The 57671-nt window shown below is 41.2% G+C and carries 48 protein-coding genes; 22 read left to right on the forward strand and 26 right to left on the reverse strand.

Annotation, left to right across the window (positions count from 1 at the left end):
- The 4 genes from CSC79_RS20185 to creD all read left to right on the forward strand — a co-directional run.
- Window positions 1-192 (forward strand): hypothetical protein (locus tag CSC79_RS20185; RefSeq protein WP_237113977.1); only part of this gene is annotated, 192 nt, incomplete at its 5' end.
- 249 nt (window positions 193-441) lie between these two features.
- Window positions 442-1122: a response regulator gene (locus tag CSC79_RS06745; protein ID WP_099295079.1), complete on the forward strand. Its 681-nt coding sequence runs from the start codon at window positions 442-444 to the stop codon at window positions 1120-1122.
- Window positions 1109-2590 (forward strand): two-component system sensor histidine kinase CreC, encoded by a 1482-nt coding sequence (gene creC, locus CSC79_RS06750; RefSeq protein ID WP_099295080.1) that lies wholly within the window; start codon window positions 1109-1111, stop codon window positions 2588-2590. Before CSC79_RS06745 ends, creC begins: the two co-directional genes overlap by 14 nt.
- Window positions 2591-2667: 77 nt before the next feature.
- Window positions 2668-3972, forward strand: coding sequence for a cell envelope integrity protein CreD (gene creD / locus CSC79_RS06755; protein WP_099295081.1), 1305 nt, complete (start codon window positions 2668-2670; stop codon window positions 3970-3972).
- A gap of 47 nt (window positions 3973-4019) precedes the next feature.
- Here creD and CSC79_RS06760 read toward each other — a convergent pair whose 3' ends face one another.
- Together CSC79_RS06760 and CSC79_RS06765 are read right to left on the reverse strand one after the other, a co-directional pair.
- Complete coding sequence (locus CSC79_RS06760) at window positions 4020-5297, reverse strand: LysM peptidoglycan-binding domain-containing protein (RefSeq protein WP_099295082.1); 1278 nt, start codon at window positions 5295-5297, stop codon at window positions 4020-4022.
- Window positions 5298-5363: 66 nt separating this feature from the next.
- On the reverse strand, window positions 5364-6227 hold the full coding sequence (locus tag CSC79_RS06765) for a LytTR family DNA-binding domain-containing protein (protein WP_099295273.1): 864 nt from the start codon (window positions 6225-6227) through the stop codon (window positions 5364-5366).
- A gap of 184 nt (window positions 6228-6411) precedes the next feature.
- Between CSC79_RS06765 and CSC79_RS06770 the strand changes: the two genes are divergently transcribed.
- Entirely contained in the window at window positions 6412-7692 is a 1281-nt protein-coding gene (locus CSC79_RS06770) for an acyltransferase (protein WP_099295083.1), read from the forward strand.
- 129 nt (window positions 7693-7821) lie between these two features.
- On the opposite strand, the gene CSC79_RS06775 is transcribed toward CSC79_RS06770, so the two are convergent.
- Window positions 7822-9138 carry an ATP-binding protein gene (locus tag CSC79_RS06775; RefSeq protein ID WP_099295084.1) on the reverse strand — a complete coding sequence of 439 codons (1317 nt, stop codon included), beginning with the start codon at window positions 9136-9138 and terminating at the stop codon, window positions 7822-7824.
- Between the two features lie 2 nt (window positions 9139-9140).
- On the reverse strand, window positions 9141-10559 hold the full coding sequence (locus tag CSC79_RS06780; protein ID WP_099295085.1) for a sigma-54 dependent transcriptional regulator: 1419 nt from the start codon (window positions 10557-10559) through the stop codon (window positions 9141-9143).
- Between the two features lie 226 nt (window positions 10560-10785).
- On the opposite strand from CSC79_RS06780, the gene CSC79_RS06785 reads away from it, so the two are divergent.
- From CSC79_RS06785 to CSC79_RS06805, 5 genes are all read left to right on the forward strand, one after another.
- A complete protein-coding gene (locus tag CSC79_RS06785; protein WP_099295086.1) occupies window positions 10786-12039 on the forward strand; it encodes an efflux RND transporter periplasmic adaptor subunit in 1254 nt (417 codons plus the stop codon).
- A gap of 11 nt (window positions 12040-12050) precedes the next feature.
- The gene (locus CSC79_RS06790; RefSeq protein ID WP_054454271.1) at window positions 12051-12755 is read left to right on the forward strand and encodes an ABC transporter ATP-binding protein; all 705 of its coding nucleotides are present in this window, start codon (window positions 12051-12053) and stop codon (window positions 12753-12755) included.
- 1 nt (window position 12756) lies between these two features.
- Window positions 12757-15153 (forward strand): ABC transporter permease, encoded by a 2397-nt coding sequence (locus tag CSC79_RS06795; RefSeq protein ID WP_099295087.1) that lies wholly within the window; start codon window positions 12757-12759, stop codon window positions 15151-15153.
- Between the two features lie 84 nt (window positions 15154-15237).
- Window positions 15238-17652, forward strand: coding sequence for an ABC transporter permease (locus tag CSC79_RS06800; protein WP_099295088.1), 2415 nt, complete (start codon window positions 15238-15240; stop codon window positions 17650-17652).
- Between the two features lie 205 nt (window positions 17653-17857).
- A complete protein-coding gene (locus tag CSC79_RS06805; RefSeq protein ID WP_099295089.1) occupies window positions 17858-18304 on the forward strand; it encodes a transposase in 447 nt (148 codons plus the stop codon).
- A gap of 51 nt (window positions 18305-18355) precedes the next feature.
- Here the strand turns inward: CSC79_RS06805 and CSC79_RS06810 are convergent, their stop codons facing one another.
- Entirely contained in the window at window positions 18356-18886 is a 531-nt protein-coding gene (locus CSC79_RS06810; RefSeq protein ID WP_099295090.1) for a sugar O-acetyltransferase, read from the reverse strand.
- Window positions 18886-19788, reverse strand: coding sequence for a pepsin/retropepsin-like aspartic protease family protein (locus CSC79_RS06815; protein WP_099295091.1), 903 nt, complete (start codon window positions 19786-19788; stop codon window positions 18886-18888). Before CSC79_RS06815 ends, CSC79_RS06810 begins: the two co-directional genes overlap by 1 nt.
- A gap of 158 nt (window positions 19789-19946) precedes the next feature.
- Between CSC79_RS06815 and CSC79_RS06820 the strand changes: the two genes are divergently transcribed.
- From CSC79_RS06820 to CSC79_RS06835, 4 genes are all read left to right on the forward strand, one after another.
- Window positions 19947-20705 (forward strand): DeoR family transcriptional regulator, encoded by a 759-nt coding sequence (locus tag CSC79_RS06820; RefSeq protein WP_099295092.1) that lies wholly within the window; start codon window positions 19947-19949, stop codon window positions 20703-20705.
- Window positions 20706-20818: 113 nt separating this feature from the next.
- Window positions 20819-22639 (forward strand): glutamine--fructose-6-phosphate transaminase (isomerizing), encoded by a 1821-nt coding sequence (gene glmS / locus CSC79_RS06825; protein WP_099295093.1) that lies wholly within the window; start codon window positions 20819-20821, stop codon window positions 22637-22639.
- A gap of 113 nt (window positions 22640-22752) precedes the next feature.
- A complete protein-coding gene (locus CSC79_RS06830; protein WP_099295094.1) occupies window positions 22753-23940 on the forward strand; it encodes an alpha/beta hydrolase-fold protein in 1188 nt (395 codons plus the stop codon).
- A 292-nt stretch (window positions 23941-24232) separates the two neighbouring features.
- Window positions 24233-25531 carry a DEAD/DEAH box helicase gene (locus CSC79_RS06835; RefSeq protein WP_099295095.1) on the forward strand — a complete coding sequence of 433 codons (1299 nt, stop codon included), beginning with the start codon at window positions 24233-24235 and terminating at the stop codon, window positions 25529-25531.
- Window positions 25532-25637: 106 nt separating this feature from the next.
- Here CSC79_RS06835 and CSC79_RS06840 read toward each other — a convergent pair whose 3' ends face one another.
- Both CSC79_RS06840 and CSC79_RS06845 read right to left on the reverse strand, forming a co-directional pair.
- Complete coding sequence (locus CSC79_RS06840; RefSeq protein ID WP_099295096.1) at window positions 25638-27032, reverse strand: 5-methyltetrahydrofolate--homocysteine methyltransferase; 1395 nt, start codon at window positions 27030-27032, stop codon at window positions 25638-25640.
- 31 nt (window positions 27033-27063) lie between these two features.
- On the reverse strand, window positions 27064-29493 hold the full coding sequence (locus CSC79_RS06845; RefSeq protein ID WP_099295097.1) for a TonB-dependent receptor: 2430 nt from the start codon (window positions 29491-29493) through the stop codon (window positions 27064-27066).
- A gap of 162 nt (window positions 29494-29655) precedes the next feature.
- Between CSC79_RS06845 and CSC79_RS06850 the strand changes: the two genes are divergently transcribed.
- Together CSC79_RS06850 and CSC79_RS06855 are read left to right on the forward strand one after the other, a co-directional pair.
- The gene (locus CSC79_RS06850) at window positions 29656-30132 is read left to right on the forward strand and encodes a Fur family transcriptional regulator (RefSeq protein WP_180270399.1); all 477 of its coding nucleotides are present in this window, start codon (window positions 29656-29658) and stop codon (window positions 30130-30132) included.
- Between the two features lie 11 nt (window positions 30133-30143).
- Entirely contained in the window at window positions 30144-30557 is a 414-nt protein-coding gene (locus CSC79_RS06855; RefSeq protein ID WP_099295099.1) for a MerC domain-containing protein, read from the forward strand.
- A gap of 87 nt (window positions 30558-30644) precedes the next feature.
- Here the strand turns inward: CSC79_RS06855 and CSC79_RS06860 are convergent, their stop codons facing one another.
- From CSC79_RS06860 to CSC79_RS06890, 7 genes are all read right to left on the reverse strand, one after another.
- Window positions 30645-30890 (reverse strand): DUF3297 family protein, encoded by a 246-nt coding sequence (locus CSC79_RS06860; protein WP_099295100.1) that lies wholly within the window; start codon window positions 30888-30890, stop codon window positions 30645-30647.
- A 99-nt stretch (window positions 30891-30989) separates the two neighbouring features.
- The gene (locus CSC79_RS06865; protein WP_099295101.1) at window positions 30990-32300 is read right to left on the reverse strand and encodes a mechanosensitive ion channel domain-containing protein; all 1311 of its coding nucleotides are present in this window, start codon (window positions 32298-32300) and stop codon (window positions 30990-30992) included.
- A 195-nt stretch (window positions 32301-32495) separates the two neighbouring features.
- Window positions 32496-32912, reverse strand: coding sequence for a hypothetical protein (locus tag CSC79_RS06870; protein WP_099295102.1), 417 nt, complete (start codon window positions 32910-32912; stop codon window positions 32496-32498).
- Between the two features lie 88 nt (window positions 32913-33000).
- On the reverse strand, window positions 33001-33444 hold the full coding sequence (nudB, locus tag CSC79_RS06875; RefSeq protein WP_099295103.1) for a dihydroneopterin triphosphate diphosphatase: 444 nt from the start codon (window positions 33442-33444) through the stop codon (window positions 33001-33003).
- A gap of 59 nt (window positions 33445-33503) precedes the next feature.
- The gene (locus tag CSC79_RS06880; protein WP_099295104.1) at window positions 33504-34397 is read right to left on the reverse strand and encodes a LysR family transcriptional regulator; all 894 of its coding nucleotides are present in this window, start codon (window positions 34395-34397) and stop codon (window positions 33504-33506) included.
- Entirely contained in the window at window positions 34390-36243 is a 1854-nt protein-coding gene (locus tag CSC79_RS06885) for a monovalent cation:proton antiporter-2 (CPA2) family protein (RefSeq protein WP_099295105.1), read from the reverse strand. The genes CSC79_RS06880 and CSC79_RS06885 overlap by 8 nt, the downstream gene beginning before the upstream one ends.
- A 119-nt stretch (window positions 36244-36362) precedes the next feature.
- Window positions 36363-38762 carry a PKD domain-containing protein gene (locus CSC79_RS06890; protein ID WP_099295106.1) on the reverse strand — a complete coding sequence of 800 codons (2400 nt, stop codon included), beginning with the start codon at window positions 38760-38762 and terminating at the stop codon, window positions 36363-36365.
- A 234-nt stretch (window positions 38763-38996) separates the two neighbouring features.
- On the opposite strand from CSC79_RS06890, the gene CSC79_RS06895 reads away from it, so the two are divergent.
- The 3 genes from CSC79_RS06895 to CSC79_RS06905 are packed head-to-tail and all read left to right on the forward strand — an operon-like array spanning window position 38997 to window position 43165.
- Entirely contained in the window at window positions 38997-39653 is a 657-nt protein-coding gene (locus tag CSC79_RS06895; RefSeq protein WP_099295107.1) for an ATP-binding cassette domain-containing protein, read from the forward strand.
- Window positions 39646-42075 (forward strand): FtsX-like permease family protein, encoded by a 2430-nt coding sequence (locus CSC79_RS06900; protein ID WP_099295108.1) that lies wholly within the window; start codon window positions 39646-39648, stop codon window positions 42073-42075. The genes CSC79_RS06895 and CSC79_RS06900 overlap by 8 nt, the downstream gene beginning before the upstream one ends.
- Window positions 42076-42082: 7 nt before the next feature.
- The gene (locus CSC79_RS06905; protein ID WP_099295109.1) at window positions 42083-43165 is read left to right on the forward strand and encodes a lipocalin-like domain-containing protein; all 1083 of its coding nucleotides are present in this window, start codon (window positions 42083-42085) and stop codon (window positions 43163-43165) included.
- Window positions 43166-43241: 76 nt separating this feature from the next.
- On the opposite strand, the gene CSC79_RS06910 is transcribed toward CSC79_RS06905, so the two are convergent.
- The 11 genes from CSC79_RS06910 to CSC79_RS06960 all read right to left on the reverse strand — a co-directional run bounded on the left by CSC79_RS06910 (window position 43242) and on the right by CSC79_RS06960 (window position 53837).
- Entirely contained in the window at window positions 43242-44132 is an 891-nt protein-coding gene (locus CSC79_RS06910) for a hypothetical protein (RefSeq protein ID WP_099295110.1), read from the reverse strand.
- A 190-nt stretch (window positions 44133-44322) separates the two neighbouring features.
- On the reverse strand, window positions 44323-45165 hold the full coding sequence (locus tag CSC79_RS06915) for a DUF4198 domain-containing protein (RefSeq protein ID WP_099295111.1): 843 nt from the start codon (window positions 45163-45165) through the stop codon (window positions 44323-44325).
- 54 nt (window positions 45166-45219) lie between these two features.
- The gene (locus CSC79_RS06920) at window positions 45220-45723 is read right to left on the reverse strand and encodes a DUF2271 domain-containing protein (protein WP_099295112.1); all 504 of its coding nucleotides are present in this window, start codon (window positions 45721-45723) and stop codon (window positions 45220-45222) included.
- A complete protein-coding gene (locus tag CSC79_RS06925; RefSeq protein ID WP_099295113.1) occupies window positions 45723-46355 on the reverse strand; it encodes a PepSY-associated TM helix domain-containing protein in 633 nt (210 codons plus the stop codon). The genes CSC79_RS06920 and CSC79_RS06925 overlap by 1 nt, the downstream gene beginning before the upstream one ends.
- A 75-nt stretch (window positions 46356-46430) precedes the next feature.
- Window positions 46431-46826: a YbaN family protein gene (locus CSC79_RS06930; protein WP_099295114.1), complete on the reverse strand. Its 396-nt coding sequence runs from the start codon at window positions 46824-46826 to the stop codon at window positions 46431-46433.
- Window positions 46823-47413 carry a biliverdin-producing heme oxygenase gene (locus CSC79_RS06935; RefSeq protein ID WP_099295115.1) on the reverse strand — a complete coding sequence of 197 codons (591 nt, stop codon included), beginning with the start codon at window positions 47411-47413 and terminating at the stop codon, window positions 46823-46825. Before CSC79_RS06935 ends, CSC79_RS06930 begins: the two co-directional genes overlap by 4 nt.
- Before the next feature lie 59 nt (window positions 47414-47472).
- Entirely contained in the window at window positions 47473-50109 is a 2637-nt protein-coding gene (locus CSC79_RS06940) for a TonB-dependent receptor (protein WP_099295116.1), read from the reverse strand.
- Between the two features lie 82 nt (window positions 50110-50191).
- Entirely contained in the window at window positions 50192-51139 is a 948-nt protein-coding gene (locus CSC79_RS06945) for a FecR domain-containing protein (RefSeq protein WP_099295117.1), read from the reverse strand.
- A gap of 17 nt (window positions 51140-51156) precedes the next feature.
- Window positions 51157-51624 (reverse strand): sigma-70 family RNA polymerase sigma factor, encoded by a 468-nt coding sequence (locus CSC79_RS06950; RefSeq protein WP_099295118.1) that lies wholly within the window; start codon window positions 51622-51624, stop codon window positions 51157-51159.
- Window positions 51625-51771: 147 nt separating this feature from the next.
- Complete coding sequence (locus tag CSC79_RS06955; RefSeq protein ID WP_099295119.1) at window positions 51772-53082, reverse strand: porin; 1311 nt, start codon at window positions 53080-53082, stop codon at window positions 51772-51774.
- 257 nt (window positions 53083-53339) lie between these two features.
- Window positions 53340-53837: a MarR family transcriptional regulator gene (locus CSC79_RS06960; protein WP_099295120.1), complete on the reverse strand. Its 498-nt coding sequence runs from the start codon at window positions 53835-53837 to the stop codon at window positions 53340-53342.
- 456 nt (window positions 53838-54293) lie between these two features.
- Between CSC79_RS06960 and CSC79_RS06965 the strand changes: the two genes are divergently transcribed.
- The 3 genes from CSC79_RS06965 to CSC79_RS06975 all read left to right on the forward strand — a co-directional run bounded on the left by CSC79_RS06965 (window position 54294) and on the right by CSC79_RS06975 (window position 57290).
- Window positions 54294-55145 (forward strand): D-hexose-6-phosphate mutarotase, encoded by an 852-nt coding sequence (locus tag CSC79_RS06965; protein WP_099295274.1) that lies wholly within the window; start codon window positions 54294-54296, stop codon window positions 55143-55145.
- 62 nt (window positions 55146-55207) lie between these two features.
- Window positions 55208-55765 carry a PH domain-containing protein gene (locus CSC79_RS06970; RefSeq protein ID WP_099295121.1) on the forward strand — a complete coding sequence of 186 codons (558 nt, stop codon included), beginning with the start codon at window positions 55208-55210 and terminating at the stop codon, window positions 55763-55765.
- A complete protein-coding gene (locus tag CSC79_RS06975) occupies window positions 55758-57290 on the forward strand; it encodes a PH domain-containing protein (RefSeq protein ID WP_099295122.1) in 1533 nt (510 codons plus the stop codon). Before CSC79_RS06970 ends, CSC79_RS06975 begins: the two co-directional genes overlap by 8 nt.
- Window positions 57291-57671 lie beyond the last annotated feature (381 nt).

The following is a 57671-nucleotide window of genomic DNA, read 5'->3' on the forward strand; positions in this document are numbered from 1 at the left end:
CTGCGTAGCGCACCATGGCTCCAAATAAGAGAAACCCGTTACAGCAATGTGACGGGTTTTTTGTTGTCTGAAAGAAAGTGCAGTAGCGACCCTCACAGCGTCAACCTATACACCGTAGCGTGGGTTGAGTATTTGACACCCACGGATAAGAAAACGCGACGAGCACTTCAGAGCCCGGTTAGTCATTATTAAAGAATATCAATCATACGTTGCATATGAAGTAGGTCATCCTACTGCGTAGCGCACCATGGCTTTTTGTATCTGCAGAGAAGTGAAATAGCTAGAGGATCTTAGGCTGTTAAACTTTTCACCTCGATTTTAAATAAAGCGTCTAACCACTTCATTGTGCTCAAAGAGCATCTTTATAAAGGATATTGACTGACTTGTTACTTACTGTAACTATAAGCGTGTTTATTAGGTTGTAGTAAAGGAATAAGTTGCATGGCAACGGCGCAGATAGTGATCATTGAAGACGAAAAAGCGATTGCAGACACCTTGATTCATACGCTCGAGATGGATGGCTTTAGCGTCGTTTGGTTCGATACCGCAGGGGCTGGTCTTAGTTATATTAAAGCTACACAGATAGATTTACTGATTTTAGACGTTGGTTTACCTGATGCAAATGGTTTTGAGCTATGTAAGCAAGTTCGCGAATTTTCTTCTTTACCCATCATCTTCTTAACGGCGCGTAACGATGAAATCGATCGCGTTGTTGGATTAGAGATTGGCGCAGATGACTATGTCACTAAACCCTTTAGCCCTCGAGAAATGCTTGCTCGCGTTAAACTTCGTTTAAAGCCTTATACTGTCAGAGAAAAAAAAATAAATACTTCTACTGAGCAATCAGGTCTGTACAGTAATAATTTTGATTACTACTTCAATAACACCCCGTTAAATTTAACGGCTTTAGAGTTTAAATTGCTTGATAAGCTAGTGTTATCCCCTAAGCAGGTATTCTCTCGAGAGCAACTGCTATCATCAGCACAACTATGCCAAGACAGTGTATATAGCCGCAATGTTGATAGTCATATCAAAGCCATTAGAAATAAATTACGCGCTGTATGTCATGAGCCCATGATTCATACTAAGCGAGGCTTTGGTTATTTTTATGAACCTATTTAAACGCTCCACGCATTCATTAGCTCGCTTAAAGCGTTGGCCTAAAATCCCGCTTGGGCTGAGATTGTTTTTGCTTTATTTTATCCTCGTGATACTAACGACTTACTTAGTTAGTTCAACGGTTATGCGCGAGATTAAGCCTACGGTTCGTCAGGTTACCGAGGAAACCTTGGTTGATATGGCTAATTTGCTAGCAGTCATGGCGCGAGATGATCTAGCTCGTGGTACGCTGTCACAAAGCCACTTTACTAATGTGGTTAACTCGTATGGCAGCAGGCAACCAAATGCAAAAATCTGGGGGGTAAATAAACAAGGGACAAATCACCGTATATATATTACGGATGCTGCGGGAATCGTTGTTGTTGATTCTTGGCAGCAAGATATAGGAAAAGATTTTTCACAATGGAATGATGTTTATCTCACATTACGGGGAGAGTACGGTGCTCGCTCAACCGCAACTGCTCAAGATGACCCACTTTCAACCGTCATGCATGTTGCTGCGCCCATAATCGATAATGGTAATATTATTGGGTCAGTCACTGTGGCTAAGCCCAATCGCTCTGTACAACCTTTTATAAACATGTCTAAGTACCGTGTATTAAGTTGGTTAGTCGTGATGAGTATTTTGGCCTTAATGGTTGGAGCATTGATTGCCTGGCGAATCAATGGTGCCTTATATAAGCTGGCAAACTATGCGGATAAAATGGGGCGAGGTGAAAAAGCATCTAAACCAAGGTTTAGGGTTTTCTATGAATATAGCTTGTTAAGTGATGCGCTAGAAAAAATGCGCAATCAGTTAGATGGCAAACGTTACGTTGAGCATTATGTTCAAACACTAACTCATGAATTAAAAAGTCCTCTATCTGCAATCAAAGGTGCAAGCGAGATTTTACAGTCTCCCCTAAGCACAGATAAAAAACAGTTATTTGCAAATAATATTGAGTCTGAAACAGTGAGAATGCAGCAGCTAATTGATAAGCTGCTTACGCTTACCAAATTAGAGCAGCTTCCTGAACTTGAACAGCGAAAGAAGGTGTTTGTAAAACCTTTATTTGAAGCAATTAAAGATTCTTTTATTGCCAGAACCACAACGCAAAATGTACAAGTAGTAATTAGCTGCGACCCTAGCTGTGCGTGTTTAGGAGATGTATTTCTAATTCAACAAGCGCTATACAATATTTTTGATAACGCATTGGACTTTATCAACGAGGGGGGGGAGATTCACATTCAGGTAATACAAGAGTCATCTTATGTTCAAATCTATATTGATAACACGGGGCCTTGTATCCCAGACTATGCCCTTGAACGCATCACAGAACGGTTTTATTCACTACCTAGAGCCAATGGTAAAAAAAGCACTGGATTAGGCCTAAACTTCGTTGAGCAGGTCGTTAAATTACATAAAGGGCAGCTCAACATAAAAAATACTAAAAATGGCGTCCGTGTTCATATAAATATGCCTACTCCATAAAAGCTCCATCTAAGCACCTCAGTAAATCCATATAGCTTCGTTACTCTATGCTTATGTAATAGATGGAGTACATAACAGTGAAACAAAAAATAGAAACCAAACTGATCATAATAATAGGGCTTATCGTGTTGTTATTGATCCCTATCTTTATGATCCAAAACCTAATTGATGAGCGATCAGAATTACAGCAGCAAGTTCAGGCTGATATAGCTAAGAGTAGCAGTGATGAACAGCAGGTTATTGGCCCATTTATTCATGCTCAGTACCTAGAAACAGTTACGGTTGATGGTAAAACGAGCGAGCAATTGATGAATATGACGCTTTTACCTGAATCGCTCAATGTCAGTAGTAATCTAGCAACATTTGAAAAGTATCGTGGTATTTATAAAGCGTTGTTATATCGTTCACAGAACCAATTTGAAGGGCGGTTTAAAACGAGTGCATTAGCTGTCTTAGCGGACAAAAAGATAAAACGCCTCAACCTTATTTTAGCCATTTCTGATATCCGAGGGATAGGACAAGGATCACACATTAATGTTAACGAGCGAAGTTATGAACTACTCCCCGGTACCCAGCTAGATCAGTTACCACAAGGGATTCGTGTAGAGCTTGATTATGAAACCATTCGCAAAAGTGAGGTACTGCCGTATCAAATAGGCTTAAACCTGCAAGGTATGCGTCAACTTTCATTTGCACCGGTTGGTAAAAACAGCTCATTGACAATGCAAGCCGATTGGCCACACCCAAGTTTTGTAGGGGATTACCTGCCTATCGAGTCATCAATTACGGCACAGGACTTTTCTGCGAGTTGGCAAACCAATTACTTTGCGACCAATTTAAAAGAGCTATTTAACCAATGTTTATTTCGTAATGAGTGCACCTTGTTCAAGCAACGTAACATGGGAGTTAATTTAGTCGATAGTGTTAATCACTACCTTAAAAATTATCGAGCAAGTAATTATGCCATCTTGGTTATTGTGCTTATTTTTGCGAGCTTCTTTCTGCTCGAGGTACTGCGTGATGAGCCAATACACCCTGTACAGTATGGTTTTGTCGGGCTTGCTTTAGCGGTATTTTATTTACTACTGATTTCACTTAGTGAGCACTTGGGCTTTAATATTGCGTATTTATTATCGGCGCTTGCATCAGCAATTCTATTGAGTGTTTATGTTGCGGGTATGCTTAAAAATAGCAAACATGGAGGGCTATTCTTATGTGGAGTGTTATTTCTCTATAGTCTTTTATACGGATTACTCAGTGCAGAGGATTACGCATTATTAATGGGCAGTGTACTGGTGTTCGTGGTACTCAGTTTAATAATGATGTTGACGCGCAGAGTAAACTGGTACGGCAGGCACGCGCAAGACGATGAAACAAACTAAAACCACCTAATTGAAAGGGGCTGACAGCTTTGCCAGCCCCCTTTCAATTAGCTATTAGATAAAAACACCGTTAACTTCTCACCTATTTGCAAACGATCTCGCGACAGGTTATTCCATTGTTTTAGCTTGGTAATGCTGACGTTGTAGCGTTTGGCTATTTTCCATAAACTTTCGCCTGACTTTACTAAGTGTTCTACCTGTTGATCTGCCAACATCGGCAGTATTAATTTCTTACCAGCGCGGATGCGATCAGTCTTCAAATTATTAAACGCTTTTAGCTGTTTAACGCTGATTGCATAACGTTTTGCAATCACGCTTAAACTATCCCCCGGTTGAATTGTGTAATGCTGCCATTGGCTGTAATCGTTTTCTTTTTGATTAGCCAACATACTCTTAAATTCGGCTTGTTTACTTGCTGGCACAACAATGTGAGGTGCATCAATGACCGCAGGAAAGCGGATAACGCCATAGTTTAGCCCCTCTAATGACCGCCATTCTTCTTGGTTATCTAAAATAACTGCACTAGAGACGGGTAAGGCTACTATAGTCTGTTGATTGCTGATGGGTGGAAAGACCATTTTATTACTTTTTAAAAGTTGTGCTGCTGCAAGGAGCTTTGGCACATATTGGCTGGTTTGTTTAGGCAGTTTTAAACTAAAAAAGTCGGTGGGCTTACCTTGCTTTTTATTATTATTGATGGCTCTTAACACCCTGCCTTCACCTACATTATAAGCCGCAATTGCGTGGTACCAGTCACCATCAAACCGCTTGTGTAAATATTCCATAAAATCCAACGCAGCTCGGGTACTGTCTATTACGTCTTGACGTCCGTCATACCAAGGGGATATTTGCACTTTAAAATATTTAGCAATAGCAGGCGTTAGTTGCCACAACCCAGAGGCATGTTTATGTGAGTACGCACTGGCATCAAAGTCACTTTCAATCAACGGCATTAATGCCAACTCAATGGGTAACCCGCGTTTTTCGACTTCGTTTACAATATAGTAAAGGTAAGGTTCGGCTCGGCGGCTAATTTCATCCATATAATTTGGATGAGTTAAGTACCATGCAATGCGTTTTTGCACCGCCGGGTGGCTGGAATCAGCAAATGACAGCTGCGCCTTAATGCGACCCCATACATCGTCCAGTGCTTGTGCACTGATTGGTGGAATGTGCTCAACAACCTCTTCGGTCTTATTTTTTACAACGGGAGTTGGCTGCGTTGTAGTTTTTTTAGGCTCAGGGGGTGGTGCGTTGAGCGTGGTTTCACAGCCAGATAAAATAATAACCAGCGGTAGAATGCGGATAAATCGATTTACAAACACGTACTAAACTACTCCGAAAATATAAATGCAGCTAAACTAAAGCCGTTAAGCTTAACATAGGGTGAGCTAAAAATGTGCGGTGGCTGAATTTAAGTATTGTTTAAACTGTTCTTTATAGCGTCGTGACAGGTTTAGCACTTTGCCTGTAGTGAGTTTTACTTCACTATCGCCACTTGCTAATGGCGTGATTGATTCAACCGCGTCTAATCTAATCGCATGAGACCGGTGAATACGGCAAAATCCTTGTGGCTCTAACTGAGTTATAAGTTGTGTCATGGTTGCACGAAAAGGGTAAATTCGAGCGCCAATATGTAGATTTACATAATTGCCATTTGATTCAAGCCAATCTACCTCTGCTACGCGAACAATAAATTCTTTTCCCAGCTTTTTTACCAGTAGCCTGTCTAAGCTTACATGTTCAGCAGTATCTTCGCCTTGACTGATCGGGGCTGCTTCACCTGTTAATTGGCTCACGACATATTGATAGGTTTTAATAACAATAATCAAAAATAAGAATCCCCACAAATCTTTGCGGTATTCATAAAGTAACTCAAACCACACTAACCCAAAGTCATATTGCATACCCTGCACGGTGTAAATTAGTTTGCGGATAGCGACCATAATACCAATATGTAATAACGAAAAAGCAATGCTCGCTACTAAGTACAGTAATATTGAATGAGAGATTTTTTGCCAATTAAAGGGCTTAGCTTTTAGTAACCAAACTAAAGCCGGAAACAATAATAAAGTGCCAATAGCACTCGAGTATTCCCATACAAAGGGCTCCCAGATCATAAAAGGAAGTGCGCCATCACGTTGGGCTTCCATAATGTTTGAGCTGGCATTAATGGTGTTGTTTATAAAAATATAACTACATAAAAATAAAGCCGCGTACCAAGTTTGATAGCGCTGAAAGTGCGATAAAGTGATCATTATTATTGTAACTCTTTAAAAGACCGCAATTAGACTAGCAAGAGAGTGATAAAACACCAAGTTTATATCATCCCTGATATCCACCGTTTATCCCTATTGACTGTTTTATAAGCCTTTTATGATTGCTTAACACGGTGTGTTGTCCATAGTTGTTATTAATTACTCATAAGTTAAATCTTCTATGAATCTTAAAATAGTCATTAAAAATACAACACGTACGCTATTAAAACCTTGGTTAAATGTGTTTAACCAAGGTGAAGAGTTACCATCTCGCCGTTATGATTTAGATTGGCTGAGAGTACTTGCCTTTGGCTTATTAATTTTTTACCACGCTGGCATGTTATACAGTGAAAATTGGGGCTTTCATTTTAAAAGTCAGTACTTATCCAGCGGTATTGAAAACATCATGCTTTTATTGTCGCCATGGCGGATGGGATTAATTTGGTTTATTTCAGGTGTGGCGCTGCGCTTTATTGTTGCGCGCTTTAGTCTAGGTATGTTTTTAACTACGAGAAGTGTAAAAATATTACTGCCTTTATTGTTTGGCATTTGGTTTATTGTGCCTATTCAGCTTTATGCGCAAATGAGCCAAGAAGCCAGTTTAGCTATGGGCTTTTGGCAGTTTTACAGCCAGTTCTTTGATTTAACCAACCCTTTATTCGAGCGCTATCAAGCAGGGATTTGGCCTCATGTCGATGTGAATCACCTTTGGTACTTACGTTCGTTATGGCAATTTACTTTATTGCTGGTGCTAGCAATGCCGCTGCTTCATCACGCTACTGTGCATACAATAATCACGCGTTTATGTGGGCGCTCGTTATTGACTATTTTTATTGTATTGCTATTGCCGCTGTGTATTTTAAAACTGAGCTGGCCGAGTGATACTTTTCGATACCCCATGGGCGCGCTGTTCTTACTTTATGGTTACTTGCTTGCGTGGCAGCCTTCATTTTATAGTCAGCTACTTCGTCATTGGCGAGTGCTATTCGTGGTATTTACGTTTGGTTATATGGTTGTTGTACTGTGTTACAACACGATTTGGCAAAACCCTGCTGCTAGCCAATGGCAAATTACCAGCATGGATATGCTGTATACTGCGCAACGATTAATGGGCGTGTTGTTAATGCTGGCACTAGCACAACGTTTTTTGAATCACGATCACCCTAAACTGGCTTTATTAAACGGTGCAGTATTCCCTTTTTATTTATTGCATCAAAGTGTAATTATTGGCCTTGCGTTTCATTTGTCGAAGCTGCAATTAGGTGGTTTTGTGGAGCCATTACTTATACTCAGCCTCACTTTCATTATTTGTTGGCTGGTGTTTATTGCTGCGCGCCGTATCGACTTATTAAGCCCACTGTTAGGGATTAAAGTCACAGGTAAATATAAAGCATGGCAAGTTAAAGTGGGCTTTGGTTGCGGGCTAATATTGGTAAGCCCGCTGATCTTTAGGTTGATTTAATTATGTGTATTGCAAATTAACTATCGCTGAAACGACGACCTACGAGACATGCCGTGCAATTTTGTAGGTCGTGCTTTAGCGCGAAAGTGCCAATGCTAATGAGTTGTCACCTTAAATAGTGTTCTACACTCAACCAAACACACACCTAAAGCATGCGCCTTGTGGTTTTGGTACATAAATTAAATCGCCACCGTGGTTGAGCATTATTTGCCGAGAGAGGCTAAGGCCAATGCCGGAGCCTTGTTGCTTGGTGGTAAAAAATGGCACGAAGATCATATCTATCACATGCTCACTGATACCTGGGCCGTTGTCGTTGATTTCTATATAAAGTTGCTGGCTAGTGTTTTGCGCCAAGCTGATTTCGATCCTTGGTTGAACGGCTTTCTCTGCGCTGTACTTTTGGTTACTCTGTAGTACTTCAAGTGCATTTTTTATTAAGTTTACTAATACCTGTTCTATTTGGCAGCTATCAAGCATGACTAACTGCTGATTTTTAATCGACAGTTCGATATGGGTGTGTTGAACGCGTGCTTGTTGTTGATGTAAAGCGACAATACGCGTTAGCATATCGGCTAAATTTGCCGGTGTTAAATTGGGTTTAGGTAAGCTGCTAACTTGGCGAAAACGAGCAATAAAATCCCCTAAATGAGCGGTTCTTGATGCTAACGTGTTTAGCGCAAGTTGTAAGTCTTGTTTATCTTCAAGCTCATCAAAACATAGCTCTTGTGGCAGTAAATTGCTACAAGTATCAGCTAGCGATGAAAGTGGCGTAATAGAGTTAGCAATTTCGTGAGTGAGCACTTTAGTTAAGCGTTTATACGCTTGTTGTTCTTTAAGTTGTAACTGGTCGTGAATTGATTGTAGGCTCACTACACGACGAACTTTACCTTGAATTTCGGCGATACTAAGTTGAATTGAGAGAGTGTCGTGCTGCTCGCCATTTTGCCAGTAGGAGGTGCTGCGAAGATTATGACTGGCGTTTAAGATTAACTCACCTACAGCCCCTAACTCATGTAAATGTCGAAAACTCTTCCCCAGTAACTTACTAACGGCTGGGTTTGATTCGATCACCTCGCCGTTGTCATCACATACCATAACAGCTAAATCAACATGGATGAGCAAAGCTTGTAAAAACTGTGCTTGTTGCTCGGCATTAAAACGTGCCGTTTGCATTTGCGTTTTTACTTGTTCAAATTGCTTAAGCATTGGATGTTGTTGACCAAGCCCCAAGGTGCTGTCGCCATTGGCTAAGGCTCGGATCACCATTTCGGCTTGTTTTTGTTGGCGCTTAAACAGCGTAAAAATATGCGCTATTAATGCTGCTGCGACTAGCATTATTAACAATGTCGTCGCTGAAAAACCATGCGTTTGTAATACATAACTAAGCAACGCACTTACACTTATAAGTGTGGTGATACTAAACGAAAGCAATAAATTAGCCCGCATAATTATAGCCCGTACTTTTCAAGGCGGCGGTACATGGCACCGCGGGTTAAACCCAGTGCTTTGGCTGCATGACTCACATTACCTTGATGGTGCTTAAGTGCTGCGCGAACTGTGCGTTGTTCAAGTATGTCTAAATCAAAAGTGTCGTACTGCGCTACATTGTTTAAAACCTCCGTGCTTTGGATTTTCTCGTCAGTACTAACTGATGTTGAATTACCAACCACTGAGCTTATATCGAGTTTATCCCCTTCAGTTAAAATAACCGCACGCTCTATAGCGTGGGCAAGCTCTCGCACATTACCAGGCCACGCGTATTGGCAAAGCGCACTCATATCATCATCGCTAATGGTTAAGCTGCGTTTATATTTTTGCGCAAAGTGTTTTAGGTAGTAATTAGCTAATAATGGAATGTCATCGCTGCGCTCCCGTAATGCCGGAAGGCGAATTTCAACGGTGTTTATCCGATACAATAAATCTTGACGAAAACGCCCCTCTGCGACGGCTTGATCAAGGTTGTCGTTAGTGGCGCAAATAAGGCGGATATCAATATCAACGGCTTTACTGCTGCCAACGGGCGTTATTTGTCTATTTTGCAGTGCAGCCAGTAATTTGGCTTGATGCTCTAGGGGTAAATTACCCAGTTCATCTAAAAATAAACTGCCACCGTGGGCAAGCTCAAATTTACCAATGCGATCGGCTTTAGCATCAGTAAACGCGCCTTTTTTGTGGCCGAATAGTTCACTTTCAAATAAATTCTGCGCTACTGCACCCATATCTAAACTCATAAAGGTTTGATTGTGGCGCATACTTGCTTGATGAATGGCATGCGCGGTCAACTCCTTCCCTGTGCCACTTTCACCGGTTATTAATATGTTGGCATCAGTTTGAGCTGCTTTTTCTATGGTGCTAAACACCTGCTGCATCGCATTGCTTTGACCTAAGAACTCAAAATTGGGCGTGTTTAAGGCTTGGTTTAACCCTTGTTTTTGCCGCGTTAATTTGCCCACTTGCTGTTTGTCTTTGGCGTGTGAAAATGCAGCGGCGACTGCGCCAAGTAATTGCTCGTTTTGCCAAGGCTTGGCAATAAAATCAGAGGCCCCCGCTTTAATTGCATCTACGGCTAATTGAATATCGCCGTAAGCGGTCATTAATAAAACAACGATATTAGCGTCTTGTTCGATAATTTTTTTCAACCAATAAAAGCCTTCTTTGCCACTGATTGAGTCTTGGGTAAAGTTCATATCAAGCAGTATTACGTCAACGGGCTGCTCGAGCTTGCGTTGCTCGTTAATGATGCCTGCAATGTCAAATGGATTGTCTGTGGTTTTAACACTTTGATAATGCTGCTTTAGCAATAAACGTGCTGCAATGAGAATGTCTGGGTTGTCATCAACAATTAGAAGAGAGCCTGTGTGTTTCATGTTTTTTATTCTTATAGAGTTTTATTTAGCCTAAAACAAAAAGGGGGCAGTGTCCATAAATGGACGTTCATAAGATAACAAAGTGTTCTATAAACGGACACTATAATTAGTTCAAAAACTTAATTTGTAATTAAGCGGTTGATTTTATTGGTTAATTAAAGTTGGCACACGCTTTGTAATAACAATAGGTAATTAGTTAAATTAAACCTGTATCAAGGTAGTCGACATGGACAAAAAAATAGAACGCTCATTTACGCAAAAGTATTTTAAAAAGTTTACTTTTGCAGCTCTTACTTTAGGTGTTGCTGCGGCTGCATATGGTTTTACGCAAAGCAGTGATACAGGCCGTAGCCAAAATATCGAGCGTAGTGGTTTAACGGTTAGCACGGTTAAACAAGGTGCCTTTAAAGATGCCTTAAGCTTACGCGGTCAAGTTGTGCCAAAAACCAGTATTTATCTCGATACCATTGCTGGTGGTCAAGTGGAAGAGCGATTAGTCGAGCAAGGTGAATATGTTGAGAAAGGCCAACCACTCGTGCGCTTAAGCAACACTAACTTACAACTTGATGTAATGAGCCGTGAAGCACAAGTTACCGAGCAGCTTAACTTTTTACGTAATACGCAGATGATGATGGAAACCAGCCGGTTAAACTTACGCCGCGACTTATTAGAAATCGAATTAAAAATAACTCATTTAACACGTCGATTAAAACAAACTAAACCTCTGGTTAAAAGTGGCGTATTGGCGCAAGACCAACTAGCTGAGCTCGAAGAAGATTTAAATTATTACCAAGCCCGTAAAGAGCTCACCCTTGAGCGTCAAAAACAAGAAAATTCAATCCGTGAAGTGCAAGTGGCGCAGTTGTCAGACAGCGCTAAAATGCTCGAAAAAAATCTGCAATTTGCGCGTCGAAATCTCGACAACTTATTAATCAAAGCACCGGTATCGGGTTATTTAAGCGAGCTTGATGTGGAAATTGGCGAATCTAAAAACAGTGGTGCGCGGTTAGGCCAAATAGATATTCCTAATGAATATAAATTAGTGGTGCGCATGGATGAATTTTATTTAAACCAAGTACAGCGTGACATGGCGGTAATGATTGAGCTTGAAAGCGGCACGGTGAATGCAAAAGTGAGCAAAATCGATAGCCGCGTACAGCAGTCACAATTTCAAGTAGAAGTGGACCTACCCAGTAACACTAAAAGCATTAAGCGCGGCCAAAGCATTGATATTGAGTTAATGCTAGGGGATGACAATAACAATGCCTTACTGCTTAAACGCGGGGCTTTTTTTACTAACTCGGGCGGTAACTGGGTTTATGTAATCGAACAAGGCGGTGATAAAGCAGTGCGCCGTGATATCCGCCTAGGCAAAAAGAATCAACACTATTTTGAAGTGCTTGAAGGGCTCAATGCTGGGGATCAAGTAATTACCTCAAGCTACAGCAACTTTGACAAAGCACAGCAATTACAATTTTAAGGATAATAACAATGATCAAACTAACTAATTTAAGCCGCGTATTTCGTACTCAAGATGTTGAAACAACAGCGCTAAGCAATATCAACTTAACTGTAAACGAAGGCGATTTTTTAGCGATAATGGGGCCATCTGGCTGTGGTAAGTCAACGCTGCTTTCTATTTTGGGTATGCTTGATTCACCGACCTCAGGCAACTTTGATTTTGCGGGAACTGACATTGCAGGCTATAGCGAAAAGCAACTAGCAGAGCTACGTAAAGAATCAATTGGCTTTGTATTTCAAAGCTTTAACTTGATTGATGAGCTAACAGTTTATGAAAACGTAGAGTTGCCATTGCAGTATCAAAAAATATCAAAAAGTGAGCGTAAGCAACGCGTAGAAACCATTTTAAAGCGCGTGGGTATTGATCACCGCGGCGAGCATCTACCACAGCAACTGTCGGGTGGTCAGCAGCAGCGGGTAGCCGTTGCGCGTGCATTAGTGATTAATCCCAAGCTAATTTTAGCCGATGAGCCAACCGGTAACCTCGATTCTAAAAACGGTGATGAAGTGATGGCGATGCTACGCGAATTAAACCGCGAGGGCACCACGGTTATTATGGTGACTCACTCAGAAAAAGAGGGTGCCTATGCTGATCGCTTAGTGCGCCTATTGGATGGCCAAGTGATGCTTGATAAAGCAAATATTGCGCAGCAAGCCGTTGTTGAGGTTGCTTAATATGTTTATTAATTATTTAGTCACTGCTTTAAGATCATTTAAGCAACAAAAACAGCATTTTATCCTAAACCTTTTAGGGCTAAGTATCGGCTTAGCTGCGGCAATTTTAGTGGCACTGTTTGCACAAAACGAGTTGTCATACGATAGTCAGCAACCTCACGCTGAACGTGTTTACCGTGTAGGCCAAGATTACTCAAAGTTAGGGTTATCAGTTATTCCTATTTTCAATTATTCTCAAGCGGCAAAAGCCACTGAATATAGCCAAGTAGAAGAAGTGTTTGGTTTGACGATGGTATCGCTGACTCGAGAAGCTATGGTTGACGTGCAGTACCGGGATCAGGGTTTTAAACTTAATGACTTGTATGGGGCAACGCCAAATATTGAGAACTTTATCAATATAAACACATTGGCAGGGGATTTAAAAAATGCAATGAGTACACCTGAGAGCTTGGCTCTAAGTGAATCTGAAGCACTGCGAATTTTCGGTACAATAAATGTTATTGGTAACACGCTACAGCACGAACAAGGGCAATATACTGTACGGGCGGTGTTTGCAGATTTACCAAGCAATACTCACTTTGCATTTAAAAACCTCGTATATGTAAAACATGATCCAAATAACCTGATGGTTAATAGCAGTTATGTTTATATGCGTTTGGCGCCGCAAGCAGATCCAAAAGCACTCGCTGATACATTGTCTAAACAGTACTTCAATGGGCAAATGGCGGGTCAAGTTGCCATTGAGTTACACCCATTACTAGACTTACATTTAACAGCAAAATCGCCATTTGAAATGAAAGCAGGCGGCGCAAAGCAAGTTGTAACGATTTGTGCAGGGTTGAGCGTGTTACTTATTTTGATTGCTGGCTTTAACTTTATCAATATGACGGTGGCACAGTCTGCAAAGCGCGCCAAAGAAGTAGGGGTGCGCAAAGCACTTGGCGCAAGTAAGCTGCAGTTAGTAACACAGTTTTTAGCTGAATCTACTTTGGTTGCTCTATTGTCGATGATTATTGCCTGTGTGTTAGTGGAACTGTTATTGCCAAGCTTTAACCAGCTGGTCGATCGTGAACTGATAGTGAGTTATTTTTCAGCCTTTGGTTTGGGCATTATGGCTGTTGTTATTGCTGTAGGCATACTTGCAGGTTTGTACCCGGCATTGTTTATCTCATCATTTAGCGCAAAACGAGTGTTAAGTGGCGATTTACAACGCGGTAATACGGCCATTTGGGTACGTAAATGTTTATTGACCTTGCAAGCATCATTAGCAATCGGTTTGATCATTGCATCGGTTACGTTGTTAAAACAATTATCTCACTTACAAAGTCTTCCTTTAGGCTATCAAACGCAGCAACGCTTAGTGGTTTCAGAGTTGCCGGTGCAATCGGTATTTACGCAGCAGCCTAGCGCACTAATTAATCGCTTGACGGCTATAGATGGTGTAGAGCAAGCAACGATTATTGATACTCGTTTAACCGTTTCAATTAATAATACATTACAGCCTACTTGGCCCAATGGTGAATTTTCAGGTGGAATAACCCCTGTGATAGGTTCTGGTTTTGATGTTGTAAAAGGGCTAGGCCTTACGCTAATTGCTGGTAGAGACTTTAGCCGTGAGTTTTCCTCAGACTGGGCGACGCGAGCAAACGGGGTTACAACAGTAGGTACAATTATTACAGAAACCGTTGCCAAGCAGGCTGGTTATAGCAATGTGGCTGATATTGTTGGACAAAAAATTAAAGACACAGGGCGTAATGTGGATATGCAAGTTGTTGGTGTTGTAAAAGATGTAAAGGTTGGTAATGCACAAGATGCGAATTCTAACATTATGTTTTTATGTGGTTATAACTATTTAACACCAGTATCTGAAGTAATTTTAACCGTGAACGTGCAAAACCTCCCTGCTATAAAACAAGCAGTGATCACAGCTTTAGCTGAAGTGTCTAATATTTATGAGCCAAAAATAAACCTGCTAGCTGAAAACTATAAAGCGGTATTAAAAGGTGATGAGCGTGTTTCTCTTGTCGTACTTATATTTACTGGCCTTGCAGTGTTCTTAACTTGCTTAGGTACTTTTGGTTTAGCTTCATTTGCCACGATTCGTCGCCAAAAAGAAGTCGCTGTACGCAAAGTGCTTGGCGCATCACGCATCAGTATTATGAATCTACTGGCAAAAGAGTTTTTAATTTTAGTGCTTGGCAGTGTGGCCATAGCATACCCGCTAACTTATTGGCTGGTGGGTGACTGGCTCGCAAACTTTAACGAGCGGGTTGATCAAGCGCTATGGGTTTATTTGGTTGCAGCTTTGAGTGTTGCTGCGATCACTTGGCTGACGGTTGCAAGCATCGCCTTTAAAGCCGCCAGTACGAGGCCATCGCTGACGTTACGTTATGAGTAAGTAAAATTTATTAGCCAAAACCATGGTCTATCGGAGTAACAGGTAGGCCATTTTTGGGTGAGAACAAGGTCTTATAGGTTAGATATGTTGATATCACATGTAACAACAGCATTTAGAGTATTCAAGCAATATAAGCTTTATTCGTTATTGAGTGTCTTAGGGTTAAGTATTGGTCTTGCTGCAGCTCTGTTAGTGGCGTTATTCGCAGAGTATGAATTGTCGTTTGATGAAATGCAGCCCGAGCACCAGCAAGTTTATCGTCTGCATGTTGATGTAAAGGTACCGGGTTTAGAAGAGATTCCCTTAACGATTGTAAGCATTGCGCAAGCAGTGTCTTCACGTAGTGATGTAAGTGGCTTATTGGTGCTGGCAGATGTGGTCGATAGTGATTTATTTACTGATCATATTAAAGTGGCTGGGCAAGCGTTTAAGCTGCGAAATGTGTATGGCACTTCGGCCAATTTACGTGATTTTATTCACCTTAATGTGATGGCTGGCAATCTTGAACAAGCGCTCTCAGAGCCCAATCAAATCGCCTTGAGTGCAAGTGAGGCTGTAAGGTTATTCGGGAGTGTTAGCAATGCGTTCGAACAAACCTTATTGATGGGCGAGAAAAGTGTCACTGTGCGTGCTGTTTTTAATGACTTACCCGATAACAGCCACTTTTTGTTTCATGCTTTAGTGTCTGTTGATTTCACCGAACATAACGATATATCGAGTTATGTTTATCTAAAAACTCAGCAAGGAGCTGATTTAAAAGGCATAGAAAAGCAGTTAGCTAGAAGTCTTATTGAAAAATATCAATTAAAGAATAGCCAACTTGAATATCGTTTAGTGTCGATGCGAGACGTGTATTTTAAAGCCCATTCTCCCTTTGAATTTAAACCTGGCGGGTCGGCTTTTTTAGTGAACTTGAGCCTGGTATTGAGCGTGTTACTACTCGCCATTGCCGCAGCCAATTACATTAATATTGCGGTGTCGCAATTGCTTTACCGCAGCAAAGAAATTGCCATGCGCAAAACCTTGGGGGCCAGTAAGCGACAATTAATACTCCAATTTTTGTTAGAAGCTTTGCTAATGGTTTCCCTTGCTACGGTGTTAGCGTTGTGTTGGGTTGAGATGTTATTACCAAGTTTTAGTAGCTTTGCAAACCGCCCATTGCAGCTAGTTTGGGGCTGGTCACAATTGCTAGCTATATTGGGTGTGGTGTCTTTATTGGCTTTTATATCTGGTGCTTATCCGGCTTTTTGTGTGGCACGCGCACCGCTAAAAATATTACTTGCAGGGCAATTGCAAACAGGTCAGATGGTGCGTAAAGGTTTATTAGTCTTTCAAGCAGCCATGGCAATGGCTTTAATTGTTTGTACGTTAGTGAGCTTGCAACAGTTAAAGTTCTTGCAAAGCTTGTCGGTTGGTTATGATGCGACAGATCGCATTGTGATACACGATTTAAGCAGCAAGCAATTGATGATAAAAGAGCACGCGATACTCAATGAGATCCGTGCGCTGCCCGGTGTCGTGCAAGTGACCACCACGGACACAGATTTAACCGACAGCATTCTTGAAAGCTATTATTTTCGCTGGCCAAACGGCTATGAAGAGAGCGAACTGCCACCGACCATAGGTACAGGCTTCCATGCCGTCGAAACCTTGGGTCTGACATTACTTGCTGGGCGAGATTTTTCACCGCAATTTCAAAGCGATTGGTTGCATTATGCCAATGAAGAGTCAAATACGCGGCAGGGTGAGGATGCATCTCAGGTAATGGCCATTTTGGTGACCGAACAAATGGCAAAACGTGCTGGCTATGAGAATGTGAGTGAGGTAGTGGGACTGCAAGTTCAAGGGCTCTACCGCAATATCAATGCAACCATTGTTGGCGTAGTAAAAGACATTAAAGTGGGCTCGGCAAAAGACGACTGGCTGCCTGTGTCATTTTCAGCAGGGTATAGCTCACAATCAACAATTAGATTAGTGATAAGCACCGAGCAAGCAAACTTTCCTCAATTATTGAATCAGCTACGAGAGCTTTTAAAACAATTTAATTTAACCGTCGAACCCCAATTTAGCCTAATGCAACAAGATTTAGCCAAAGTTTATCGTGTCGAGCAAGACTTGTTTGTGCTTATTCGAAATTTCTCTGCGCTGGCGATGCTTTTGAGTTGCTTAGGTTTATTTGGACTAGCGGCATTTGCAGCAAAACGTCAGCAAAAGCAATTAGCCATGCGAAAAGTGTTGGGCGCAACCCGTTTAAATTTAGTTAATCTACTTGCCCGTGAGTTTTTAATCATAGTGTTCGCAGCGGCGGCAATTGCTTTACCTCTAGCTTATTGGCTAATGGATAACTGGTTGCAAGGTTTTAACGACCGTATTGAGCAAACTATTTGGGTATATGGCTTGGCGGGGCTCATTGTGGGTGCGTTTACTTGGCTGACCGTTGCAAGTCTTGCATTTAAAGCTGCCAGTACACGGCCAGCGCTTGTTTTACGCGACGAGTAGATAAGTAAACAATGTCGCTATAAGTGACGACCTACAAGGTTATAGAAAGATGTAGGTCGTGCTTTAGCGCGTAAAGTGTAACTTAAGTGTTTATGTTATCGTCGCCATAAATGACGACCTACAAGGTTGTAGAAAGGTGTAGGACGTGCTTTAGCGCGTAAATAGGCTATATTTTATTTCTGCTTTAGGAAAAGGGATTTATCAAATGAGCTGGAGTAACTTAAAGAAAGGGCGCGTATCAATTCAATCAGGTGAGTACTTCATTACATTTACATGCAACCGCAGAGAAAGAGTTTTTAGTAATTCCGATCTTGCCAATACTTTTTGTAGATGTATTGCTAATAATGAGCTCAAGTATCAATGCTGTTGGTTAACTTGGGTTTTAATGCCTGATCATTTCCATGGCTTGTTGCAGCTTAAAAATAGTGAATTAGGGGTTGTAGTGGGCCACTTGAAAGGCGCATCAGCTCGGGAAGTTAATAAACGACGAGATTTAAATCAGCCTGTATGGCAAAGAGCGTATTATGATCATGCGCTGCGAGAAGAAGAAAATAGGGTTGAAATAGCAAGATATATTGCTGCAAACCCTTTGAGGCGTAAGTTGGTCGCTAGAATTGGTGATTATCCGTATTGGAATTCAGTATATTTGTAAATTTAATATCGCAGGGAGTTGTCGCCGTAAACGACGACCTACAATATATAATTAAATATCTTTAAGCTTTATCGCAGGGTTACCGGCAACAACAGTGTTCGCAGCCACGTCTTTGGTCACTATCGACCCAGCGCCCACTACAGCGTTATCGCCAATGCTAACACCCGCTAAAACGATAACTCCCGCCCCAATCCACACGTTATTGCCGATTGTAATCGGCGCAGCAAAGTTTTCTTTATTGAGCCGCTCTGTGGGATTAACAGCATGCGATACCGCTAATAGCTGAACATTTGGGCCGATCAAACAATCTTCGCCAATGCTTATGGCTCCTTCATTAATTGGCGCATCTAACACAGTGCAGTTAATGTTTATAAAAGTACGATCACCAATTTGTATTTGTGAGCCATAATCACAATGAAAGCCAGCTTCAATAATGACGCCTGAGCCGGAGTTAGCAAACAGTCCTGTTATGCGTTTTAAGTTGCCTTTACTTGGGCTTTTATTAAATAAGCGGCATATTTCATGAGCGGCTTTGCGTGACTCGCGGGTACTTTTATTTAAGCTGTTAAATTGTGTGTGCATTATGACTCTTCTGGCAAACCGATGTGGGCGTGGCCACGTCTATAATCAATAGTAACTAAAAAATGTTTTAACACATCGTACCCAATAAGGCCCTGTACATTTCGACCTTTAATACGTGTGTTTGTTGTTTCAAACTGACTATTAAGGTTTGCTGTTTCACCTTCGTCAGGAATACTAACGTGTACATTTTCCATTTCAAAAGGGCCAAACTTTAACCAAGGGATACGAAAGTTTTCAGTTATAGCGCTGGTGGTTACACCTCTGCTGACTTGTGATTCCCGATCAATATTTTCAATCCAACCCATTCTACGGGCTACGTTACGGTTGACTATTATTCCGCCGTTGTTGCCGGTATCGAGGATCAACCAAATTGATTTACCTTCGCCCAGCTCAACTTCAACAATAGGCATGCCAGATCCTTTTTGTTTTTCCATCTTAATATTTTTTATTTTACCCAAGTCCAAAGCATCATGAGTGACCAAGCGCATTTTTTGATTTGGATAATCAAGTTGCATTATAAATTGTCGGAAAAACCCAGCACCAAAGAGCAACGAATTTTCATGATGACCTAGGTTTATTTCTACCGCATCATTAATTGTGGTCTCCATACCAAATAAATTGATAGGCACGTTATTATATGTGGTTTTATCTTCAATACCGTACACTCCACGCACCCGTGTTTTACCCCCTTTATTGAGGTTGAGCTCGTTCTTACTAATAAAGCGAGGATTAATACCATTCAATTGGGCGCCAGTATCTAAAACAGCTTTACTAGGTATACCTGATACGGTGGTGGGTACTTTTATGTGACCATTTTCTAACGAGAAATCTAGCCAAGGTGTGGCACCTGCTAATACAGATGAACTGAAAATACTTAAGCATAATGTAAGTATTAGTTTCATAATTATTCCTTTAACTTATTGTTTTTATATTGTTATTACTTAACCATTGTGCAGGAAATTAAAATAACGTGCAAGATTAAAAATTGTCCATATACAAATGTATTTGTTTCGTTTAAAATCTCACTTCTTTCGAAACGAAACTTATTATTAGGTATTTAATGACCAAACGAAACACTCAACAGCGCAGACACACTATTCTAAGCCAAGTAAATGAACAAGGCGAAGTGAGTGTAGAGGTGCTGGCTGAGCAATTTCAAACGTCTGAAGTAACCATTCGAAAAGATTTAACTGCGCTTGAAAAAAGCGGCTTATTACTTCGCCGCTACGGTGGTGCCATTGCATTACCGCAAGAAATCGTGGCAAATAGCGATTCGCTTCGCAAAATGGCAATTGCTCAAGCCGCAGCTAGCCTTATCAAAGATCACAACCGCATCATTATAGACAGTGGCCGCACTACAGCAGCGATGATCCCAGAGCTGGCTAAGAAGCGTGGGTTAGTGGTGATGACTAACGCTATCAATGTAGCTAACCGATTGCTTTCATTAGAAAATGAGCCAACATTATTGATGACCGGAGGAACCTGGGACCCGCATTCAGAGTCGTTCCAAGGCCAAGTAGCTGAGAATGTTTTACGCTCTTATGACTTCGATCAGTTATTCATTGGTGCAGATGGCATTGATGTTGAAAGAGGAACTACGACCTTTAATGAGTTAGTAGGGCTAAGCCAAGTAATGGCTGAAGCCGCTCGTGAGGTAATCGTGTTGGTTGAGTCTGAAAAAATTGGACGCCGAATACCTAATTTAGAACTACCTTGGCAAAGTGTAACAACACTTATCACCGACAGTGGCCTTGCGCTTGATACCCGCAAGGCACTTGAAGCATGCGGTGTAAAGTTAGTTTGTGCCGAGGTTGAATAGCAATTTTCAATTTAGTTAAAGGCAAACCGACAACATTTGCTTTTATCTTTTAATCATTATGACAACACATACGGCCTAAAATTTAATTTTGGCACGTGCAAATGGAGAATATTATGTGTGGAATCGTTGGGGCAGTTGCAGAACGTCCAGTAAATAAAATTTTAGTAGAAGGTTTAAAACGCCTTGAATACCGTGGTTATGACTCAGCGGGTGTAGCGCTTTTAGAAGGCAACACGCTGAACACTGTAAAAGCGGTTGGTAAAGTAGCAAACCTTGACAGTGCTCTTGAGACTGCGGGTGTAAAAGGCACGACCGGTATCGCGCACACACGCTGGGCAACTCATGGCGGTGTGACAGAAGCAAACGCTCATCCACATATCTCAAACAGTGAAATTGCCTTAGTACATAATGGCATTATTGAAAATCATGCGAGCCTGCGTGAAGCGCTTAAAGGCGACGGGTATGAGTTTTTATCAGATACTGATACCGAAGTAATGGTGCATTTAATTCATCAGCTTCGCCAGCAGCACACAACTTTATTAGCGGCAGTGCAAGCGGCTGTGAAACAGTTTGAAGGTGCTTTTGGTACAGTGGTATTTGATAAAGCTAACGATAACGAAATTATCGTGGCTCGTTCAGGCAGCCCGCTAGTAATTGGTTTAGGCCTTGGTGAAAACTTTATTGCCTCTGATCAGTTAGCATTATTACCAGTAACACGCAGCTTTATTTACCTTGAAGAAGGCGATGTAGCACGTATTACTCGTGACAGTGTAGAAATCTTTGATGCAAACGGTAACGCTGTTGAGCGCGAAGTAATTGAATCAAACATCACGCAAGATGCATCAGGTAAAGGTGAATACCGCCACTACATGCTAAAAGAAATTTACGAGCAGCCACTTGCTGTACGTAATACATTAGACGGGCGTTTAAATGACGACCGCGTTGCTATTGATGCTTTTGGCGACAGTGCGCAGCAAATTTTCAAAGACGTGAAACACGTACAAATTATTGCCTGTGGTACTTCGTATCACTCAGGTATGGTTGCTCGCTACTGGCTTGAGCAATTTGCTGGTGTGAGCTGCAATGTTGAGATTGCCTCTGAATTTAGATACCGCCAATCGTTCGTGCATGAAAATAGCCTACTTGTGACAATTTCACAATCAGGTGAAACAGCCGATACATTAGCTGCACTTCGTTTAGCGAAAGAGCAAGGTTACATGGCCTCAATGACCATTTGTAACGTGCCAGGTTCATCACTTGTGCGTGAATCTGACTTAGCCTTTATGACCAAAGCGGGCGCTGAAATTGGTGTTGCGTCTACTAAAGCATTTACCACACAATTAGTTGGTTTGTTAATGCTTACTGCGTCTGTAGCGCAAGAAAAAGGCTTAGATCAAAGCGTGATTGTTAACGCGATTAAAACGCTGCCAAACAAATTAGAAGAAGCGTTATTGCTAGCTGATGGCATCGAAGATTTAGCTGAAGAATTTGCTGATAAGCATCACTCACTGTTTTTAGGTCGCGGCTCACAATATCCAATCGCGATGGAAGGCGCGCTTAAGCTTAAAGAGATTTCATACATTCACGCTGAAGCTTACGCAGCTGGTGAACTTAAACACGGCCCATTAGCGCTTATTGACGCTGACATGCCAATTATTGTTGTAGCACCAAACAATGAATTGCTTGAAAAGCTTAAGTCAAACGTTGAAGAAGTCCGTGCGCGTGGCGGTATTATCTATGTATTCGCTGATAAAGACTCAGCCTTCGCATCAGACGATACAATGCGTGTTATCAACGTAAACCACGTAGATGACGTGATTGCCCCTGTTGTATATACAATTCCACTACAGTTGCTGTCGTACTACGTAGCGGTAATTAAAGGCACAGACGTTGACCAACCACGTAACCTAGCAAAATCGGTTACTGTTGAGTAAAATCAATAGGTTGGTAAATCAAGAATAAAAATTAAAAAGGCGCTCAATGCGCCTTTTTTTATGCCTGAAACTCTGTTAGCTTAAGTAACTCATTATTCTCTAAGGGATTAGTTATGCGTTTATTTGCTGTTCTGTGTTTTATTAGCTTTAGTATTTTTAGTTCACAAAGTGCCTTTGCACAATCTGGCACTAAACAGCAAAGTGCTGATTACTCTGTGCACACACATACATTTAAGTCGGCTGTTTTAAACGAAGAACGCACAGTTGTCGTTCAATTGCCTAAAAGCTACCAAGCTGAGTCCGATAAAGTTTATCCGGTAATATATCGCTTAGATGGTGCGGGTAATATACCGCTTGCCAGTGCTGTCATTGAGCGTTTACAAAATGATAATCGTGCGCCTGAGGTTATTTTTGTCGCTATTGAAAACACTAATCGACTCCGAGATTTTTATCCTACAGTGAATAAAGAGCCGCAAGGTCCTGTCGGTGAAGGGGGCGGCGCGGCAAAGTTTTTAGCGTTCTTTGAACAAGAACTTATTCCTTTAGTAAATAAAAACTATCGTACGCATAATTATAAAGTGATTGCTGGCGCATCTGCTGGTGGTGTATTTGCGCTATACGCGTTGCAAGCCAAACCTGAGTTATTCCAAGCGCACATTGCTTATAGTCCTGCGGTATGGTGGAACTATGGCGCGTCAGTAAAAAGCACAAAGTCGTTTATCGCTAAAAACAAAGAGCTTAATAGTTACGTTTATATGAATATCGGCGAAGAAGCCGGCATAATGCGTGAAAGGTACGATGAATTACAGCAATCACTACAATCGTATAAAGTACGAGGGTTACGCTTTTTTAGTGATGCGTTTGATGGCATCTCGCATAACTTAACTTCTGCTGCTGGCGCATTTAATGCTTATTACCACTTATTTTTACCTAAACAAATGCCAATAAGTGCTTTAACTGACGATGTAACCTCTATTGATACATACTACAAAACATTGTCTCAGCAATGGGGTGAGCAGGTATCTCCCCCCGATCGTGCTGTTAGATTACTTGGTTACAACCTAACGGACAGCAAGCAGTTTACCCGCGCTATAGAGGTGTTTAAGTACAATATAAAAAACCACCCAAAATCAGTTGATGCGCTTTCAGCTCTATCTTATGGTTATGAAATGCAAGGTGATATTCGTCAAGCACTTGAACAGATGGAATCTGCTTTAGCAATCGCAGATGACTCATACCCTTATATAAATTACCTAAAAGAAACAAAAGCTAGGCTGCAAGCAGAATTAAGTAAGCGTTAATATATTGCCAACTTAGTTGTTGGCTTTTTTATGAAAGCCTCGATAGGCTTGAAACACTGACACTGACACTGACACTGACACTCTAATTCACTTGTGTTTCTATGAGGGGGCAAGGTTCTGTACTTATAATTACTAAGATTCGGCAAAAAGCAATATCACAAATTAGCTCGTAACTTGTAGCTCGAAACTCGTGACTGTTAACTAAACCACATAAAAATCACTAATCCCTACTTAACGGGCAATAAATACGCTAAAATTGCAGGCTATTTTTAGTAATGAGCCCGCACCTTTTATGACCTCAGCCGCAAATCCTAGTAATTTCAACGAACTTGGCCTTATTCCTGAGCTGATTGCTCGATTGTCTGATCTTGAATACACGCAACCTACGCCGATTCAGGCTAAAGCAATTCCAAGCATCTTGGCGGGAAGTGACTTAATTGCAGGGGCGAATACCGGTTCAGGTAAAACGGCTACCTTTGCATTACCAACACTACAAACGCTGTTTTTAGCAAAAGGCGTTAATAAAACGCCGAGCAAAGGCAACTTTGTATCAGGGCTTATTTTAGTACCTACACGTGAGCTTGCTACGCAAGTGGCTGATAGCGTTAAATCGTACTCTGCGAACTTTAATGGTGCGATTAAAACCGTGGCAGTGTTTGGTGGGGTATCGGTTAATACCCAAATGCAGGCATTACGTGGGGGTGCCGATATTATCGTAGCAACCCCAGGGCGTTTACTCGATTTAATTTCAAGTAACGCCATAAAGCTCGATAAAGTAAAAACTTTAGTGCTTGATGAAGCTGACCGCATGTTAAGCCTTGGCTTTACTGAAGAGCTTGCCGAGCTACTAGCGCTTATGCCTGCTAAAAAACAAACCATGTTGTTTTCAGCGACCTTCCCAGAGCAAGTTACACAATTAACGCAAGAGCTATTAACTAACCCAGTTGAAATACAAGTACAAAGCAAAGACGAAAGCACTTTAGTGCAGCGTGTATTTACGGTAAATAAAGGTGAAAAAACCACGGTTTTGGCGCATTTAATTAAGCAGCATAAATGGCGCCAAGCGCTTATTTTTGTCAACGCTAAAAAAGACTGTGAGCATTTAGCGGGCAAACTTGAAAAACGTGGCGTGAATGCGCAAGTGTTCCATGGTGATAAAGGCCAAAGCGAGCGTTCTCGGGTAATCGAAAAGTTTAAAGCGGGTGAGATTGAAGTGCTTATTGCAACCGACATTGCCGCTCGTGGTTTAGATATTGAAAAGCTACCAGTAGTAATTAACTTTAACTTACCGCGCAGTCCAGCTGACTACATGCACCGTATTGGCCGAAGCGGCCGTGCTGGTGAAGTAGGTTTAGCGCTATCACTGATTGATTATGAAGACTTTCATCACTTTAGAATTATTGAAAAGAAAAACAAACTACGTTTAGAGCGCGAAGAGGTAACAGGTTTTGCTGTAAACCAAGCTAACCTTGATGCAGCTGATGCCCTTAAAAACGACAAGCCAATGGCCAAACCAGAAGGCACAGGTAAAAAGAAGAAAAACAAAGCCAGCCAAGAAGATGACGTTTGGAGCGGCTGGCGCCGTAAATGATTTAGTTGCCTTCATAGGATTACAAAACCCGTAATTAGCTTAACTAATTACGGGTTTTTGCGTTTTATGGCTCTAGCCCAAAACGTTAGATAAACACGCTACGGGTTTAATGTTCGTGGTCGTGTTCTTCCTCTTGTGCAATACCTAACCAAGTAATAGCTGCTGGTGGGAATGTAAGTTCTAGTTCACCTTCAATTTCTAAATCTTCTAGGTGTACTTGCACAACGTGCTGAGCAATAGGGTCGGCTACATAAGCGAAATGACCATTTTGTGCCACTGTCATACTAAACTTCATGCCTTCAGGCATGGTTGTTACGTCTTGTTCAGTGATATCAACTTGGCCTGCTAGTTCCCAGTGCATGTGGCCGTCGTGCGTATGTGCTTCCAGCACGTTTAAAAAGCCTAGGCTGTCTAAAACTAAAAAGTGCTCGCCATTCGCTGAGAAAGAGTAAGACACTGCACTTGCGCCATCGGCTAGTTGCCATTCTAATTCTTCCATTTCAGCTTCGCTCGGATTGATGCTTAGCATTACAGCAGGGCCACCGCCATGGCCAGAGGCAATACCAATAAAGGTTTCGCTGGCTTCATGGCCGTAAATTCTACCAATACGTAAGTCACCTACCACATCAATGTTTACCACTTTTTCAGCTTCGTATTCGTCGTCGTGTTGATGCGCTAATAGCACGCCATCGCTACAGCCAAATGCAATATAGTCGTGGTTTTGTGCTGCACCGTGTAAATCAGGGCAAGTAAGCTCTAATGTTTGTTCAAGCTCATATTCGCCATCATGAAAATGATAAACACCCACTTGGTCAGGCAGGATTTTAGCGTTTGATGTACTTTGAGCATCATCGCGGCGAATGGTCGCTAATAAGTGCTCACCACGCGGCTCTGCCACGCCGTGCATATTAATATCGTAGCTTATACCAGGAAGGGTATCTGATGCGCTCGTGATATCGTTATCTGTTAATACTTCAACAGACGCAACCGTACCTGACTCTGCATCGCCATCGTAAAATATGGCTAACTTACCATCGTGTTTAACTAGGTGTGTTGGGCGGCTCCCGCTCGTTAGCTCATAACTGATAGCTGCCGGGCTTTGCTTGTAATCATGTAAATGCTCACCATGATCTTCACGCCATAAGCCACCGTCGATAAAGCCTAAATAATCTTGTGCGCGAGAAGCGATCACTGCATAACGAAAATCAGGTGATGACGACAGTGTGTTTGAATCATTGTTAAGGGTAAAGGTTTCAAGCAGCTCATTATCGTCTAAGTCAAAGAAGCTTGCCGCGTTGCTGTCGCTAGCTAGTACGACAAGTCTACCCAATGAATCAATTGTATATTCATCGCCGTGGTCATGGTCGTCACCATGATCATGTTCATCTGGTACTTCAATAGGGTCTTTCTCAACGATATTTGTTTCAGCATCGCCACAAGCGGTGATTAATGTGCCGCTTATTGCCAGTGCAATTAGTTTTAATTTGAATAGTTTAGTCATAATAATTTCCTTTATTTATAATTTTTAGCGCTTAAAAATAACCGCGAATACCCAGTGCAAAGCTACGACCAGGACGTGGCGCTATATTCTTTAAAAATGAGCTATGAACGCGCGCTTCGGTGTCTGTTAAGTTAGTGCCACGTAGATACAGTGAAACATCTTGGTTTAGCACTGATAAATCATATGAAACGCTGGCATCAAGCATGGTGTAACCATCTGTAGCTGTTTCTTCTGACGCGATGCGGTCTTGTTCTTGATAGCGAGTTACATGGAGGTGCGCACTCAGCTTATTTGTTTGATAGCTAAACTCAGTACCAAAACGTAGCGGTGGTGTGCGTGGTAAATCGCCACCGTCTTTAAGGCGGGCGCGTACGTAATCTGAGAATAAATCTACTTTAAATTCATTAGTTAACTGCCATGCAACTTGGGCTTCAAAACCATGTAAAACTACGTCATCTGTTTTGAATAAATAAACAGGCAGTTCAGATGAGTGATCATGCTCGTCACCGTGGTCATGCTCACCGCTGTGGTCGTGCTCATCACCATGGTCGTGGCCGCTTTCGGCGTATAGGCCTGTGTCGATTTGGTAATAATAATTGTCGACTTGGTTGTAGAAAGCATTAAGAATGAAACCGATATCACCTTGGGTTTTACGAAACGTTAAATCAATATTGTTTGCTGTTTCTAGGTCAATTGCTTGTTCAGATAAACCTAAATGGCCGTCTTCATGAATATCAAATAGTGCGCCTACTTCATAAGTAGCTGTGCCTATGTGAGGCCCGAATGATAATAACTCTGAGGCAGAAGGGGCACGCTCAGAACGAGATACCGATAAACCCAAGTTGTAACTAGGTGCAAAATCCCACACCACACCAGTTGATAAACTGACTGGAGTAAACTCTTGCTCTACATCAAATACGCGAATGATATCAGCGTGTTCTTCGTGGCTGTGCTCATGGCTATCGTGGTCATGATCAACATTTTCATCATGTGCGTGTGCATCAATGTTTGGTAATAGTACGTTGTCTGCATCAATAGTTACACGTTCAACACGACCACCTAATTGCACTAAAAAGTCACCAAAGTGTCTCTCTTCCATTAGTGCTATAGCAAAACTTTGCGTTTGTGAAGGTGGTGTAAATGCCTCTGAGCCTTGTGCTTTTACATCACTGTGTTTGTAATGAAAGCTCAAACCACCATTCCACTGCGCAACCGGGTTATGCATTAAGTCTACGCGTAACTCATTGGTTTCGTTTTCAAACGTGGTGCCCACTGCACCATGTTCAATTTCAGCATGTTCGTAATCTGTAAAACCTGCACGTAGGTTTACTTTATTAAGCCATTGATTATATAGGTTATATTCACCAAGCAACTGCACTTTAGTTTGCTCTAAATCGGCATATACGCTTTCCTCAGCGCTATGATCTTCTTCGCCGCCATGAGTGTGTCCAGGAATACCATATTGACGATTAAATTGTTCAACAGCTATCCCAACAAAACCTTGGTCAAATAGATAGCTAGTTCCAAGGGTGAAACCATCAGATTCTTCACTGCTGTTTGCAACGGTGTAATCGCCACTATGCTTTTCATGGTCATCGTGGGCTAATTCAGCTGCCACAGGTATTTCATAGTCGTCAGCTTCACGCCAAAAGGCATCGGCATAAAAAGCGAATGAATCAGTACCGATAGTGGCATTAAACGAGGCTACTTTTTGATTATCAACAGAGTTATGTTCAAGGTTCCATTCGCCGCGAGTTGTGCTGTCTGTTGGTACACGGTTATCAACTACATTAACAACACCGCCAATTGCACCGCTGCCATAAAATAAAGTGGCAGGGCCACGTAATACTTCGATTTGTTTTGCGGTTGATGCTTCTGATGCGACGGAGTGATCAGGGCCCACTCTTGACACATCACTGACATCGAGGCCGTTTTGAGTAATGAGTACGCGAGGACCGCTTAAGCCGCGAATGATGGGTGTACTGGCTACTTTTGCATGAAAGTTGGTATTAACACCTGGCAGTTTTTCAAGACTATCGCCAAGGGTTGCAGCTTGCTGGCGTCTTAATTGTTCGCCTGATAAAACGCTAACTGGTGAGGCGGACTCCATTGCCGACATATGAATTGGGGTGGCTTCAATGTCAATTACTTCAATTGGTGAACGTTGTAAGTTAAAAGTAATAGATTGATTTTCATTGTTGTCAAATGAGATGTCGCGATGAAGGTGAGCATAACCAGGAGCGGTAATGTGAAACTCTTTTAATCCATCTTTTAAATCGGTGATGACAAATTTACCATTTTTATCCGTGGCGACTTTCACATCTGAGCCCTCAACTTCCACAGTGGCGTTGATAACTACTTTGCCTTGTTTGTTTAACACAATGCCTTCTATGGAATTTGCAAGCACACTTGCTGGTAATAAAGCTGCAATTAGTACAGCTAATTGAGATCTTCGTTTCATTTGACTACCTTGTTGGATGTTATACTGTATCAATTGTGTTTGAAATGTTATAATGTATCAAGTGAAAGTTAAAGAATGTTATTTGCAATACCTAAGATGGAGCTATAAGGAGCAAGGAATGACAGAGATTGAACCCAAACCACAGCAGTTAGTGTGGGTAATGTGAATAAACAGCAACTAAAAAAAACAATTCGGTTTGCCAATGCAAAGTGTGAAGCCTCTGGCAAAAAACTGACAGAAAAACGTCAACAAGTATTAGAAATTCTACTGCATGCAAAAACGCCATTATCTGCTTACGAACTGACTGATCAGTTTAACAAGGTGATGGGGGGGCCTATTTTGGCGATGTCGGTATATCGGATTTTAGATGTTTTAGAGTCTGTAGGTTTAGTACATCGATTAAAATCAGAAAATAAGTTTATGGCATGCAGTCACCTTAATGCTGGTTGCCAGCATCAGCTCTCGATGTTTTTAATTTGCAGGTCATGTAACAAAGTTGTTGAAATGGATGATGCAAACGACAAAGTGAAGGCTTTATTCAATCAAATAGAGGTAACGGGATTTACACCAAGTGGGTCACAGTTAGAAATTTCGGGACTATGTTGTCAATGTAAACTTAAGCCGCTTAAAAGCAATTAGAGGAAGCTAGAATGAAATCAACACAAAGTGTAATGGATAAGCTTGCAATAGGACTTTCGATGGTGTGCACCGTGCATTGTTTTGCAACCCCTATTTTACTTACACTGTTACCTAGTTTTGCAGCACTACAACTAGATAATGAACAGTTTCATTTGTGGATTTTAGTAGCCGTTATCCCTACCAGTGTGCTTGCATTGAGCTTAGGCTGTAAAAAGCATAAACGCCTGCGTTATATGGTTTCAGGCTTCATAGGCGTAATGTTAATGGTGCTAGCTATAATATTTGCAGAAGCGTTTTTGGGTGAGTTGGGCGAAAAAGGGTTTACCCTCGTGGGCGCGGCTTTTATCGCTATTGCACATTGGTTTAATTATCGCCAGTGCTTTGCAAAGAGTGATGATTGCCCATGTTCAACTAATGCTTCGTAGCAAGCAAGTTGAAATGAATTTAGTCAAATATGATTATAATAACGCCGACTCGCGTCGGCGTAATAGTATTAACAGTAAACAGTTTGTTTATTTGTAAAATACTTCCACAGTGCCTTTTACTTTCATAAGTAAAGGCTGGCCGCGGCGGTCTAGCGCTTTAGGTGCCGCTACTTTGATCCAACCTTCACTGATGCAGTATTCTTCAACGTCAAAACGTTCTTTGCCGTTAAGGTTTACACCAATCTCATGTTCAAATACTTCTTCAACATAAAACTTGCTGCGAGGGTTGATCGAAAGTTGATCAGGTAATTCTGGTTTATTGGTATCAGTCATAATCGTGTCTGCATTGAATAGATTGAGCGTCATTGTAGGCAATCAATGCAGTGAGCTCAATCAAATTTGATCCACGTCGAATAAATTTAAGCCTAAAATTTAAGTTTTACCGACAACGTTTTCGTTGAGTATGGTGACTTCGCGTTGTGGGAATGGAATAGCGATATCGTTAGCTTTAAGGGTTTCTAAAATGATTAGCAATAAGTCGCCACCTACGCGATTTTTACCGTCATCAATTCCCTGCATCCAAAACTCAACAAACATATTAATACCGTTATCACCAAAGCTATCTATTTCACAGTCTGGGCGCTCCTCAAAGGGTATTTCAAGGCCACTTATAACTTGCGGGTGCTCGGCAACAGCGGCTTTAATTATTTCTACCATGGCTCTGACGTCGGTGGCATATGCCACACTAAAATCAACCCTATAGCGTTGCTTAGGATCTTTATGTGTCCAGTTGGTGAGCAGTGATGAAATAAAAGTTTCGTTAGGAACGAGTATGTCTTTACCATCGTAAGTTTCTAAAATGGCGTGGCGCATTTTGAACTCTCTTACAAAGCCGCTTTTACCGTTTTCTAACTCAACAAAATCACCAATGGTGAGTGATTTATCGAGTAAGATAATAATGCCTGATATGAAATTTGACGCAATAGTTTGTAAACCTAGCCCCAAACCAACGCCTAAAGCGCCTCCGAACACAGCCAATGCTGTAAGGTTTACGCCCATAATGTTCAATAACAATAGAGCGATAATACAAAACAAGCCTACTTCAAAAAGCTTAGTGAATACTTCGCGAGTACTAATATCCAGAGTTTGCTGATTACGAATAATAACCTTGCCAACATTGCTCGATGCGCGTCCTAGCCAAAATAATATGGCACCAAAAAAGAGTACTCGTGACAGCCCATACAGGCTTATTTGAATATTGCCTAAGTTAATTGATACTGCTTCAAGTGTTTTAATAAATGTTGGTAAATAGCCTAATAAATGTAACAACAAGATAGGTAAGCCCACTACTTTAAATAGTGCAGACATAAAGCTATTACTGACAAACTCTTTAATGACTGAATAAGCAAATACTAATACCGCAATATTTAGCGCAGTATTAATGAGCCACACTTGTAAGTCAGCAGTGATGCCAATGGAGGTAAATACTCGCAATAAAATTATCGCTACTAGTGGGTAAACAACATTACTAAGACGAAACAGCATAATATTAACGGGGTGATCTGAGGCCGCTTTACTGTGATTATCAACACGCTTTTTTACTGTTTTTGAATAAATCCAGTAAGCAGCGGTGTAGCTGGCGACAATTACTAGCAATTGAAGGTAAGTTGCTGGTTGGCTTAGCATTGACTGGATTGATAACCAAACAGAATCAAGTTGTCTGGAAAAAAGCTCACTATCCATATTACATACTTTTGAGATTAAATAGATGCTTTACTATGGCGTATAAGTTTTAAAATTTACAGTATTATTATCAGTTGTAAGTAATTTGAAAAAGGAGGGCTTTTAATTAAGATTATTTTGCCGTAGTTAGCAGCATTGGTAGTTGATGAACGTTACGGTATTTCTATGAATCAACTCGCTTATAAGTAGCGAGGATTAGACAAGGATACTTAACAATACCCCTGGGTCGCTAACACCGGCTTCTTTCATGGCATCGCCAATATCTTGCATGAGCGTAATAACCTGTTGTTCAAGCACCATAACCATTTCACTTTGTATTTCAATTTGCAGTTGCAGTGCATCACTTTGGCTATCTTTATGTTGTTTTAGCTCAGTGAGTCGTTCTTTAGCAAGCTCGAGCTGCTCTTTAAGCTTTTCTAACTGCTCAATCATTCTTTTTATATGATCAGGTACGTCGAGCTCTTCTGCTTTGGCGGTACGCTTCTCTTCGTGCCCAGTGAGCTTGTTTTGCTCTTCTTTTGAAAGGCGATAATGAGTTGCGGTTTCTGCCTTGTTAGCGCCTGCGTGCTCAGTATTGATGCTTTGTGCTGATTTGCTTGTATCGAGATTCATACTTTAGCTAGTTGGATTGATACCTATGTATATTGGTATCGGCTTAGGTACTAAACTCTTTAGTAAATACGAAACAACTAACGGTGCTTTATAACGCGAGTATTTCATCACGATTACTCGGCGACCATGCTTTTTCAGCCGCTTGCTGCTGTGATAACCACATATAGTCAGTATGTTCGCAGGGGTCGAGTTGAATGCTAATATCATCAGGGACGCAAATACTAAATACATGCTCAGTATTGATTAGTGCGTTAGCATGATAACGATGACGCCAGCTTTCGCGAATTGTATATTGGTTGGTTTTTTTATGGTTACGAATGGTCAAGCCTAATGCAGTTGCATTTATTCCTGTTTCTTCAAGTAACTCTCTATGTGCAGTAATTTCAGGTGTTTCATCTGCATCAATACCACCGGTGACTGATTGCCAAAAACTTGCATCGTCAGCACGTTGGATCAATAAAAAATCTTTATTCTTTTTATAAATAACCACTAAAACCGAGAAAGGTTGGCGTAAAGTTGTGCTTGTAGGCAAGATAAGCCCCTGTATTTATTTGTTAATATTCATCGAGTCTGTCTAATATATCGGTCATATTAGGACTGTGTTGATTCCAATAGTTGATGGCGTAGCAAGCTTATAAAAGTACGCGCTGCCGGCCCTAACCGATCGCCGTCTTTAAAGAGTAAGTGCAGCTTCGCGTTTCGTGTCGTATTGTGTGCAAGGTTCAGCGGCTTCACCAGGCCATGTTTAAGTTGCTCACTGATGGCGCTTTTTGGTAACCATGCGAAGCCAAAACCATTGCAAATCATCTCAACAGAGGTGCGCATATGACTCACCGTCCAACGTTGCTCTGCACCGAGCCAGCCGCCATCTTGTTTGTTTTGCAGTGCAGAGTCACGTACTACAATTTGTCGATATGATTTAAGGTCTTCGAGTGTGAGTGGGCGGTTAATACTGTGAAGGGCATGCTTTGGGTGAGCAACAGCAACGAATTCTATTGAGCATAGCTCTTCACTAAAGCCTGCCGCATCGGTAAAGCCAGAAATTGCAATATCAGCATGCGTATTTGCAAGTAACTCATTAGCACCAGTAAGTATTGATTCATGAAGCTCTATGCGTAATAACGGGTATTGCTCTGATGTTGCATTGAGCACTTTATAAAGCAATGCCTGAGGAAATATTTCATCAACAGCAATACTTAGTTTACTTTCGACTCCTTCACTTAATGTATGTCCAACCGCTTCTATTTTTGCAGCCTCGTCTAGTAAATAATTGGCGCGTCGTAGCATCATTGTTCCTGCTTCGGTGAGCACTGTTTTACGACCTTCAATCATTAATAGTTTCACATTGAGTGAGGCTTCAATTTTGCTCACCGCATTATGAATACTCGATTGACTCTTATGAATTTTTTGCGCCGCTTGGTTAAAGCCGCCATGATCTACAACAGCTCTAAACATGCGCCATTGTTCTAAAGTAATTCTAAGCATTTTTATTGTTATCCTCGCATTCACCATGATCACATGAGTTTAGCTTCGATCTTGCGAGTTTATCTTGATTGAGTACGTGCTTTAAATCTTTCATACGTTGGCGTACGGCTACGCCATAACTGGCATCATCACCCCACAACTCGGCAAGTTGCAGTACCGCAGCACGGTCGTGATCTCTAAATAATTTACCAGCACGCTCGGCATCTTCTTTACTATTACCAAGCAATTGCAATGATTCTATGGCTAAGTTTATAGCTGAGTCGACGGTTTCGCGGTTAAACGCATCTACTTTTAAATTAAGTAATTGATATGCATGGCGGCGATCTATGGCGCGCGCCACTATTTTTAATTGGGGGTAGTTTTTATGCGCCAGCTTAATAATTTCAATGGTTTTGTCAGGGTCATCAATCGCTACAACCAGCATTTGTGCGGTATGTGCGCCCGCGGCTTCAAGCAGCTCTTGGCGTGCCGCATCACCATAAAATACGGTATTACCAAAGCGGCGCAGCAGTTCTATTTGACTTGGACTGTGATCAAGTACGGTAATTTCGTAGCCTTGCGCATGTAATAAACGCCCCATTATTTGTCCAAAACGACCGTATCCGGCAATGATCACATGTTTGGCTGTGCTTATTTGTTCTGGTTTATCAAACTCAGGTGCCGTGCTGTTATAGTTGCGTTTTTGAATTTGCTCATACAGCATAAGCAGTAAAGGTGCTATTAGCATGGAAACGGCAACCACAAGGGTAACTAAATTAGTTTGCTCTGGGGTTAAAATACTCAAGGTGGTTGTTACACTAAGCAGCACAAAGGCAAACTCGCCGCCCTGAGCAAGTGCTAAGGTAAATAGAAGTTGTTGTTTACGGCTAATATTAAAAGCCATTGCCAAAGCAAATAAAATACAGGCTTTAATGACAATTAATAACACCACTAATGCAATCACGGTACTGAATTGGTTAAATAGCAATTCAAAATTAATTGATGCGCCAACCGTGATAAAAAATAATCCCAGTAATAAGCCTTTAAAGGGCTCTATATCGGCTTCTAACTCGTGTCTAAATTCACTTTCTGCCAATACAACACCGGCTAAAAAAGTACCGAGTGCGGGCGATAATCCAATACTTTGCATCACTAGCGAAATAGCCACCACTAAAAACAATGCAAAAATAGTGAATATTTCACGCATATGGGTTTGTGCTATGTATCTAAATAGTGGTGCCGACACATATTTACCGCCAGCAATGATAGCGGCAATAACAGCAACAGAAACCCCTACTTGCTGCCAAATAGGCCAGCCTGCAATGATGGAGTCGTTAATGTCTTTTGAGTTACCTTGTGGTGCAAAAGCGAGTAGCGGAAGTAGCGCTAAAATAGGAATAATCGCAATATCTTGAAATAATAAAACCGAAAATGCATCTTGCCCAGCTTCTTGTTTTAGCCAGCCTTTTTCTTCAAGGCTTTGCAGCACAATAGCAGTTGAAGACAGCGCGAGCATTAAACCAATAGCTAAAGCCGTTTGCCAATGCATGGCAAAAAACCAATAACAAAAGGCAAAAATAGCCGCTGCACTTAGTACCACCTGTAATCCGCCAAGCCCTAATATTGAGTGGCGCAGAGTCCACAAACGCGAAGGTTGCAGTTCAAGGCCAACTAAAAATAACATCATCACAACGCCAAATTCGGCAAAGTGCATTACATCAGTTTGGTCGCCTACGACACCTAATGCATATGGGCCTATCAAAATGCCTGCAATTAAATAACCTAGCACAGAGCCAAGTCCAAGTCGTTTTGCTATGGGAACTGCAACAATGGCAGCAGCTAAGTAAATTAACGCTATTTCTAACACGTGCTTACCTTATTAACGTTGAGATAAATAGCATGGCTTAGGTGCGTATAAAATACAATGAGTTATGTGGATATATGCTGTTATTTGTTGTGTGCGTTTTAAAAACGCACACAACAAGGCTAAATATTACATATGTTTATAATAGCTGATCTTGGATCGTCAGACGCTGAATAAAAAATAGTAATAGGCCAATTATAAGTGTTCTCAACGTTGCTTTCGGTTACCGTCACCTCAAATTTAGCAGTTGCTGGTAGGTCTATAAGCAGTTCGCTATCTAGGTAGGTGCTTCCTGATTTTTGCAAAACGAGTGCCTGAGTTTGGTTAAATTGATATTCAAAACGTGCAGAGGCTAGCAGTGTTTCGGTCATGTTAAAGTTTACGTTAATGGTATCTGGCCCGGTAAACTCAGGACATACAAATACGGTAACCTCCACGCTTTGAAATACGGGTAAACTGTTTTGTTCTAAGTCTATCGTAAAGTTATTTTGGGTAATTGCGGGAGAGTTATAGATGGCATTAGCAAGGCGCGGATCGTTGCTGGTTATAGTAATGTTTTCACCTTCAGCTAAGTTAAGTGTTTCGTTAAACTGACCTGCGCTATTTGTGGTGTACGGCACATTGTTAATTGTGAGTTTGGCATTACTAATTGCGGTTCGTTGCACGTTGGTAATTTGCCCTTTTATGTTGCCCGTTATTTGCGATGAATTAGTAGCTGTAACCGAAAACTGAGTAATGGCTTGGTAGTTGTCAGCATCAGTTACCGTGAAAGTTAAGATATAGTTACCAGTTAGATCGGGTGTTAATTCGGTTACGTTTTGGTTGGTGCTACTTAAACTAGCAGATGAACCTGCTGGTATAGAGAGCTCCCATTCATAGCTAAGCGCGGTGCCCTCTGGATCATAGCTTTGGCTAGCATCAAAGTTAACGGTGCTACCAACGGTGCTGTAGCGAGCTTTATCACCGGTATGCATAATAACGGGCTTGGCGTTTTGTGTAACATTAATAGTGAGTGTTTGTGTGTCTGAAAACTGCTCACCATCATTGGTTTTAAGTGAAACAACAACTTGCCCTTCTGCTGGCGCGCTAAGCGTGGGGGCTGAGCTACTTGTACTGCTTAATACCGCTTGATTTGACGACGAAACTATTTCCCAATGGTAACTTAAAACTGCGCCTTCGGGGTCGTAACTGGCTGAGGCATCTAAACTAACTTGCTGATTAACACTAATTGAAGACTTGTAACTTACTAGAGTAACTGGTTTTTTATTATCCTTTGTATGCAGCACCGAAGTTACTTGTGGTGAGCTGAGTTCACCGTCAGATACAACTAGGGTAACAACGTAATCGCCTTCAACATCAGCAGTAAACGAAGGGGTAGCCGATGTGCTTTGCTGTAATTGCGCTGTGCTACTTTCAGGTTTTGCTTGCAGTTGCCAGTTGTAAATTAGAGAGTCGCTATCGGGGTCGCTACATTGCAGGCATTGTAGGGTAGTTAATGTATTTAAGGTTATATCTGTTTGCTCTGCAAGTACGGCAATAGGCGCTTTGTTTTCGGTGGTAACGCTTAAGGTTACTTGCGCGGTATCACTTAGATTACCTTCATCGGTTACGCTTAGGGAGATTGTGTATTCACCCAATTCATTCGATGCAAAGCCTGCATTTTTGGCAATTGCATTCGATAAGCTTGGGTCGCTGTTCTCAGGCTTAGAGGTTATTGCCCATTGATAACTTAGCGTGCCGTTTGCATCTGGATCGGTACTTTGTTCACCATTTAATGTTACGAGTTGGTTGGGTGAAAGTGTACTGTTTTGAACTGAAATAACAGCGTTTGGCGCAGAATTTACAGCAAGCTGCTCACTTTTTATAAGTACGTTACTGCTGGCAGTATCGCCAACTGAGTTAGTAATAGTTAATTTAACGCTATATTCGCCTACTTTATCAGCAATAAATTGGCTGTTAACGCGGGTGCTATTTTCAAGTTGTGCAGCGCTTGATGTCGGTTTGTTAGTAAGTTGCCATTGGTAGCTATTAATTACCGCATTAGTAGCGGTGCTTTGTGCTGCTGTTAATTTAACTACATCACCTTGTTTTACGGTTTGTGTGCTGCCTGCGTTTGCAATGAGCTGTGCGTTTGAGGTAACGGTAATTTGTTTGCTTACTACCGAGCTTGAAATTTTGCCGTCGTTCACAATCAGCTTTAAGGTGTAATTTTGCGTTTGTGCTACCGAAAAGGTCACAGTGCGTTGGTTGTTGGTATTAAGCGATATGTTTTGTTGCTCGTCTGCGCTAAGGAGTTGCCACTGGTATGTGAGTGTATCGCCGTCAGGATCGCTACTATTTGCAGCACTAAAAGTAATGGGTGTATTGGCTTTATATTCTGATTGTTCACTGCTAATAACAGCCACTGGTTGTGCATTTGTGCTAACTGGGGGAGTGACTTGCTTAGTTTCAGAGCTGCCTGAACCACCACACCCGAGAAGTGTGAGTAAAGTGGGTAATATAATTAAAAGTATCCGTTTCATATTAATATCCTTATAAAATTGATATTAATATGTACCTAAAAAATAAATAAAGCAAAAAAAAACAAAGTTTTTTTCGCTCTTTAGTGATTTGGTTTTTAGTTACTGATTTAGTTAAGTAAACGCGCTTATTGCGTGTAAAAAATCAACCGAAAATCCACTTAAGTGAACGCATTACTGTTATGGTATCGTTTATATATCGAGCCATATTTTTATTACAGGAATAATCTTTTCTTTATGATTTCGCTAAATAAAGTGTTTTTTACTCGCCAGGATGGTGGCTTGAAACGACAAATAATTAATGACTTATCGTTAACTATCTTGCCTGCGGCGCATATTGCCTTACTAGGTGATAGTGGCTCGGGTAAAACAACATTATTAAATTTATTAGCCGGTTTATTGTCTCCAGATGCTGGAACTATTACGGTTAATGAGCAAAAAATTAGTGAATTGAGTGCTAATGAGCTTGCGCTTTATCGGCGTAAAATAGGTATTATTTTTCAGCATTACCAATTACTCAGCCCATTAAATGTAAAAGACAACATGTGCTTTCAAGCAAGGCTTAATGGGTTATCGCCTAGCGACGATGAAGTAAATACGATGGCTAAAAAACTGGGGTTAGAAGGCAAGCTTACAGCAATGCCTGAGCAACTCTCTGGTGGGGAGCAGCAACGGGTGGGCATAGGTCGTGCGCTATTAAATAAGCCTAGGCTATTATTGGCTGATGAACCTACGGGTAACCTTGATGCCGCTCGCTCACTCGATATCGTTACGCTATTAAAAAGCCTGTGCGAAGAGCAACAAATAATACTTATTATGGTCACTCATAGTCAGCGATTGGCTAATCAATTTACTACGCAATTGTTTTTAAAAGATGGCCAAATTAATGGCTGAGCTTAAACTTATATTAATAACGTATATGCAGTTTTATCGCCGTCATGTAGGGCTATTATTACTGTTTTTCATTGGTTTTAGTTTAGGCGCGGCGCTACTTACTGCAATACAGGGATTAAATTTAGAGGCCGGTAAGCGCTATCAACAAACCACAGCACTAATTGCAAACCCAGTGACGCATTTTATACGCCCTGTGCTAGGTGAAAACAGGTTGCCCAATAGTTTGTGGTCGCGCATTCGAGCGGCTGGCTTTACGCAGGTTCAACCCGTTTTAGAAGGCGTAATTGAAGCCGATAAGCAGCAAAAACTCGTGCTTAGAGGTGTCAATTTATTACAGTGGCTTACACAAAATACCAGTGGCTCAGCATCAACAACCAACAATAGTTACTCTGGGTTTGAACAGTTACTAAATACTGTTTATATCGATCCTAAATTAATGCAGCGGCTAAATTTAAAAAACAGCCGTATTAATATAAACATGGGCGATGCCACTGTTACTTTAGCGGTAAGCGAATTACAAGGTTTAGGCATGACCATGCTGGCGGATATTAGCCTTGCCGACAAATTACTGCGCGCAAATGGGGTGATCAGTTACTTTGAAGTAAGTGGCTTAAATAACAAACAAGCAGCCCAGTTAAACGTATTGTTAGGCGATCAAGCACGCCTTGAAGCTGCGCAAGAGCAAGCTTTTGACGCGCTATCGGAGGCGTTTTTCTTTAATTTACAAGCGCTGGCATTGTTGGGTTATGTGGTGGGTGCATTTTTAAGTTTTAATGCAATTAAGCTGGCGTACAATGCGCGTGCTCACTTGCAGCAGCAAATGTGGGTGCTGGGTTGTCAACGGTCGGCGTTAATTAAAGCGCTGGTTATTGAATTAACGGTACTTAGTTTTTTTGCTGCGTTATTAGGTGCGTTATTAGGCGCGGCACTGGCAAACACCTTAGTTATGGATGTATCGGCGACTCTTCGAGGGCTTTACCAGCTAGATAGAAGCTTTGTAGTAAATCTTGATAGCAGCATGATTGCTAGCGGCTTTACACTTAATGTTGTTGTTTTGTTGGGGTTTTTGGCCAGCCAATCGGCTCGATTAAGTACTTTTTTTGCGCGTATTAAATGGCTAATGTTTTCGTTAGCTATTTTTGCAGCTAGCTACTTATCATTAACTGCAAATACTAAAATAAGTGCCTTATTGCTGTGTGTTTGTGTGCTACTGCTCTTTTTTGTGGTTACGCCCCCGGTAGTTAAAGCCGTATTTAAGCTGCCATGGCCCACACAAAACCCGATTATTCAGTGGTTAAAAGCCGACAGCATAGTGCAATTACCTGCATTATTGAGCTCAGCACTCGCTATTTTAATGGCGATGGGTGCCGCTGTAGGCATGCAAATTATGGTTGGCAGTTTTAGCGACACCTTAGATACACACCTTGAAAAGCGCCTAAGCGCTGATTTGTACGTAAGGCCCGATCAAAACATTCAAGCCTTAGGAACCAAACTGACTGAACTCCCAGAAGTTGAAAAGGTAGGCGTATATTGGTCAGCTAACAGTGAGCTTAAAACACCTAAAAATACGATAGCTGTTGATGTTATGGCATTTGGTGCAACGGCCAGCTACAACCAACACCTTACTTTGTTAAACAATAAAGCACCTACATCTACAGTATTTGAAAAAAACAAAAACGGGGTTGTAGGTTGTTTAGTGAACGAACCCGCCTTGCTGCAGTATTCGCTTACAGTCGGTGATGTAATAACCCTAAAACAGCATATTAATACACTAACGTGCCAAGTACGCGCTGCCTATTTTGATTACGGCGAGCAAGGGTTAAATGTGGTAGTCACTACAACAGCATTATTGGATAGTGGCTTAAACTACACCGAGTATGGTTTATCGCTTTGGTTAAAGCCCAATAGTGACGTTGACGCCATAGCCGAATATATTCAAAAACAGCACCAATTAGATAGCCAACAAGTCATTGCTAATCAGCAGTTTAAGCGCTTTGCAAAACAGCTATTTGGTAAAACTTTTTATGTTACTCAGGCGCTTAATATATTTATTATGCTGATTGCATTATTTGGCATGTGGGTAAGCTTTTTAACTTTAGGGCGCGGGCAATTACAGCCCATGGCGGTATTGCAAACGCTGGGTGTCACCCAACAGCAATTATTGGGTGCAAAAATATTGCAAGCCGCACTTATTATTTTAACCACATTGTTATTAGCTATACCACTGGGGCTTAGCCTTGGGTGGGTATTATTAACTTACGTAATGCCAATTGCCTTTGGTTGGACCATGGCTATGGCAGTTAACTGGCTGCAATTAGGTGGTTTTACTGTGCTTATATTTATTTTAGCCTTATTTGTGAGTGCGTTACCGCTAATAAAATTAACGCGAAGCGCCGTTGCCGATAATGTTGCCAAGCTATAGGACTTACATGAATAGACTAAAAGCAGCCGTTACCTTTATTTTTATTGGCGTATTAAGCGCGTGCCAGCCAGAAGTAGAGCAAATAAGTAAAAATAAACAAATGCATAGCGGATTTGCACAGCAATTTGGTGAACCTGTAAATAAACACCAAGGGCTGAGCTTTCCACGCGATCATGGGGCGCATCATCAACAAGGAATTGAATGGTGGTACGTTACTGCTAATTTAAAGGCAGATAATGGCGACACCTTTGGTGTGCAATGGACTTTATTTAGACTCTCTGTCGATGAGCAAGGCTCACAAACAGAACCATCACCTTGGTGGAATGGGCAACTATATTTCGCTCACTTTGCAATACAAACCGATAACCAACATCAGGCGTTCGAGAAATATGGCCGCTCGGGACAAGTAAAGATAACAGCGCAGCCATTTGAGGCTCGCCTAGATGATTGGCAGCTAGCAAGTAAAGAGGCAACATTTTTACCGCTTAGCTTAAAGGCGCAGCAGGAAAATTACAGCGCTAATCTGGTGCTGGCTAATAGCCCGCTTGTAAAGCATGGCGAGCAAGGTTATAGCCAAAAAACCCACCAAGGGCATGCGTCTTATTACTACAGCTACCCGTTTTTACAAGCCAAAGGCGACATCACATTTGCGGGTAAAACTTTTAAAGTAACTGGAGATGCTTGGTTAGACAGAGAGTGGTCTTCGGCGCTAATCGATCCAACCCAAAATGGTTGGGACTGGTTTAGCATTCAGGCTGATGATCCCGCTTTAGGTGGCTTGATGGCGTTTTGTATTCGTAATAGTCAGCAAGAGTATGATTATTGCAGTGCATCACATATTACCCGTACTGGGCAGGTACGTGCCATTGCCAATCAAGAGGTGAGTCTACAAGTATTAAAAACACACGAGCTTGCAACGAAGACCTACCCAACTAAGTGGGCGCTCAACATAAAAGGGTTTGAATCTATTATAATTGATGCACGTAATCCTGATTCACGTAATCAATTAAGTATCCCGTATTGGGAAGGGCGTATTAAAACCCACGGTGGATTTGAAGGGAAAGGGTATGCAGAATTGGTGGGCTATTAACAGCCTACCAATTCGCGTAGAGAGTGCTGCTGAAGGTTGGCTTGTTCGCTAACATTCAGTTTCGTTAACCTGTTATTTAATTAAGTTTTACTGGGCCATTAATATTGTCGATACTCAAATCGCCAGATCCATCATCGATAATGGTCAGGCCTTTAGCATGATTAACGCGAATGCTGCCTGAGCCATCTTCAATAGTGACTAAGCCATTAATATGCTCGACATATATATCACCAGAGCCGTCTTCAATCGTTAAATAATTACCTAAACGTTCGGCATTGATGCTGCCAGAATTATCATCAATCTCTACGCTACCAGTAATATCAGTTAAGCTTAAATCGCCTGAGCCGTCTTCAATGTCCATCATGCCAGCAACATTTTTTGCGGTGATACTGCCTGAGCCATCACTTATCTCGATATTTCCAGTAATGTTTTGTAAGTAGATATCGCCTGAGCCATCATCTATTTCGAGGTCATGGCCTTGTTCTATATTGATACTGCCTGAGCCATCATCGATGTCCATATTGCCCAGCACACCATTAATATCAATATCACCAGAGCCATCTTCAATATCAAGGTTAAATGAATTTGGTACAGTCACAACTAAATCGATACTTGGAGAGCTGCCTTGGTAAACGACCATGCCCGATGCACTCTCATTTTTGGCAACAAGGACTGCTTTGTCGCCCTTTTGCTCAAGTGTTAAGATATAAGGGTCATCTGCTTTTGCAGTGTAAATGGTTGCATCAACAGTGATTTCAGTGGCGGTGTTTGAGCCTATTACTTTGAGTGAGCCGGCTTCTGCTTCAATATCGAGTTGTTGTAATTGAGCCGCTGATAAAGAAAGTTGTTGCTGTTGTTCTATATTGGCACTTGCCGTAGAAATATGAACAACACAGCCGCTCATCAAAAGAAGGCTTGTTGCAATAGGAAGTGCTTTAGTGAGTAAAGAGAGTGATTTATTCATCATTGTTAGTATGCTCGTTTTTTATTTAGATTAACTGCTTAGGTTTCTAAAAGCAAAAACAAAGCCAATATTTAACATACTGTTTTATAAGAAACTAATTTATATTAGTTTAAATAATCCAATACGCATTTAGCGCGCAGTACTAAAAAGTAGTGAAAGTGGCTAACATTGTTAACCACTCTATAAAAGCCGACTACTCAGGCGCAACGTCTAAAGTAGTAAACAAAGCGTAGCGAACAGTGTCGATACCTTTTTCTGTTGAGTCTTCGCTGACACTTGCCTCAATAAGGTATAAACCAGGGTGCTGCCAAGTATTTGTAAAGAAGCCTTGCTTATCAGTTGTTACTTTTACTTCGTTGCGTTCGTTGCGGTAGCGTGTGTCACCTTTTAAAATCGCAAGCTCAACATTTGCAGCTGGTTTACCATCTTTTAATAATTGAAAGCGTGCTTCTTCACCAACAAATAAATCATTTGGGTGAGTTGGGCCACTGATCTCTAAACCGCTACCTAGTAGGGCTGGCTTAGATGTGCCGTTACGGCTAACAAAAGTATCAACAGTTGAGAATGACTTCATGGTTCTGATATCTTTTGCGCCGGCTGGAATGTCTTTGCTATTTTTAGGGCCAAATACGCGGCCACGTTCGCCTTGCGCATCTTTGTAAAAAGTCATTATGCGCGGCTCGCGTTTCATGGCGATATGATAAGTGCCTTCATCAGCTAACTTTACCGCTGCTGAGTTTTTACGTTGTAAGTAGTAGGCGCGAATTCTATCACTTACCAGCTCACCATTCGGATCAAGAGCTATAATCAGATTATCGTCATACTCAGCCCCTTTTTGTTTTGGGCGATACGCTTTATCAGCAGAAAAAATTTCGTTAGAGATGCTGGCATCGATCATTACATAATGCGCTTTATCACCAGATAGCGATGTATGCGAAGGCACTAACCACTGTGCATGGGCACTTGCATAGCTAGAGGCAAGGGCGGTTAATGTTAGCGCGCCAACAAGAGCGCTTTTAAGTAAATTGGTTTTCATGATCTTTCCTTATTTAAATAATGTATAAGCATTTTTACTTGCTAGTTATTGCTGTTATTTGGCTTTGATCGTGATGAAGCTCTCGGAGAATTCTTTTTTGCCTGCAATAGTCATTTTTCCATCTTCGCTTAGATCCAATTCCATGCGTTTATAGTCTCTGCCGCCTTCTTCTCGCACTACTTCTAGATTAAGTAAATACTTACCAGCTGTGACGGGGTTTCCTTCTAGATCCTTACCATCCCAGTTAATTGTGTAGCTGCCAGGGCGTTTTGTTGCGCCTGTTACGCCATCAAAATTAGCATCGCTTTTACCTGCTTTACGCCACCATTGGCGTAAATCTTTAAACCATTCAGCTTTTTCTACCCAGAGTGAAACAGTGGTCACATGTTTACGTTTGGGAGTTTCAAGCCACACTGCTACGTACGGGCGGTGGTAAGGTTGTACATCAAGTTCTGGTAAGGTGAGCTCTATTTCGAGCTCTGCTGCGCTGGTATTTGATTGAAATAAAGCAGCTGTAAATAGTATTATTGCACTGCATAACGTATTAATTTTTAACATTAAGACACTCCTTTTAGTTGTGGAACCCAGCATAAATAAATGACAGCAGGCGTTGCGACCCCAAGCACTGTTAGCCATATTCCTACCAAGCGTTTTTTTCTATTTTGAAACAAAATAACCATGCCGGTGATAGCAAATAAAATCATCAAAGCAGCAGAAATATCAATCACCCAGCTCCATGCTTTACCGGTGTGGCGGCCTTTATGTAAGTCACCAATTAGGCTCAATAAACCACCTGTTTGATATTCAAGATTGAGCTCACCACTCATAAAATCAATTTCAGCAAAGGCAAAGCCGGCAGGAAGTGGGTAGTCGAGCATGACGAGTGCATCTTCTTTTTCCCAGTCGATACTTTTAACCTGTGTTAAGCCATACTCTACGGCTAAATAGGCTTCTATTTCAGGGTAAAGAGTAGGAAGCGCATCAATATTATGTTTGGCTTTAGTTATCATGGCTTCGGGCAATGCGATGGTTTGATGGCCATCTGTTTTGTCGCCCTTAAGCCAATCAACATGGTTTAATACAATGCCGCTGATACAAAACAAAATGAGTAAAAATAACAGGGCGGTAGAAAGGTAAATATGCAGCATACGGCTAATACTGTACATCGCACGCTTATTCATAAATGGCATAGATAACAAAGTAAAATTAATTATTTTGTTTATGATAATGATTTGTATTAACTATAACAACAAAATTTACGAAGTTTACATTTCTGGTATACGAGAAGGGCGCGTTAATAAGTAGGCCATAACAGCTAGTTCAATTCCCGCAACAAGAGCAATGATCCAAATGGGTGGGGTGCTTAACACTAATAAAATAAATCCTGCAAGCATGCCTATGCCAGCAAACCATTTAGCTTTTAGTGGCACGACCTTATGGCTGTGCCAATGGCGCAAAGTCGCGCCATAACGAGGATGTTCAAGTAACCAAGTCGCAAGCTTTGGCGATGAGCGTGTAAAGCATGCCAACGCCAAAATAAAGAAAATAGTGGTGGGCATTACAGGTAACAAAATGCCAATGATGCCCAAACCAACTAACGCTAACCCTAATAGTTGGTATCCCGTATTCTTATATGCGACTAAAGCGACCTTTAAATTCATGAATAGACATGCGCCTGAAAAAGTTGGAATCGAGTAAATGCTTGGCGAGCACCATCAATCAGTGCGCGCTCTTGTGTGTCATTTAGCTCAATACTATCAATTAATTGTACTAGATGACGCCAGTCACTGCCACGACCTGCACCAGGGCCTGCTAAATAATGAGCGCCATACTCTTTTGTTAACTGTAGTCTAGCTTGCGCTTGTTTGCCTAGCATTGCAGCGCCCACTTTTGAACCTTCTACTACATAAAGCCAGCCCAGCGCTGTTGCAAAGTCAGTTTCGTTGCTAATTAATGAAGTGAACGCTGATGCAGGCACGGGGTATTCAAGATCTTGAAAGTCTTGCTCAAGCATATTTAAACGTCGGCGCGCTGCTAAATTTTCAATGACCATATTTAATTCACTGTGTTCATAAAGCGCAGTTACATCATTTAAAAAATAATATTGTAACGTTAAAAACTGGATATAGTTTTCAGTGTTTGCAAATGGGTCTTTATCCATAATGCTTTTATCTATGTTGTCATGTACGTCAGCTGTACTGGCTTTTAATTGTAATGCACGAGAGGGTGCTAAAGTGGTGCTAGTCATGTTGACTCCTAGTTATGACGGTTTAAGTAAAAGTGGGCTAAGTGAATAGCCCTAATTAGCTATAGCTTTATCTCTAGCCCCAAAGTTACAGTTCTGCCTGGCTCTGGCATGGCAACAATTGAACCGGATGACACTATGTATCTATCTGTGAGGTTAGTGATTGTGGTAAATCCGCTGAACATATCGTTAAACTTATAGTTCGCGTAAAAATCGAGTTGATAACTTGCTGGAATTTTACTAACTGCCTTGGCACCAGTACCGCTTAAAAATCCTGCAGGATGCTGCTTGTCAGAATGCCCTTTATAAGTGAAGCCGATGTCCAGTTGATCATCAATAAAGGTGCTCCCAAAGCCAACAACAAGGTTTCGTTTAGGAGGAATACGAAGGGGCGTTAAACTGCCTGAAAAACCTTGACCGTTACAGCGATCAACTTGCTCAATATCACTAATTAAGGCAGAACAGATTTTTATATTGGTGTAATTGGTATATGAAACTGTGCTGTAAAATAAATCACTTTGGTAATTAAGATTAAGCTCAATACCTGGTAACTCAAAGCTATCGTAATTGGTGAATGTATATTTTGTAGTTTGCCATGGTTCAGCATCCGGATCTTTATTTGGCAATTGTGCGGTTGCTAACATGTGCTCAATACGAGTGTCGAAATAGCTAGCGGATAGCGTTAGACGATCCCCTTTAATTAACGCATTACTAAAATGGCTTTCAATACCTAATTCAAAGGTGTTGCTGTTTTCAGGTATAACAGGGTAATCAGACGAGTAGGTAAATACTTCATTTGAAATAGTCGTCTCGTAGATATTAGGCATTCGATACGCTTTGCTGTACTTTGCTTTTAGCGTGGTGTTATCAAATACATTGTAATGAAGCAGTGCTGTAAAATCTGTTTTTGGCGAAAACTTTATTTCATGCTCCCCTTGATAGTCATGCGTACTAGAATCATGGTGGTTTAGGTTCAAGGTTAACTCAATGGGATCGAAATCAAACTGGCCATTTGCAAACACACTGCGAACAGTTTGTTTGCCGTCACGAGAGGTGGTTTTATCTGTGTAAAAATACTCCAGTGCTCCTGCTTTAGGTTTTAGTACCTCGTTTTGCCAAGAAGCGCCATACATTAATACTGTGGGGATTGAAGAAACAGTAAAAGCAGCGCTGTTATAAATTCCGACACCGTGGCGTTGGTTGCTGTATTCGTGAAAGTATTGCAGTGCATTAGGGCCTAAATTACTGGCCAAGGCGTTATACTGTTGTAACTTTGCGTTGGTTGTCCATGCGTTGATCTTTAAATCGATTAATGGATTATTTGTGGGTAGAAAGCGATAAAGCAAGCTTGCGCTATTAACCAGCGCTGTACCAGGCTGCCATTGTGGCATGGTTTCTATATTGGCGGGTATTGTGCCATATTCACCATCAGGGAGTATCCAAAAATCCCCTTCACGTTGCTTGAACCAGTATGAAGCCAACATTTCACCCGCTTGTTGCTGGTGATGGCGAGTATTTAATTCAATGTCATGTTCATCGTTAAAAGCATACTGTACTTTTGCAAGGTAGGATTCGCTTTCAAAGCTGGTATTGACTACTTCACCGTTTTGATTAACAGGGGGTAATACTTGGCCCCACTCATACGTTTCAACAAAGTTTTCAAAGCCGTGTTTACCAGCAAAATAGTTACCTGTTTTTTTATCACTATAGGCAAGCACAGCATTTAATTGATCCGTTTTAAATGCACCTGCGAGTAAAATACCGCCATTATCAAAGTCACTAGTGCTATTGTGGTTACTCACCTGATAGTACTGTTGCTGCCATGGGTTATCGGAAACTGTAGGTGTGTGATTATTATTATACGTTTTAAGCTTAATCAACGCGCCAACGCTTTGATCCTTTGTCAAAATATCAGTGGTGTTGAGTGTTCTGATATTAACTGTTCCGCCAATTGCGCCAGCACTAAATGCGCTACTTTTTGCTGTTGCACCCTTTTCAATGGCAACAGTACTAATAAAATCTGAGTCGATGTAGGTTCTATCTGAGGTGCCCATGTAACCACGGTTTGTGTGGGTGGACTGCAAGCTCCCATCAATAAAAATAGGCACTCGACCTTCACCTTGAACACCACGAATACCAATATCGAGTGCGCCAGCTTCGTTACGTAAATTATTTGCGTCGATGCCGGTAAACGTTGAAAAAATATCTGAATTTGAACTGCCTTTACTGCGGTCGAGCTGGTGGCGGTCTAATTGAATTTTGTTGCCACTTACAACAATGACTTCGATGTTTTCAGGGGTATCTTTATGGGCGTGCTTATTCGCTTTTTTATTGTGCAAATCACGCTTATTTTGTTGTTTTGTTTCTTTTATAGCCCCATTTTTCTGGATAATAATGCTGTTATTGACAACTTTTGCACTGAGGCCAGTGTCTTCTAATGTAAATGTTAAAGCGCCTATTAGTGTTTTTTGTCCATAAATGGCTGGTGCTTTTAGCCCTTGCAATAAAGATGCATCTGCAATGAGATTCATATTTGCTTGCTCAGCGAGCAAATTAAGTGAAGTACTCAAAGGCTGTTGAGCAATATTAAACGTTACTATAGTGGAGGTACTTTGAGCTGTTGTGGGAAAGCTAACAGCAACCCCTAAAGCTAAGGCGATGGGAGATAGTTTAATACCGTAACGAGTTATTGTATTCATTGCAATTGTTCCATATAAAGCAAAGTTGTTTATATGAAAACGAATGATAATGAGAATCCCTCAATAAAAAGATGATTTATTTTTAAGAATTGTCCGCCTTACTTATAATAACTTGATTATTATGGCTTTTAATTTCAACAGGGAGCACGTGTGGTAATAGATTTAGAAAGTTATCAAGTTGAACAGCTGAAAATGTCCCAGATAACTTTAGCGCAGCAACTCGATTATCGGAGAACGTAAACTCAGTGTCATGATAACGGTTAAATTCAGCACATACTTCAACAAGCGGTGCATTACTAAAAACTAACCGACCACTACGCCACGCATCAACAAGTGTGGGGTCTATTGTTTGCACATTCATTCCAAGCTCGTTAAATACAACGTGCTGTCCTTGTACTAACTCAATTAGGTGGTGGTTGTTTTGTATCTTTACCCTTCCATGTTCGACGCTGATACGCGTGCTATGCTTTTTTTTATCAACGCTGAAGCGAGTGCCCAGTACGGTGATTTTTGTATCATCAGTGCTAACAATAAAAGGACGCTGTAAGTCATTGGCCACATTAAAAAATACACGCCCTTGAACGAGTTTGTTTTTACGTGAGTTAGGGTTAAAGTCGAGTGAAATTTGTGTTTTAGCATCTACGCTTAGCTGGGAACCATCGGGTAGAGCAATATCAAATTGTTCACCTCGGTTTGATTTATAATGAGCAGTATACTGGGTGGGCGATACTTCATTTGGCCACAACTGATACCCGGTAATAGTGAGCATTAAACAGGCAGCACATGCTGCTATAGCCCATGTAGATAAAAATCTTTTAGGTTTTGGTGTATTGAGTTGTTCAATTTCATGTTCACTAAATTGCGTTAATAGCCGTTCAATCTGCACACTTTCTTGGAAAGCGGTTTGATGCGCTTTACTGGTATTGAGCCATTGAATAAAAGCCTGTTTTTGTGATGCAGTTAACCCAACTTTTTGTTTTTCAAGCCAGGTATTTGCTTGCAGTTGCAATTGTGTTTGCTGACGGTCCATTGCTTATATTCCCGTGGTTATTTTTTTATTGTATTGCGACATGCCAGCATAGCGATGGCTAAATGTTTTTCAACCATGCTGACAGAAATCCCCATCTGATCTGCAACTTGTTGGTACGTTAGGTTTTTAAATTTATAAAGTACAAAGGCTTGTTTAGTTTTCTGAGGTAATTGCTCAATACACCTATAAAGCAGACTGAGCTGTTGTTGGCTGGCCAGCTTTGCTTCGGGTTCATAATCGCTAGGTGCGATCAACTCTTGCTCAACAGGGTCTGTAACGGTGTAATTACGGCGATAGTTATCAATAACGATGTGTTTAGCCGTTTTGAAAAATAAAGCCCGCTGCTGGGATGTGTCATGCTCAGGGTTGCGTTTGCGGTAGCTTAATAAGCGTGTGTATGCTTCTTGAACGATGTTTTGCGCTTTATCTTTGCAACCAACAGAGCGAGAAATATAACTTAATACTTCAGCATAATAGCGTTCCAAGGCGCACCAATTTAAGGTTTCTAAAAAGGGGGCGGATACTAACGTTAATTCACTCAAATGACAATAGTTTTTATTTGTATTTGTGTGTTTTAAAAGCAGCTGTTTGATTTAAGGTCAGCCCAGTATGACTACCGGGCTGAGGGGGGCTTAAAAGTAATAACCAACATTTATGTTGAAGCGGCGTTCGGTTTCGCTGCTATCACCAGCAATTGAGCCGCCGACAAATGGTTGGTTTTTCGCGAAGACGTAATCTACATAGGTGAACAGGCCACCAGCGGCAATTGAAAAGCCGGTTACGTTCATCCAAGTATCTTCTGTATTATCTGACTTATCGTAAATGATGCCATAGTCATTATAAAACTGTAGGCCTGTTACAGGGCCCCATTCTACAGGTACACTGTAAGCAATGTTTGCATTGGTCATGGTTGCTTCTGCAGCAATACTGTCATAGAACGAATAAGCGCCAACGGCCATGCGGTTGGCGTTATCAACGTCGTAATTGTATTCACCGTGTTGTAACTGAAAGTTCCACTGACCTACAGTGCTATTTAAGTGCATTGCCCATGCATTGTAATCACCAGCACGATCAACACCGTCATGTAAACCACCAGCTAAGGCTGAGAAACCTAACTCTGTAGTACCACCTTCGTGTTCAAGGTGATAAGCATAGCGCCCTGAAAAAGTATTGTATTCGCCTATCGCACTGGCAGGCTCAGCGTAAACGCCTTCATCAACAGCTCTAAAGCCAACAACATCATATGAGTAGCGATCGCTGCGGTTATCAACATAGCCATCAACTCCCCCTTGCTCATCATTTTTGAAAAAGCCAAGGTCAAGCTGCCAGTTGTCGGCGATTTTACGCTTGAAGAGCACACCCATATCGTGGTCATCTTCAAGGCCAATGTAATATGTAGTACCGAAGAAATAGTTATGAGAATTATATGGCCAGTTGCCGAATGGCACTTTAGTGATACCTGCTTGGACTTGCCAATCATCGGCAAAGTCATAAGCAGCATAAGCATATTTAACTGCGGTCATGTAATCAAAAAAGCGAATTTCCGCATTGAGCATCACGCCGCCAACATCACCAGAGAAATTCAGTCTGAAAATGTCAAAGTCGTAGTCACCACCACGATCTTTACTGTCTTCATCATAAGATGTGTGGCTGTAGTTGGTTCTTACTGCGCCGCCAACTTTAATACCCTGCGACTCTTTAACAGGTTTAGCTTCAGCAACGAGTTGCTCTTCAACTTTTTGTTGTTTCGCTATTTGTCGATCAATGGCTTGCTGTTGTTGTGTCGATTTTTGCTCGGCAGCATCTAGTTTTTTCTGGAGTTGCTGCATCTGTTGTTGCAGTAGCTTTAGCTGAGCTTGCATGTCATCAATATCTGATGCATTTGAAGAGGTTGAAACGGCGCCCAGCATAATTGCGAGGGCTATCTTTGAAGGTTTAAGCATGAGTCATCGCTAATGTGAATTTAGGTACTATTTAGGATAGATTAAATTAGCTTTTAACCCAAGTCTTGACGGTAAATTAGACGTAAAAAGCAATAAATTTCAAAACTTAAGTCGTTTTGAATAAATAGCTTTTTATTATATTGTGGTAAGAATGCGAGCTAATAAGGGAATTTCTCAGCTGTTATGAAGCCTACTGATTGCTAGTCTCGCGTTGCGTTAATCACAGCGCGACCTATATTCAGATAGGCTTGCAAACTCTATTGTTCAGGTGTTTTTTGCTCAGCTTGCTTTGTTAACGCACCTACTTCAAGTAATGGGGAGGCATCTATTTTATCTGCATCCATCATCGCTGCAATTCGTTGCATAGATGATAATAACTGGCTTTGTTCCCACTCATCTAAGGCCGTAAACTTTTCGATAAAGTGCTCTTGTAAAGGTTGTGGGGCATTAGCGAGCAGCTCTTTACCTATCTGTGTTAGATACAAGCTAACCCGACGCTTGTCTAACTGGCTTCGTACACGACTAACCAAGTTGCGGTTTTCAAGACGGTCGAGGATATTCGTTACAGTTGCAGGGCTCAAATTGACATTCTGAGCGATGCGGCTAGCTGTTATGCCATCGCTTTGATCAACCTCATGCATGATAAGTAGTTGGGGGCCTGTTAAGCCAGATGTTTTATTTAATTGCTTTGAATGAAGATCAATAGCCCGGATCACGCGGCGTAAAGCGACCAGTAACTCATCATATTTTTGCATTTTGTATCTCGTAAAAAAGGAGGTTATTACGATCTTAGCGCGATCGCAGTTGATAAATATTACACTTCAAATAAATAGAGTTCAAATAGAAAAATGTGTTTGTGTGTTGAGGGCAAAGTTTAGTCAATATATTGCTGCTAGTCGCTCTATATAGCATAAGCCATGCACAATAATTTGTGTATGGGCAAAGTAAAGGTAATCGAGATGTTGTTTAGAAAGTGAATGGTTTTAGCTTAATAGATATGATGCAAAGGAGGTTAAAATTGCTTTGAGTTGAAATGAAAATAACTTAACTGGGCTCTCATTTTATTAAATGTTGTTCACACTCACACTACTGAACTTAGGCGACAGAGTGAGAAATTATAACTTTGAACTAAAAACGCTTAATAAATATTTACTATTGCGTAAAGTATTGGGTAAGGTATGGCAGGCTTTTTCATTATTATGGGACGTATTATGAAGTTATCTCCATCTGTAAGCATCGAACATTCTGATTCAGGCTTAGAGTACATTAATGTCGCAAGCGACACGTGCACGGCTAAAATTTACCTCCAAGGCGCGCAGTTAACCCAGTTCACGCCGGCGGGGAAAAAGCCGCTGATTTGGGTATCAAGTGAAGAAGATTATCAAGAAGGTAAAAGTATACGTGGTGGTATTCCTATTTGCTGGCCTTGGTTTGGCGTTAACTCGAATCCTGATTGGCCTATTCACGGTGTAGCACGCACTCATCTTTGGCGTGCAGATGAAGTATCAGAAAATGATGGCGTAATTCGGGTTAGCTTAACGCTCCCAATGACGCAAATAGATGAGACTTATTGGCCATATAAATCGACCTTGAAAGTTGAATTCATATTAACGAGTAAGCTTGAAGTTCGTTTAACCACAACTAACCTTAGCGACCAAGCAATTACTTTTACTCAAGCTTTACATACGTATTTTCCTACGCCCGCAATTGAAGAAACTAAAGTAGACGGGCTTCAAGGTTCTAAATTCATAGAGTTCGGTGAAGGTCCATTTGATCAAAGTGAGCTGGTCGGGTTTGCGCGTGAGACTGACATGGTTTATACCCAAGCACCTGCTACACAAAGAATTATTACCCCTGATGGGATTATCGAAGTGGGTCGCGAAAACTCAACGTCTTGTGTGCTATGGAACCCGTGGATAGATAAATCAAAGCGCTTGTCTAACTTTGCTGATGATGAATACCATACAATGCTGTGTTTAGAAGCTGCAAACGTGATGGATGATAGTGCAACTGTGGCGCCTGGGCAAAGCCACACATTAGGCACGACCATTAGCTGGGTTTAATCGTTTACAGGCAAAACCAAGCCAACGTACGTTATGTTGGCTTGTAAAAGGATAGATGCACCGTGTTTGAAAATTACCAACTCGACTCTTTACCGCAACACCAAGATATCGTATTTAAACCGCTTGCAGATAATGCATTACTTTATGTGCAACTGAGTTGGCTGTTGTTCTACGTGCCCTTAATGCTAATTCTAGCTGCTGTTTGTTATTTTAATGATAAATTTGCCAGCATGGCGCAACTCCCCTTGTTAATTGCGCTCCCGATTATTTTAATATTGTCATTAGCTTATAACGTGCTAAGTGTCAGGCTGCGGGGGATCGCAGTACGAAATCATGATATTGCCTTTAAAAAAGGCGTTATTTGGCAGCAAGTTACAATTTTGCCGCTCTCTCGAGTACAACATACAGAAATACACAGAGGCCCTTTAGAGCGAAAGCTAGGCCTTGGTAGCCTTCGTTTATACAGTGCTGGGGGGATGAGTGCAGACTTAAGCATTAGTGGCTTAAGCCACTATGATTGCAAAGACATTCGCCAATTTGTACAAGATTATACTCAGCCAACACACTCAAATACCCAACTCAATGACGCAACGATAAGTGAAGCCCCAAGCAATGGATGAGCAACAATGGCAAAGAGTATCGCCATGGGCGTTAGTGTACTTTGTATTGCACTTTGCTTTTCGCTTTATAAAAGATGGCATTTTTAATTTATTACCAATCGCAGTCCTATTTGTTACTCAAGTCCAAAATAAACTATTTTGGGGTCAAGTTGCTGCGGTTGTTGCTGTTATAGCATTACTTATTTATTCGGTTGCTTACTATATAAACTTTCGATTTTGTATAACTGATGAACACGATATTTTACTTAACAAAGGTGTATTCAAAAAAGAGCGTTTAACGCTGAGCTTTTTGCGGGTACAGAATGTAAATGTAGCCGAGCCTTTTTATTTTAAGCCCCTAGGTTTGGTTAATTGTATTTTCGACGCCGCAGGAAGTGTGTCACAAGAAGTTATATTGCCTGGTGTAACGGCTAAATATGCTGATGCGATGCGTGAGCGTGTACTTACTTATAAAGAAAATGAGCAAGAGCAGAGCTCAGAGCCTTCTACAACTGATTTGGCTGAAGAGCAATCGCAACGCAACTTAACGCTCAGTAATAAAGAGGTGGCTAAGTTTGGCTTAATATCGAACATGGCTATTCTTGCGCTTGCTGCCTTAGCACCGTTTATGAATGTTTTATTTGAGTTTTTAGAAGAGGCGGTTATTAATCGTCTCGAAACTTTTTATGAGCAAGAAGTTGGCATGCTAGTAAATGCAGCTGCATTGGCTGTATTTTCGATTTTATTTTTAGTCGTTATCGTCGCAATTTTCCTGTCTGTGGTGATGGCGCTGATACGGTTTTATAATTATGAGTTATATTTCAGTGAAGGTAAGTTTAAACGTATTGCGGGCTTATTAGAGCGACACCAATTATCAGTGAGCTTGGAAAAGGTTCAATCAATATCTATTAAACAAAACCTGATCGCACGTGTTTTAAAACGTTACACCATCCAATGTTTTCAGGCCACTAGTGGGCATGCGATAGGTGCAAAAAACAAGCAAAGTTTAGTCATGCCTGTACTCGATGTTACGCAAGTCAACCAAATGCTGTTATGGATTTACCCTTGGCTGGATCAAACAGGATTTGACTTGAAAGCACTTAACTTTAAAGGTGTTGAGAGAGCTTTGCTGCTAAAAAATCTTTGCTTTTACGCGCTGACTCCAAGTGTCTTATTAGCTGCTTTTAGCTATGTTACTGACGTTATTAACCCCTTGTATTGTATTTTTATTTTTGCTTTATTAAGTATGTTCGCATTTTTGTCATATAAACGATACGGGTATTATTTTTATCAACATGAGGGGCGCTACTACGGCATTTTCAGAAGCGGCATGCTGGGTGTGCAATATCGCGTATTTGAATTATATAAAGCGCAAAGTGCTAATAGCATCAGCACCTACTTTATGCGTAAAAGTGGTTTGAAAAGCTTGTCTATACAACTAGCGTCAGGCACGGTTTCATTACCTTATCTTAAAAAAGACATCGCTAACGGTATAATCGACTTTATGATGTTTCAGGCTGAATCAGAGAAACGAAACTGGATGTAAAACCCCTTTATTGCAAATAGTTATCAATTGCATTGACTCTTTTCACACTGATATTATACTAATCAATATCAGTTTTTAAAGAATCAGGGATATGATGGTTTTAACATTATGTTTAATAGCGTTTTGCTGTGTATTGGTATTAATGTTTCATATTCGCTGCTGTAAAAAAGCATCACTTTTATGTGCTCGTTGTGGCGTGTTAACAGTCGGATGTTTAATTACGTTGGCTATGTATAGTGGTGGTATTGGGCTGTTGAGGGCATTGCTAGTCTTTGTTGTTTCAGTGTTTATAGTCAGTTTACTCGTTAGCTTAGTGCAGCCTTTAGAGATTGAATAACACGTTTTTTTACATTTAAACACTCACTTTTTTTGTCGATTACG

Origin of the sequence: Pseudoalteromonas sp. 3D05 (assembly GCF_002723455.1) — a bacterium.
In the GTDB taxonomy this organism is placed as follows: Bacteria; Pseudomonadota; Gammaproteobacteria; order Enterobacterales; family Alteromonadaceae; genus Pseudoalteromonas.

Excerpts from the sequence above, each read along its gene's own strand:
- CSC79_RS06940 (WP_099295116.1), bottom strand. The coding sequence starts at position 50,109 with ATGAATACAATAACTCGTTACGGTATTAAACTATCTCCCATCGCCTTA.
- CSC79_RS06960 (WP_099295120.1), bottom strand. The coding sequence starts at position 53,837 with ATGCAAAAATATGATGAGTTACTGGTCGCTTTACGCCGCGTGATCCGG.
- CSC79_RS06905 (WP_099295109.1), top strand. The coding sequence starts at position 42,083 with ATGAATAGACTAAAAGCAGCCGTTACCTTTATTTTTATTGGCGTATTA.
- CSC79_RS06820 (WP_099295092.1), top strand. The coding sequence starts at position 19,947 with ATGACCAAACGAAACACTCAACAGCGCAGACACACTATTCTAAGCCAA.
- CSC79_RS06890 (WP_099295106.1), bottom strand. The coding sequence starts at position 38,762 with ATGAAACGGATACTTTTAATTATATTACCCACTTTACTCACACTTCTC.
- CSC79_RS06915 (WP_099295111.1), bottom strand. The coding sequence starts at position 45,165 with ATGAAAACCAATTTACTTAAAAGCGCTCTTGTTGGCGCGCTAACATTA.
- CSC79_RS06775 (WP_099295084.1), bottom strand. The coding sequence starts at position 9,138 with ATGCGGGCTAATTTATTGCTTTCGTTTAGTATCACCACACTTATAAGT.
- glmS (WP_099295093.1), top strand. The coding sequence starts at position 20,819 with ATGTGTGGAATCGTTGGGGCAGTTGCAGAACGTCCAGTAAATAAAATT.
- CSC79_RS06920 (WP_099295112.1), bottom strand. The coding sequence starts at position 45,723 with ATGTTAAAAATTAATACGTTATGCAGTGCAATAATACTATTTACAGCT.
- CSC79_RS06810 (WP_099295090.1), bottom strand. The coding sequence starts at position 18,886 with ATGCACACACAATTTAACAGCTTAAATAAAAGTACCCGCGAGTCACGC.
- CSC79_RS06785 (WP_099295086.1), top strand. The coding sequence starts at position 10,786 with ATGGACAAAAAAATAGAACGCTCATTTACGCAAAAGTATTTTAAAAAG.
- CSC79_RS06895 (WP_099295107.1), top strand. The coding sequence starts at position 38,997 with ATGATTTCGCTAAATAAAGTGTTTTTTACTCGCCAGGATGGTGGCTTG.
- CSC79_RS06945 (WP_099295117.1), bottom strand. The coding sequence starts at position 51,139 with ATGGACCGTCAGCAAACACAATTGCAACTGCAAGCAAATACCTGGCTT.
- CSC79_RS06805 (WP_099295089.1), top strand. The coding sequence starts at position 17,858 with ATGAGCTGGAGTAACTTAAAGAAAGGGCGCGTATCAATTCAATCAGGT.
- CSC79_RS06870 (WP_099295102.1), bottom strand. The coding sequence starts at position 32,912 with ATGAATCTCGATACAAGCAAATCAGCACAAAGCATCAATACTGAGCAC.
- CSC79_RS06855 (WP_099295099.1), top strand. The coding sequence starts at position 30,144 with ATGAAATCAACACAAAGTGTAATGGATAAGCTTGCAATAGGACTTTCG.
- CSC79_RS06835 (WP_099295095.1), top strand. The coding sequence starts at position 24,233 with ATGACCTCAGCCGCAAATCCTAGTAATTTCAACGAACTTGGCCTTATT.
- CSC79_RS06815 (WP_099295091.1), bottom strand. The coding sequence starts at position 19,788 with ATGAAACTAATACTTACATTATGCTTAAGTATTTTCAGTTCATCTGTA.
- CSC79_RS06845 (WP_099295097.1), bottom strand. The coding sequence starts at position 29,493 with ATGAAACGAAGATCTCAATTAGCTGTACTAATTGCAGCTTTATTACCA.
- CSC79_RS06780 (WP_099295085.1), bottom strand. The coding sequence starts at position 10,559 with ATGAAACACACAGGCTCTCTTCTAATTGTTGATGACAACCCAGACATT.
- CSC79_RS06930 (WP_099295114.1), bottom strand. The coding sequence starts at position 46,826 with ATGAATTTAAAGGTCGCTTTAGTCGCATATAAGAATACGGGATACCAA.
- CSC79_RS06955 (WP_099295119.1), bottom strand. The coding sequence starts at position 53,082 with ATGCTTAAACCTTCAAAGATAGCCCTCGCAATTATGCTGGGCGCCGTT.
- CSC79_RS06860 (WP_099295100.1), bottom strand. The coding sequence starts at position 30,890 with ATGACTGATACCAATAAACCAGAATTACCTGATCAACTTTCGATCAAC.
- CSC79_RS06800 (WP_099295088.1), top strand. The coding sequence starts at position 15,238 with ATGTTGATATCACATGTAACAACAGCATTTAGAGTATTCAAGCAATAT.
- CSC79_RS06910 (WP_099295110.1), bottom strand. The coding sequence starts at position 44,132 with ATGATGAATAAATCACTCTCTTTACTCACTAAAGCACTTCCTATTGCA.
- CSC79_RS06770 (WP_099295083.1), top strand. The coding sequence starts at position 6,412 with ATGAATCTTAAAATAGTCATTAAAAATACAACACGTACGCTATTAAAA.
- CSC79_RS06745 (WP_099295079.1), top strand. The coding sequence starts at position 442 with ATGGCAACGGCGCAGATAGTGATCATTGAAGACGAAAAAGCGATTGCA.
- CSC79_RS06865 (WP_099295101.1), bottom strand. The coding sequence starts at position 32,300 with ATGGATAGTGAGCTTTTTTCCAGACAACTTGATTCTGTTTGGTTATCA.
- CSC79_RS06790 (WP_054454271.1), top strand. The coding sequence starts at position 12,051 with ATGATCAAACTAACTAATTTAAGCCGCGTATTTCGTACTCAAGATGTT.
- CSC79_RS06975 (WP_099295122.1), top strand. The coding sequence starts at position 55,758 with ATGGATGAGCAACAATGGCAAAGAGTATCGCCATGGGCGTTAGTGTAC.
- CSC79_RS06925 (WP_099295113.1), bottom strand. The coding sequence starts at position 46,355 with ATGCCATTTATGAATAAGCGTGCGATGTACAGTATTAGCCGTATGCTG.
- CSC79_RS06830 (WP_099295094.1), top strand. The coding sequence starts at position 22,753 with ATGCGTTTATTTGCTGTTCTGTGTTTTATTAGCTTTAGTATTTTTAGT.
- CSC79_RS06900 (WP_099295108.1), top strand. The coding sequence starts at position 39,646 with ATGGCTGAGCTTAAACTTATATTAATAACGTATATGCAGTTTTATCGC.
- CSC79_RS06795 (WP_099295087.1), top strand. The coding sequence starts at position 12,757 with ATGTTTATTAATTATTTAGTCACTGCTTTAAGATCATTTAAGCAACAA.
- CSC79_RS06880 (WP_099295104.1), bottom strand. The coding sequence starts at position 34,397 with ATGCTTAGAATTACTTTAGAACAATGGCGCATGTTTAGAGCTGTTGTA.
- CSC79_RS06965 (WP_099295274.1), top strand. The coding sequence starts at position 54,294 with ATGAAGTTATCTCCATCTGTAAGCATCGAACATTCTGATTCAGGCTTA.
- CSC79_RS06840 (WP_099295096.1), bottom strand. The coding sequence starts at position 27,032 with ATGACTAAACTATTCAAATTAAAACTAATTGCACTGGCAATAAGCGGC.
- creC (WP_099295080.1), top strand. The coding sequence starts at position 1,109 with ATGAACCTATTTAAACGCTCCACGCATTCATTAGCTCGCTTAAAGCGT.
- CSC79_RS06935 (WP_099295115.1), bottom strand. The coding sequence starts at position 47,413 with ATGACTAGCACCACTTTAGCACCCTCTCGTGCATTACAATTAAAAGCC.